We start from the raw sequence: 57,671 nt of genomic DNA on the forward strand, positions 1-57,671 counted from the left end.
GCTGATGACCCGCTGGCTCGGCAGCGGCGTAATGATTCGCTTGGCCTTGGCGGTGATTCTGATTCGTATGGTGTTGTCCGAGCAGTCCACGGGTGCGGTCGGCTTCATGCAGGCGCTGAACATGAGCAGTCAGCAGTTGCACAGCCTCTATGTGGTGATGTTGCTCGGCAGTATCGCCGGCCTGGCTACCAGTGCACTGACCATCGACCCCAAGCATCTGTTCATGCCGCTGATTGTGTCCCTGGCGCTAATGGCGGTCGGCTCGGTGATCGACAGCTATTCGAACAACCTGACCCGTCCGGAAAACATGTACTTCAGCCAGTTTTTGCTGGCCTTCGGCGGGACGTTTTTCCTCGGGCCGACCATGGTCCTTGGCACTCGCAACGTGCTGACCAACCCGCGCAACCTGGTGAGTTTTTCCGTGCTGTTCGGTATCTGCCAGAACCTCGGCGGCTTGATCGGCGCGGCGTTGCTGGGGACGTTCCAGATCGTTCGCGAGAAATTCCATTCCAGCAACATCGTCGAGCACCTGACGATGCTCGATCCGCGCGTGGCGGCCCGGGTGCAGAGTGGCGGCAACGCGGTGGGCTCGATGATCGCCGACCCGAGCCTGCGCAACCTGCAAGGCATTCGGAGTCTGGCCACCGCTGCCACTCGTGAGGCCAACGTGCTGGCCTATAACGATGTTTTCATGCTGATCGCCGTGATCGCGGTGCTGACCATGATCTGGATTTCCATTCGTGCGCTGTGGCTGATGAGCACCACCCAAGCCGTCGCCCCAGCGCCTGCCACTCCATCCGTTCAACCCAGCGGTGCCACTTCTTCATGACCGAACCGACCACCACAACCACCAACGCCATTGCCGCCACCCCTGAAGGCGTGGCGCCGCCGTCCACGCCGGCCACCGAACCGCGCTCGCTGCGGGTGCGGATCATCTCGTCCATGGGCTTTGCGGCGATTGCCATCGTCGGTGTGCTGATCGTGTTGTACGCCTGGCAACTGCCGCCGTTCAGCAGCGCAGTGGAAACCACGGAAAACGCCCTGGTGCGCGGCCAGGTGACGATCATCGGCCCGCAACTCAGCGGCTACGTGTACGAAGTGCCGGTGACGGATTTCCAGTTTGTGAAGGCCGGCGATTTGCTGGTGCGCCTCGATGACCGCATCTACAAGCAACACCTCGATCAATCCCTGGCGCAACTGGCGGTGCAGAAAGCCGCGTTGGCCAACGTGGTGCAACAACGCAACAGCGCCGAAGCGACGATCAAGTTGCGTCAGGCCGCCGTCGCCGATGCCCAGGCTCAGTCGCGCAAAAGCGAGGCCGATCTGCGGCGCAACAAAGAACTGATCAACGACGGCTCGGTATCCAAGCGCGAGCTGGACGTGACCCTGGCCGCCAACGCCCAGACCATCGCCGCCGTGGCCCAGGCCCAGGCCAATCTGGAAATTGCCCGGCAAGACCTGCAAACGGTGATCGTCAATCGCGGCTCGCTGGAAGCGGCGGTGGCCAGCGCGGAAGCGGCGGTGCAACTGGCGCGCATCGACTTGTCCAACACCCGTGTGCTGGCCCCGCGTGACGGCCAGCTCGGGCAGATTGGCGTGCGCCTCGGTGCCTACGTCAACTCCGGCGCGCAGTTGATGGCGCTGGTGCCGAACCAGTTGTGGGTAATCGCCAACATGAAAGAAACCCAGATGGACGACGTGCGGGTCGGCCAACCGGTGAGCTTCACCGTCGATGCGCTCGACCATCGCAAATTCAAGGGGCGGGTGCAGCGGATTTCACCGGCTACCGGTTCCGAGTTCAGCTTGTTGCAGGCTGACAACGCCACCGGCAACTTCGTCAAAATCGCCCAACGGGTGCCGGTGCGGATTACCGTGGATGAGGGGCAGGAGCAGAGTGAGCGGCTAAGGCCGGGGATGTCGGTGGTGGTGAGTATTGATACGGCTGGGGAAGGGCACAGCGATACCCCTGACACCACACAAAATTAAAATGTGGGAGCGGGCTTGCTCGCGAAGGCGGTGTGTCAGACGACATTGATGTTGAATGTGCCGCCGCCTTCGCGAGCAAGCCCGCTCCCACATGGGATCTGTGTTTCAGCTGGCGATCATTGGCGGCATGGTGCCGAGCAGCGAAACCGCCGCCACTGCGCCCATCCCCAGCAGCCATTCGAGGATCACGCTGGTCTTGAGCATGCCAACCCGCTGTTCACAGTCTTTGATCCGCAACCGATTGAACAACGCCAGCCCCAGCATCACCGCCACCAGCAGCACCTTGATCAACAGAATCAAGGCAAAACCGGACAGCAACGGCGTCGGCCAGAGTGCGCCGGTGAGCACGCGCACGTTGATCAACCCGGTGATTACCAACCCCGCGACCAAGCCATAACCCACGCCGCTGAAGCGCCGCAGGATCGTGCTCAACGAATGGCCGGCAGGTTGGCGCAGGATCATCACCAACAGCATCAACCCGCCGAGCCAGGCACCGACGCAGGTCAGGTGGATGATCTGATTGAGGATCAGCAACTGGCCGCTGAGCCCATCGAGCATGGCGCCATGACCGACTGGCGCCAGGGTCGCGAGCAGCAGGCCACTCACGACCAGTCTCAGCGGCACGTTCGCCCGCAGTGGCGTCAGCAGCAACCCCATCAGCACCGCATTGAGCAGTAGGTGCCAAGTCCAGACCTGACCGAAAAAGGTATTGCGCAGCACCAGGCCCAAAGTCGACGGATCGAAAGCCGCGTCCCAGGCGCCAGCCATGCTGGCAGTGATCAGCAGCATCCAGGTCACGCCGCTGACCAGCGCCACAGCGGTCAGGCCAAGACTCACACGCGCCAGACGCCGATCCAAAGGCTCGGCGTCAGTCTTCAGCAGCAGGGGCCTGAACACCCACGCCCCAAACAGCATCAACACCACCACAAAATGCAGGAAGCGGCACAGCACCAGCGCGTCGGTCATGAATTACTGGCCAACCTTGAAGCTGTAGGCGCCTTCGCTTTTATGGGTATCGACCGACACGGCGTGCCATTCGACTTTATAGGCACCGGCGGTCAACGGCGCGGCCGGGGTGACGATCAGGGTTTTCTTGTCAGCGCCTTCGGTGGCCAGGCTTTTTACCGGTACGGCGGCGCCGTCCTTGCTGATAGTGACTTTGGTGAAGGTCGCTTCAACACCTTCGGAAAACACCAGGCGCAGCTCCGCCGGCGCGCTCACGGTGCTGTCGGCGGCCGGGGTCTGGCTTTTCAGATGAGCATGGGCAAACACCGACGAAGCGGCGAGCAGCGAGCCGAGCAGGGCGGCGGTGGTCAGGGCTTTTTTCAGCAGCATGGTCAGTTACCTTCTGGGCAGTTTAATGGGCGTCACTTAAGCATGAACGGTACACGCGGGGGAATGTTTACACCGTGCGCAATGTCAGGTGAATGATAGGAAACGGCCGGCCTTCGCCATCGGTTTCCGAACGGCCGGTCTGTTCAAAACCATAGTGCAGATAGAAGCCGTGGGCCTGGGGATTCTGTTCGTTGACGTCGACGCTCAGGGTGTCGTGCAGGGTTTTGACGTGGTCGAGCAGTCGGCGGCCGATGCCCTGGCCCCGATGGGCCGGTTCGATAAACAGCATCTCCACGTTGCTGTTGCCGGTGGCGATGAAGCCGGCGGGCGTGCCGTCCGGGTTGTCGCCGACCCACACCGTCAATGCCGGCAGGTAGGCGTCGCGCACCAGCGGGAGGAAGAACTGGATATCGTCTTCGCCAAGGAAATCATGGGTGGCGCGCACCGAGCGTTCCCACAGGGCGGCGAGGGCGGCATCGTCGGCAACGACGCGGGGTCGAATGTTCACGGGTGATCCGTTGCGGCGTAAAAGTGCGGCGGATGCTACCCAATCGGTTTTCCCCGGGGAAGTGAAAAAGGCCTGTCGCCGCGACCCAGAGCGGATGCTAGTCTTGGGCAACGCTGTTGTCAGGGAGCCCTCATGGGCAATCACAAGATCGAGATTCGTCGCAGTAACGTCGAAAAAATCCTGCTGGGGGCCGAGAAGGTCTTCGCCGAAAAAGGCTTCGGCAGCACCGCCATGGCGGACATCGCCGCCGAAGTGCAACTGCCGCGCTCCAATCTGCATTACTACTTCAGCACCAAGGGCGAGTTGTACAGCGCGGTGCTGTTCGACCTGCTGGAAGTCTGGAAGCAGGATGCCTTGTGCTTCGAGATGTTCGACGACCCACGGGTGGTGCTCAGCAGCTACATCCGCGCCAAGATGAACCATTCCCGCAGCCGGCCTTATGGGTCGAAAGTCTGGGCCAACGAAATCATCCACGGCGCGCCGACTCTGGGTGAGAAACTGGACGTGAGCCTGTACGACTGGGCCAAGATGAAAGAAGCGAAAATTCGCCAGTGGGTGGAGGACAAACGCATCCTCCCGGTGGAGCCTTCGGCGCTGCTGTACATGATCTGGGCCTCGACCCAGCATTACGCGGACTTTGATCACCAGGTGAATATTCTGAATGACCACCAGCCATTGTCGGACATGCAGTTCGAGCGAGCGGTGCAGACGGTGACGAGTGTGATATTGCGCGGGATTGGGTTGGAGCCATAAATCAAAAGATCGCAGCCTCGTTTCACTCGACAGCTCCTACAGAGAAAGGCGTTGCCCTGTAGGAGCTGTCGAGTGAAACGAGGCTGCGATCTCTTGATCTTCAACGATCAGAGGGCGACGTGGTAGGGATTGCGCGGATCATGATTCCAATCCAGAAACGGCTTGCCCGTATCCATCGGCACCATCTCGATGCAATCCGCCACCGGACAGGTGATCTGGCACAGGTTGCACCCCACGCACTCATCATCAATCACTTCATATTTATGCGTGCCATCCGCCTGCCTCAGGCTGGCAATCGCCTGGTGCGACGTGTCCTCGCAAGCAATATGGCAACGGCCACAGCCAATACACGCCTCCTGATCAATCTTCGCGATCACCTGATAGTTGATATCCAGGTACTTCCAATCTGTCGTATTACCCACCGCCCGCCCGGAAAACTCAGACACGCTGGCGTAACCCTGACTGTCCATCCAGCGCGATAAGCCGTCCTTCATCTCATCGACAATCCGGAACCCATGCAACATCGCCGCCGTGCACACCTGCACCGCGCCGCTGCCCAGCGCGATAAATTCCGCCGCGTCGCGCCAACTGCCGATGCCGCCAATGCCGCAGATCGGCAGGCCTTGGGTCTGCGGGTCGCGGGCGATTTCGGCGACCATGTTCAGCGCAATCGGCTTCACCGCCGAACCGCAATAACCGCCGTGGGTGCTTTGGTGGCCGACGGTGGGGATGGCGACCATTTGCTCCAGGTTGACGCTGGTGATCGAGTTGATCGTGTTGATCAGCGACACCGCATCCGCCCCGCCACGGTGGGCCGCACGGGCGGCGACGCGGATGTCGGTGATGTTCGGCGTGAGCTTGACGATTACCGGCAGCGAGCAATAGGTCTTGCACCAACGGGTGACCTGTTCGACGTACTCCGGCACCTGACCGACCGCCGCGCCCATGCCCCGTTCCGGCATGCCGTGGGGGCAGCCGAAGTTCAGCTCGATGCCATCGGCGCCGGTGGCTTCCACCAGCGGCAGGATGAATTTCCACGACTCTTCGACACACGGCACCATCAGCGACACGATCAGCGCACGGTCTGGCCAGTCCTTTTTCACCTGGGTGATTTCCCGCAGGTTGATCTCCAGCGAACGGTCGGTGATCAGCTCGATGTTGTTGATGCCCATCACTTCGCGGTTGGCGCCAAAATGCGCCGAGTACCGCGATGACACGTTGACCGCCGCCGGGTCTTCACCCAGGGTTTTCCAGACCACGCCGCCCCAGCCAGCCTCGAAGGCGCGGACCACGTTGTAGGCTTTGTCGGTGGGCGGCGCGGAGGCCAGCCAGAACGGATTGGGGGCTTTGATGCCGGCGAAGACAATCGAGAGATCGGCCATTTACGCAGCCTCCACGTTGAGCATGAGTTGGGCGTTGATCGCTTCTGCGGCGAGTTTGCCGTGTTGCACCGCTTGCACGGTCAGGTCCTGATCGAGGCTGGTGCAGTCGCCGCCGGCATACACGCCGGGGATGCTGGTGCGCAGGTTGTCGTCCACCTGAATTCGATCACCCTGACGCTTGAGTTCCCGGGCCAGCGGATCGGCGAGGGCGCTGCCGTCGAAGGCCTGGCCGATAGCTTTGAAGATCGCATCGGCAGCCAATTCGAAGGTTTGCCCGGTGGTTTGCAGACGACCTTCAACCATGTGGGTCCGGGCGAAACGCATGCCGCGCACGTTGCCTTGATCGTCCAGCAGCACTTGCTCCGGTTGTGCCCAGGTCAGCAGGCGTACCTGATTGGCCTTGGCGATGTCTTGTTCGTGACCGGTGGCGCCCATGTCCTCGACGCCACGGCGATAGACCAGGTTCACATCGCGGGCACCGAGCCGCGCCATTTGCACCGCCATGTCGATCGCGGTGTTGCCGGCGCCAAGGACGATGCAACGGTCGGCCAGCGGCAATTGAGTCAGGTCATCGGCCTGGCGCAGTTCGCGGATGTAGTCGGTGGCGGCGACCAGACCCGGTGCATCTTCATGGTCCAGACCCAGTTGCTTGCTGGCGGCCAGGCCAAGGCCGAGGAACACCGCGTCGAATTGCTGGTGCAGTTCGCTCAGGGTCAGGTTCTCGCCGAGTTTTTGCCCATGACGGATTTCGATGCCGCCGATTTGCAGGAGGAAATCCAGTTCCTTTTGCGCGTAATCGTCCACCAGTTTGTACTTGGCGATCCCGTATTCATTGAGGCCGCCAGCCTTTTCCTTCGCCTCGAAAATCACCACGTCATGCCCATGCATCGCACTGCGATGGGCGCAGGACAAACCGGCCGGACCGGCACCGACCACCGCGATGCGCTTGCCGGTGGCAGCGGCGCGCTGGAACGGGTGCTCGCTGAAGTGCGCGTTGTCCACGGCGTAGCGTTGCAACAGGCCGATCAATACCGGCGCGCATTCGTGATCGTTGTTACGCACACAAGCCTGCTGACACAGGATTTCCGTCGGGCAAACCCGCGCGCAACTGCCGCCGAGGATGTTCGCCGAGAGGATTTTCTGCGCGGCGCCCTGGACGTTTTCCTGATGGATATTGCGGATGAACGACGGAATATCGATCTCGCTTGGACAGGCGTTCACGCACGGCGCGTCGTAGCAATACAGACAACGCGAGGCTTCCAGATGGGCTTGACGGTCATTGAGCGGCGGCGCCAGGTCGGTGAAATGGCCGGCGAGGGCGGCCGCATTCTCGTAGGGATGCGGGAGGTGGTTCAGGGTCTTGATCACGGTTTAAGGCCTCATGTTTTTTTGAGGTGCTGCCTCTGGTGGGCAGTGGTTTTTTGTGTCGCCTGGGCCGGCCTCTTCGCGAGCAAGCCCGCTCCCACATTTGGAATGCATTCACCCTGTGGGAGCGGGCTTGCTCGCGAAGGCCGAAGGCCTCGATCTCAGCGTTTCACGGCAACCGGCTTATTCAACTCCGCCCGCTTGCTCAGCAAATCAAACACCGCCGGATACGCCGGCCGTTCGATATACCGCCCGGCCCCGCGCTCGGCGCGCAAGTCGCCATCGGCCCAGACCACGCGGCCCTGGCTGACGGTGTGGCTGGGCACACCGCTAACGGTCTTGCCTTCGAAGATGTTGAAATCCACCTGCTGATGGTGGGTTTTGGCGGAGATGGTGCGCGTCCCTTGCGGGTCCCACAGCACCAGGTCGGCATCGGAGCCGACGCGGATCGCGCCTTTGCGTGGGTAGAGGTTGAAAATCTTCGCGGTGTTGGTGGAGGTCAGCGCAACAAAGTGCTGCATCGACAAACGACCGCTGTTCACCCCTTCATCCCAAAGCACGGCCATGCGGTCTTCGATACCGGCGGTGCCATTCGGGATCTTGCTGAAATCGTCCTTGCCGGCCGCTTTTTGCTCGGCGCAAAAGCAGCAATGGTCGGTGGCGGTGGTGTGCAGGTTGCCCGATTGCAGACCATGCCAAAGCGCCTCTTGATGGCCGCGCGGGCGGAAGGGCGGGCTCATCACGTAACCGGCGGCGGTCTGCCAGTCCGGGTGTTGGTACACGCTGTCGTCCAGCAGCAGATGCCCGGCGAGGACTTCGCCGTACACCGGTTGGCCCTTGCTGCGGGCGTAGGTGATTTCGTCGAGGGCTTCCTTGGTCGAGACGTGCACCAGGTACAGCGGCGTGCCAATGGTTTCAGCAATGCGGATCGCCCGGCTCGCGGCTTCACCTTCCACTTGCGAAGGCCGCGACAGTGGATGCGCTTCCGGGCCGGTAATGCCCTGGGCCATCAACTTGCGTTGCAGGTGATAAACCAACTCACCGTTTTCCGCATGCACGGTCGGCACCGCGCCGAGTTCCAGGCAGCGCTCGAAACTCGCCACCAGGGTGTCATCGGCAGCCATGATCGCGTTCTTGTAGGCCATGAAATGCTTGAAGCTGTTGATGCCGTGATGACTGACCAGCTCGGCCATTTCCTCGCGCACCTGCTCGCTCCACCAGGTGATCGCGACGTGGAAACCGTAGTCCGACGCTGACTTCTCGGCCCAGCCGCGCCACTGATGAAACGCCTCCATCAAGGATTGCTGCGGATTGGGAATCACAAAGTCGATGATCGACGTGGTGCCACCGGCCAGACCTGCCGCGGTGCCACTGAAAAAGTCTTCACTGGCCACCGTGCCCATGAAGGGCAGTTGCATGTGGGTGTGGGGGTCGATGCCGCCTGGCATCAGGTATTGGCCGCTGCCGTCGAGCACTTCGGCACCGGCGGGAACATCAAGGTTTTCACCAATGGCTTTGATCACGCCGTCGGCGCAATACACATCGGCGCGGTAACTTTCATCATGGGTAATAACGGTGGCGCCACGGATCAACAGAGACATTCCGAGTTCCTCGCAGGCATGACCGACTTATGCCGGTTCTAAATGTTTTATATGAAGCCGACGCAAACAGGTGTATTCCTGTCAGCGCTGTCAGGAATAGACGCTAGCTGGAGTTTGAGGAATGAGCAAGATTATTTTTTATAAGCTTATATCGATAATAAGTATTTGATAAATAACGATTAAAAATACAAATCACCAAAATGGTGAGGCCTCTCACCATTTTGACGCACTTGACAGGATCGAAAAAAAGACCAGATTTCCTATGTGAAATCAGCTGCTTGAGGATGGTCTATGGTTGATGCGCAACGTTGAAAAAAAGATCAACGCACCAGATTGAGTCCTGACTGTTCCGACAACTTGCTGCCCATTCGGCCTGAGTGAGGTTGCAAGTAACCGGGGACTCAATAGTTGAATTAATAAAACTGATAAACATCAGTTGGTTATAAAGTTTTTATGGCGCGGTGCGAGATGCAAGCGGGGACCCCGGCACGTTTATTGATGCCGCCGCTGACACCTTGGCCGGTCCGTAAAAGTTGTCAGTTCCTCCGGCCATCGTCGGCTCGCGCCCCCCAGGCGCCAGCCCCTGATGAGCAAAAATAATTCAAAGAACAGTGGAGTGGCCATGCAACAGATCAGATCGCAAGTGACCGAGCGCGACGGCTTGTTTGAGCTCGAAGCCGGCACCGACGTCCTCGACAGTCCCCGTTACAACCACGACATGGCACCGACCAAGGTGCACGAACGAACCTGGAACAAATGGCACATCACCGCGTTGTGGATCGGCATGTCGATCTGCGTGCCGACTTACACCCTCGGCGGGGTGCTCACCGCGTATTTCGGCCTGAGCGTCGGCGAAGCGCTGCTGGCAATTCTGTTTGCCAACCTCATCGTGCTGATTCCGCTGACCCTGAATGCCTTCGCCGGCACCAAGTACGGCATTCCGTTCCCGGTGTTGCTGCGTTCGTCCTTCGGCATCCTCGGTTCCAACGTGCCGTGTCTGATTCGCGCGCTGGTGGCGTGCGGTTGGTTCGGCATTCAGACGATGTTCGGCGGCTTGGCCATTCACCTGTTTTTGGGATCGATTTTCGAAGGCTGGAAATCCCTCGGCGGCACCGGTGAAGTGATCGGTTTCATGATCTTCTGGGCGCTGAACCTGTGGGTTGTGCTGCGCGGGGCCGAATCGATCAAATGGCTGGAAACCTTGTCCGCGCCGCTGTTGGTGGCGGTCGGTATAGGCCTGCTGGTGTGGGCGATGCCCAATGTCTCTATGACTGAACTGCTGGCGATTCCACCGAAACGTCCTGAGGGCGCAAGCGTGGTCAGTTATTTCGCCGCCGGGCTGACGGCGATGGTCGGCTTCTGGGCCACGCTGTCCTTGAACATTCCGGACTTCAGCCGCTATGCCAAAAGCCAGAAGGACCAGATCCTCGGGCAGATTTTCGGCCTGCCACTGACCATGTTCCTGTTCGCCTCCCTTGGCGTAATCATGACGGCTGCTTCAGTGAAACTGGTGGGCGTTACTGTCTCCGATCCGGTCAGCCTGATCGGGCATATCCAGAGCCCGGTCTGGGTGGCGGTGGCCATGGCGTTGATCATCATTGCCACGCTGTCGACCAACACGGCGGCCAACATCGTGTCCCCGACCAACGACTTCCAGAACATCGCCCCCAAGGTAATCAACCGCACTAAAGCCGTGCTGCTCACCGGTCTGGTCGGGTTGCTGCTGATGGGCCATGAACTGCTGAAAAAGCTCGGCTGGATCGTTTCTGACGTAAGCCTGGAAACCGTCTATTCCAACTGGTTGCTCGGTTATTCCAGCCTGCTCGGGCCGATCGCCGGGATCATGGTGGTGGACTATTTCCTGATCAAGAAACAGCAACTCGACCTGGCTGGCCTGTACCGCGATGACGTGTACCCGGCGTGGAACTGGTTTGGCTTTATCGCATTTGGCGTGCCGGTGGTGTTGACCTTGCTGTCGTTGGGCAGCAGCGCATTTAGCTGGTTTTACAGCTATGGCTGGTTTACCGGGTCGGCGCTGGGTGGGTTGATTTATTACGGGTTGTGTTCGATGCGGACCAGTCCGTCTGTTGTGAAGTCTTCGGTGTAGCGGATGGCCCCATCGCGGGCAAGCCTCGCTCCTACAGAGGCTCGGCACAAACCTGTAGGAGCGAGGCTTGCCCGCGAAGACGGCCTCACAAGCACCAAAGAAATACCTGAACGAACTCATAAGAACAGCCTGAGGAGATCCCCATGAACGCTGCCGTAGACGTTCTGCAATCCACCCATCAGCACATCAACCGCGATCGCTTGTGGCAGTCGCTCATGGAACTGGCCAAGCTCGGTGCCACGGTCAAGGGCGGCGTCTGTCGCCTGGCCCTGACCGACCTCGATCGCCAGGCCCGGGACATTTTCGTCAACTGGTGCGAGGAGGCGGGCTGCACCGTCAGCGTTGATGCCGTGGGCAACATCTTCGCCCGTCGCCCCGGCCGCAACCCGAACCTGCCACCGGTGATGACCGGCAGCCACATCGACACTCAACCTACCGGCGGCAAGTTCGACGGCTGCTTCGGCGTGCTCGCTGGCGTCGAAGTGCTGCGCACCCTCAATGACCTTGGCGTAGAAACCGAAGCGCCGCTGGAAGTGGTGGTCTGGACCAACGAAGAAGGCTCGCGCTTCGCCCCGTGCATGATGGGTTCGGGCGTGTTCGCGGAGAAATTCACCCTCGAAGAAACCCTCGCTAAAGTCGATGCCGACGGCGTCACCGTTGGTGAAGCGTTGAACGCCATCGGCTATGCCGGGCCGCGCAAGGTCAGCGGCCATGCAGTCGGTGCCTATTTCGAGGCGCACATTGAGCAAGGCCCGATCCTCGAAGACGAACACAAAACCATCGGCATCGTCATGGGCGCCCTCGGCCAGAAATGGTTCGACCTGAAGCTGCGTGGCGTTGAAGCCCACGCCGGTCCAACCCCGATGCACCTGCGCAAGGACGCCCTGGTCGGCGCGGCGGTGATCGTCGGCGCCGTCAATCGCGCCGCCCTCGGCCATCAACCGCACGCCTGCGGCACCGTCGGTTGCCTGCAAGCTTACCCCGGCTCGCGCAACGTCATCCCCGGCGAAGTGCGCATGACCCTCGACTTCCGGCACCTGGAACCGGCGCGTCTGGACTCGATGATCGCCGAAGTGCGCGAAGTCATCGAAACCACCTGCGAGGAACACGGCCTGACCTATGAACTGACCCCTACGGCCGACTTCCCGCCGCTGTACTTCGACAAGGGTTGCGTCGAAGCCGTACGCGGCGCCGCCCAAGGTTTGGGCTTGTCGCATATGGAGATCGTCAGCGGGGCAGGGCACGACGCAATCTTCCTCGCCGAACTCGGCCCGGCCGGGATGATATTCGTGCCCTGCGAAGGCGGCATCAGCCACAACGAAATCGAAAACGCCGCGCCGCAGGATCTGGCGGACGGGTGTGCGGTGTTGTTGCGGGCGATGCTGGCGGCGTCGGCGGCAATTGCCAGTGGTGAGTTAGCGGCTTAAACATCAACAGGTCGCAGCCTGCGGCAGTTGTCTACGCAATCAATGCGGGAGCTGCCGCAGGCTGCGATCTTTTGATCTTGCTCTGTCACCTTCACGTCATAAATCTGTGAGAGTTTGCCGCCCCTGAACCGAACGCCAGGGACGCGTAAATCACTCATGAAAGTCATCACCTCAGGTTCGGCCTACCTGGATATCGACGCCTACGCCTGCTGCATCGCCTATGCTGAATTGCTGAACCGGCAAGGTATCAACGCCCGCGCCGTCAGCAGCGCGGCGCCCAATGCCAGCGTTCCGAAAACCGTACTTGGCTGGCCCGTGTCCCTCGACGATTACCGCCCCAAGGCGGGGGATGAGTTCGTGCTGGTGGACGTCTCGGATTACGCCCATTTCGACCCGCTGGTGGTGCTCGATCGGGTTGTGGAAGTCATTGATCATCATCCAGGCTTCGAAGATTACTGGGCACAGAAGCTCGGCCCCGCAGCAGATATTCGCCGTATCGGAGCCGCCGCAACTCAAGTTTTTGAACGCTGGGAGGCCTCAGGGTTGTTGCCGCACATCAGCGAGCAAAGTGCAGCCCTGCTGGCGACTGCGATCCTCGATAACACGATGAACTTTACCGGGCGTCTGGTTACCGCAGCGGATGTTCATGCCTTCGAAACGCTCATGCCGCTGGCCAGACTGACGTCAGACTGGCCAGCACGATACTTCCTTGAATGCCAAGCCATGATCGAAGCCGATCTGCCTGGTGCATTGGCGGCGGACGTCAAAAGGTTGAGTCCACAAACCGGGCTACCACAGGTTTTCGCACAGATGACGCTTTGGAACGCCCAGGCGCTTTTCCAGCGGCATCGCTCGACGCTCAGTCGGTGGCTGGCAACCCAGGGCGACGATTGGATGCTGAACGTCATCAGTATCAGCGAGCAGAAAAGCTACCTGCTGAGCGACCCGGTGATCAGTCAACACAAGCTCACGCAGATGCTGCAAGTCGAAGGGCAGGACGGGGTGGTCGTGCTTGAGCGGCCGATCCTGCGTAAAGAGTTGATCGCGATGGGCTTGGCGCTTTCGCGCAATGCGAAATAGATGCGCTTAACAAAAAAATGAAGTCTTCAGGGCGTCTGCAAGCTCGTCTATAGCATTGTTAGACGTGTGACAACCGTTCGTCGGCATCCTGAAACATCTCGAAACATTTGTTGACGTCAGAATGATGGCTATCTAGCATCGCGCCATTATTTTGATATCACTTTTGTCGAGGGATCGAACATGTACCCACCCGCCCTCGTGGCGAGGTTGTGCTTGGCTTTGCTGTGCCTTTCTCCACTGAATCTCGCTCGCGCTGCCACTAACCCTGGCGACACCGACCTCATCCGTGACCGCCAGGATCGGCTGCTCGACGAACAGCGCCGTCGCCTCGAAGAACTCAAGGAATTACCCGGCAAGGCAGCCCAACCTGCGCAACCGGCAGCCCCGGCTGACGCTCGCTGCTTCCCGATCAAAGACATCGAACTCAGCGGTGCGGACAGTCTCTCTGCGGATGAAAAAACGCGTCTGCTCAAACCTTTTATCGACCAGTGCCTGGGCGTCACTCAGCTCAACGAATTGCTCAAGGTCATCACCGACCATTACATCGAAAAAGGCCTGGTCACCAGCCGCGCCTACTTGCCACAGCAGGACTTGTCCGCTGGCCATCTGAAGGTGCTGGTGGTCGAGGGCAAGCTGGAAGGCTTGAAGGGCGCGGACGGCAGCAAGCTGTCGGAGCGTGAGTTGGGCATGGCGTTTCCCGGCAAGGCGGGGGAGTTGGTCAATCTGCGGGAAATCGAGCAGATGGTCGATCAACTGAACCGCTTGCCGTCGAATCAGGCGCAGATGGAATTGTCCCCGGGCAAAGCCGTCGGTGGCAGTGAAGTGCTGGTCAAGAACACCCCGCAAAAGCCCTGGCGTGCCGGGTTGTCGCGCAGCAATGACGGCCAGCGCAGCACCGGCGAGCAGCAGTGGGGCACCACGTTTGATTGGGACAGCCCGCTGGGCCTGGCGGACCAGTTGAACCTGCGCGGCGGTCACGATGCGGTGAGCGATCACCAGCACACCTCCAGCAACGCGATGCTCAATTACAGCCTGCCGTGGGGCTGGTGGACGTTCAATTACAGTTACAGCCAGAGTGACTATCGCTCGCAGGCGCAATCCAACGGTTTCAATTTCAAGCAGACCGGCGACAGCGAAAACCATCAACTGCGCGCCGAGCGGGTGATCTATCGCGATGCCGTGAGCAAGACGTCCATCAGCACCGGTTTGTCGTACCTGCGCACCAACAACTTTATCGAAGACAGCAAGCTCAAGCTGAGCAGCAATCGCATCAGCGAAGCCCAGTTCGGCATCAACCACGGTCGGCGGGTCGGCAGTGCGTTCGTCAACCTGGACCTGGGGATGCAGGAAGGTATCGGCATTCTGGACGCGCAGGGCAATGGTCATCCGGGCCCCGGCGAGCCGGATGCGCGCTATCGCAAATACACCGGCACCGTGAGCTACCTGCAACCGTTCAAAGTGTGGGGCGAGTCGTTCAGTTTCAGCAGCCTGATGACCGGCCAGCACAGCGAAGACGTGCTGTTCAGCCCGCAGCGCACCAGCCTCGGCGGAGAGTCGTCGATTCGCGGCTACAAGGATCAATCCTTGTCTGGCGACAGCGGCGGGTACTGGCGCAACGACCTGCGCTGGAGCCGTCCGATCAATCTGGAATGGCTGCGTCCGGTGTTCGCCGAATACGGCACCAGCCTCGGTTATGACCAGGGCGTGATCAGCGCCAATCGCTACAACGGCGATCAGCATGGGCGGATGTCCAGCGACTCGGTGGAGTTGTTCGCCCGTGGTCAACACGTGGCCGCCACGGTGACTTTCGCCCATTCCCTGGAACGCCCGGATGCACTGACCGAGCGCGAAGCGCCGATCTACTTCCGCCTGGATTTCTTCCTCTAATTTCGCTACTTCGAGACCTCCAACATGGACGTTCGCCACTACGCCTTCCTCGCGCGCCAGCCTTCTGCGGACCTGAAAACCCGCGAGCACTTCTGGGGCATGCCCAAACGCGGGTTGGCGTTCCTGTTGGCGAACGTCATGTTCTGGCAGCCGATGTGGGCCCAGGCGGAAGGGATTGTGGTGGCCAACCCAGCCACCAGCCTCGGCCAGGCCGGCAATGGCGTGCCGATCGTCCAGATTGCCACGCCGAACGGCAGCGGCCTGTCGCATAACCAGTTCCACGACTACAACGTCGGCGCGCAGGGCGTGATCCTCAACAACGTCGCGGCGCAGACCGGCGCGACGCAACTGGGCGGGATTATCGTCGGCAACCCGAACCTGACCAACCGGGTCGCGGCACAAACCATCCTCAACGAAGTGGTCGGCGGTAGCCCGAGCCAGTTGCGCGGTTACACCGAAGTGGCGGGGCAGTCGGCGCGAGTGATCGTCGCTAACCCGTATGGCATCAGTTGCAACGGTTGCGGCTTTATCAACACCCCGCGTGTAACCCTGACCACCGGCAAACCGGTGCTCGATGGCGCGGGTCGGCTGGACCATTTTCAGGTCGATCAGGGTAGTGTCAGCATCGACGGTGCCGGGCTGAATGCGAACAACGTCGACCGCTTCGAAATCATCACCCGCAGCGCAAAGATCAACGCCGAGATCCAGGCGAATAACCTGACGATCATTGCCGGTCGCAACGACGTCAATGCCGACACGCTCAACGCCACTGCCCGGGCGAATGACGGCAGTGCCAAACCGGAATTGGCCATCGACTCTTCGGCGCTCGGCGGCATGTATGCCGGGGCGATCAAACTGGTCGGCACTGAAGCCGGGGTCGGGGTGAAACTGGCCGGCAACCTCGCCGCCAGCGGCGGGGATATCCAGATCGACGCCAATGGCCAACTGACGATGGCCCAGACGTCGGCTACCGGTGCGGTCAACGTCAAAGCCGCCAGCCTCGACGCCCAGGGACCGGTCTACGCCGGCAGCACGCTCAATGTGCAAACCCAGGGCAACCTGAGCAACCAGCAATCCCTGGCCGCGCGAGACAGCATCGCCCTGAGTGCCGGCGGTGTGCTGACCAACAACGGCATCATCGAAGCCGGGGTCAACGCTGATAACAGCCGTAACACCAGCGGCGACGTGAGCCTCAGCGCGCAGAACCTCAACAACACCGGCAAAAGCGTGATCGCCAGTCGCAACCTGTCGATCAATACGGCACAGACCCTGACCAACCAGGGCGGCACGCTTAGCGGCCAAACCACCAACATCGTCGCCGGTATGCTGGACAACCAGAACAAGGGACGAGTGCTGGGCAACAGCACACTGAATGTTACGGCCAATCAGGTGCTCAACACCCAGGGGGTCATCACCAGCCAAGGCAACCTGACCGCCAATCTCGGGCAGTTGAATAACCACAGCGGCGAGGTTTCCAGCGCAGGCAACACCAGCGTAACCGCCACAACCCTGGACAACAGCGATGGCCAGGTGACCGGTGACGTGGCACTGAACATCGGTTTGATCGGCGCGCTGAACAACCAGAACGGTGTACTGGGTTCCGGCAAGAAAGTCAGTATCACGGCCGCCAGCCTCGATAACAGCCATGCCGGCAGTCTCGTCAGCGATGGCAGCCTGACCGCACGCGTCACTGGCCTGTTCGATAACCAGAATGGCGACCTCAGCGCTAAAGGCGCAGTTGACCTGCAGACCGGTAGTCTCGACAACCGCAACGGCAGCCTTTCCGGCAAGGATCGCCTGACGTTGCGCAGCGATTCGCTGGACAACCGCACCGGCAAAGTACGCGCTACCAATGATTTGCAATTGAACGTCGGGCAACTGAATAACGGTCAGAAAGGGCTGCTCAACAGCCAGGCTGCCATCAACTTTACCGGCACTCACCTGGACAACCGTGGTGGCTTGTTGAGCGCAGTGGGGCCAGTACATCTGGATGCAACCAGCGCCGATAACAGTGGCGGTCGCATTGCCAGTCAAACCGATCTGATCGCCAATGTTGCGCAGTTCACCAACCAGGGCGGTGAACTGGTCGCCCAAGGTACGTTGACCCTGAGCGGCCAGGGGCTGGATAACCGTAGCGGTGGTCTGGTAGGCGCGACAAAAGCGCTGAAACTCAACGTCGATGCAATGGACAACCGTGGCGGGGAAATCTCCAGCGCCGTCGATGTCAGCCTGCAAGGTTCGCAACTGAACAACAGCGATAACGGCAAGATTCTGGCCGGCACTGACCTGAGCCTGAAAGTGGCGCAGATCATCAACCAGACCAAAGGCCAACTGTTCAGCAAAGGCGCGACTGTAATCACAGGCCAGAGCCTGGACAACAGCGGTGGCAGCCTTGTCACTCAGCAAGGCCTGGACATTCGCCTCGACAATGCCCTGAGCAACGTCGCCGGTCTGATCAGCAGTGAAGGCACCCTGACAGTCAACGCCGGCAGTCTCGACAGCACCGGCGGCAGCCTGTCGAGCGCCGGGGCACTGGCGCTGACCACCACGGGCATCCTGAAGAATCAGGGCGGTTCGATCAGCACCGACAGCACCTTGACCCTCAACAGTGCCAGCCTCGACAACAGCCAAAAAGGCTTGATCAGCGGCAAGCAGGCGACCGCTGTGACAACCGGTGCGTTCGACAACACCCAGGGCGGGCAGTTGATCAGCGGCGACACGCTCGACTTGAGCGCGGCGCAGGTCAGCAACGGTGTGGCCAGCCGCATCGCCAGTGACAAGGCGCTAACCGCGAGTGTCACCGGGTTCGATCAACAGGGCGGTCAACTGTTCAGTAAAACCTCCCTCAGTCTGGACCTGAATCAGGGCCAGTTGAACAACCAGAACGGCCTGATCAACGCACCGTTGCTGATGTTGAAAAACCTCAAGGACGTCAACAACCAGGGCGGTGAAATCTCCAGCGCCCAGGCCTTCACACTGGCCGCCCGCAACCTTGATAACGGCAACGGCAAGTTGATCAGCACCCAGGGCCTGACCTTGCGCATCGATCAACTGCTGGCCAGCGTCAAAGGTCTGATGTCTGCCCAGAGCCTGGACATACACAGTGGGCGTCTGGACAACAGCGGCGGCCTGATCAGCAGTCGCGGCACCCTCGGAGTCGCGGTCGACGGTCAGATGGTCAACCACGACGGCACGCTCATCGCTGACGGTGATGTGCAATTGAGCGCCGATAGCGTGGATAACAGCGGCGGCCAGATCGCCGGTAAATCCGACGTCAACACCACGGTCGCGACCTTCAATAATCAGGGCGGGCAACTGGTCGCAACCGCTGGCCTGACCCTAACCGGCGCCAGCCTCGACAACCGCAACGGCGGCCTGGTCGGCGCGAACAACGCCTTGCAATTAAACGTCGGGTCCATCGACAACCGTGCCGGTGAACTGTCGAGCCAATCAGACATCACGTTGGTCGGCAGCCAACTGGACAATAGCGACGCTGGTCAGGTGGTCGCGCAAGGCGCATTGACCCTGACGATCGACCATGTGCTCAACCGCGCCAAAGGCCTGCTGTCCGGCAAGACCGACCTGACGCTGACCGGCCATGATCTGGACAACAGCGCTGGCTCGCTGTCGAGCCAGAAAAACCTGAAGGCTGACCTCTCTGGTGATCTGAACAACACTCAGGGACTGCTCAGTGCCGAAGGGACGCTCGATGTGACGGCCGCCAGCCTGACCAACACCCTTGGCAGTTTGTCCGCCGCAGGCCCGCTGACCTTGACCACCACTGGCATCGTGCTTAATCAGGGCGGCGAGATCGTTGCCGACGCTGGCCTGACCCTCAAAAGCGCCAGTCTCGACAACAGCAACAAGGGCACCATCAGTGGCAAAGGCGCGGTCGTGGTTAACACCGGGTCGCTCGATAACAGCCACAACGGACGTTTGAACAGCGGCAGTTCGCTGGACCTGACCGCCACCCAACTGACTAACCAGGACGGCGGTCGTATCGCCAGTTCCGGTGCACTGAACGCGACGGTCACCGGTCTGGATCAGCAGGGCGGTCAGCTCTTCAGCAACACGTCCCTGACGCTGGATATGAATCAGGGGCAGTTGAACAATCAAAACGGTTTGATCAGCGCGCCATTGCTGATGCTCAAAAACCTTAAGGACATCAACAACGACGGTGGTGAAATTTCCAGCGCTCAGGCGTTCACCGTGGCTGCTCGCAGTCTGGATAACAGCAACGGCAAGTTGCTGAGCAATCAGGCCCTGACCCTGCGCATCGACCAGGCACTGACCAACATCAAAGGCCTGATCGGCGCCGCCGCGCTGGACGTCAAAGCCGCCAGCCTGGACAACAGCGGTGGCACCCTGACCAGCCGTGCCAACCTCGACCTGAACCTCGACGGCCTGCTGAACAATCAGAATCAGGGCCTGATCAACGCCACCACCGGCCTGACCATTAATAGCAGCGGGCTCAACAACCAGAACGGCTCGCTGTTGGGCAGCGCCATTGCCATCGATTTTGGTGCGGCCACCGGTGACCTCAACAACAGCAGCGGCCTGATCACCACGCCGGGTCAGTTGAGCATCCAGCACCTGCGTGACCTGAACAACCACGGCGGTGAAATCTCCAGCAGCCAGCGCATCGACTTGAATGCCCGCGCCCTGGATAACAGCGCCGGCAAACTGATCAGCAACGATGTGCTGACGGTGAACGCCGACACCGTGAACAACCAGGGCGGGGTGATCTCTGGCTGGAAAGGTCTGAGCCTGACCGCCAACAGCCTGGACAACAGCAACAACGGCACGCTGTCGAGCGGTCATACCGATGCCACGAACAATGTGACCGGTGACCTCGCCGTCACACTCAGCGCAGATCTGCTCAACAGCGGTAACGGCGCACTGGTCAGCCTGGGGAATCTGAACGTTAACGCGGCGAACCTGGATAACAGCAGCTCTGGCATCCTCTCCAGCGGCGGCGCCCAGACCCTGACCGTCAGCGGCTTATTGAACAACGCCCAGGGCGGTTTGATTTCCAGCGGCACAACCCTGGCCATGCAAGCCATGACCCTGGGCAACGCCAGCGGCACCGTCAACGCCGAACAGAACCTGAGTTTCACCGGGACCACGCTGGACAATACCGCTGGCAGCATCGCCAGCAACGCGGCCGTGACGCTGGACTTGCTCGGCGCCCTGACCAACACCAATGGCAAACTGGCCAGCGCTGGCCCGCTATTGGTTCAACACAGCACGCAAATCAACAACCAGGGTGGCCAACTCGCCAGTCAAGGCTTGATGACGTTGCTGACCGGTGGTTTGGACAACCGTAATCGCGGCACTGTCGCGGCCAATGATCTACTGACTATCACCACGCCGGGTTTGGTACAGAACGACGCGGATGGTCTGATCTACAGCCAGAACGGTGATCTGCAAGTCAGCGCCGGCAGCCTCAGTAACGGCAAGGGCACCCTGCAAAGTCAGGGCGCGCTGACCGTCACCAACGGCGGCGATATCAATAACCAGAGTGGCCGGATCATCGCCAAGACTGGCGACCTGAGCATCACTGCCGGCAACGTCGACAACCGCGGCGGTGTGCTCTCCAGCCTGCAAGCAGCCTTTACGACACAACTGACCGGCGTGCTGAAAAACGGCTACGACCTCAACAACAACCGCCAGGGCGGCATCACCCAGGCCCAACGCTTGAGCCTGACCACGCTAGGCATCGACAACTACGGCGGGCGCATTTCCGCACAAAGTGGCGACGCCATCGTCAACACTGGCAACTTCGACAACCGCAACGGTGGTCTGTACGCCAAAGGCAAGGTCAACGTCACCGGCAACAACTTCGACAACAGTGGCGACAACGACGGGCAGATTGCCGGTCAACAAATCGACCTCAGCCTCACCGGCGCACTGAACAACCGCGTAGGCGTCATCGAAAGTGACACGACGCTGGCGATCAAAGCTGCCAGCCTCGACAACCAGACCGGCCAGTTGCGCGCACTCGGCAGCAGCGGCAAAACCAACTTCCAGATTGGCGGCTTGTTCGACAACCGCAATGGCACCCTGGAAAGCGCCAACAGCGACCTGAGCCTGGCAGCGGGCGGTTTCCTTAACGGCAATGGCAGCTTGCTGCACGTGGGTACGGGCACCTTTGATATCTCCACCGCCAACGTCACTGGCGCCGGCGGCAGCATCGTCACTCGCGGTGGGCTGACCCTCAACGCCGACAGCTGGAACAACAGCAACGTCATCCAGGCCGGGCGCCTGACGGTCAATGTCAACAACTTCAGCCAGACCGCCAGCGGGCAGTTGCTGGCTTCCGATTCTTTGGTCGGCACTGGCGGCAATTGGTACAACGACGGCTTGATCGCCAGCGACGGCAGCCTGAGCCTTAACCTCGGCGGCACCTACTCGGGCAACGGCCGACTCAGCAGCGCCGGGACCCTTGGCCTGAGCGCCGCACAACTGACCCTGAACACAGCTTCCACCATTGCCGGTGGCGGTGACACCACGCTGTCGGTGGGTGGCTCGTTGAACAACGCCGGTCGCCTGACCTCGGCGGCGAACATGACCGTCAACGCGGGCGGGATCAACAACCAGGGGACGCTGGCCAGCGCGCAAAAACTGACGGTCACCACCGACAGCCTGGTCAACGATCACGGCTTGATTTTCAGCGGCGGCGACATGAGCCTGCGGGTCAATGCGCTGAACAACCTCTACGCCAACATCTACAGCCTGGGCAACCTCACCATTGACCGTAACGGCCAGGGCGCCCAGGCCGCGAGCATCATCAATCGCTCTGCCTCGATTCAAAGCGACGGCAGCATGAGCCTCGCCGCGAGCACGATTCAAAACATCCGCGACGTGCTCACCACCGACAACCAAGGCATCTACACCGCCCGAATCGACGAAGTCACCTGCATTGAAGGGGTGAACGCCGGTGACTGCAGCGGCAAACAAAACCACGCCTGGGAGGTCGTTCAGCGCGACAAACTGGCGGTCACCGCCGCCAGTGCTGCTTCGAGTATTACGGCCGGCGGCAACCTCACTCTGACGGGCGGCGACCTGCTGAACCAGAGCAGCACCATCGCTACGGGTGGCAACCTCAGCGCCACGCTGACCAACCTGACCAACAGCGGCATTGAAACCGGTGAGACTGAAACCACCCGCATCTTCATGTCCGAACGCACCAAAGATGCCGGCGCCTGGTATAGCGCGGCCAGTGCATTCACCAACCAATACTGGTACGAAAGCGCCGGCTACACCCCCAACGACCTAAGCGGTTTGCAGGCCGGCATGGCCAACTTCATCGGTATGACCGAACGGGAGTTACCAGGCCTGGGTAGCACCCAGAAAATCGCTTCCGGCGATCAGAGTTACGCTGCTGTGATTCAAGCGGCGGGCACGGTCTACGTCAACGCCCAGAACAACATCGACAACAGCGTCGTACGCCCGGGCTACACCTACGTCGGCAGCGGCCCGCGCACCGGCACCGATGCATCGGGCAGCCCGTATTCGACCCGCATCACCCTGAACCAGCAACTACCGCCAAACCTGGCCCAGCAGCAAGTCAACCCGTTGGCCTTGCCTGGCTTCGCGCTGCCTACCGGTCAGAACGGTCTGTTCCGTTTGAGCACCCAGGACAGCACCGTCCCGGCGGCTACTGGCCCGCAAAGCTGGACCATGGGCGGCACCAGTGTCACCGCGAGCCAGCGTCAGCAATCGTTGCCCGACGCCAAGCCTCGGGATATTCAACTGGGCAGCAACGCACAAGCGTCGGCCAGCACCGTTGACCTGAACACCGCCGATCACCAAGCGCCAAACACCGGGACCGGTAGCAGTGCCATCGACGTCAGTGCCCCAGCCGCCGATGCCAGCGCTGCAGCACTGCCGGGGCGCGCGAACAACTTCACCGTCAACCGCATCCAGGGTTTACCGGTCGCCACGGGCCACTCCAACCCGCAGAAATACCTGATCGAAACCAACCCGGTGCTCACCGACATCAAGCAATTCATGAGCTCGGATTACCTGCTGTCCAACCTCGGTTACAACCCCGATCAAAGTGCCAAGCGCCTGGGCGACGGTTTCTACGAACAGAGCCTGATTCAACAAGCCGTGGTCGCCAAGACCGGTCAGCGTTTCATCGATGGCCAGACCTCCAACGATGCGATGTTCAAGTACCTGATGGACAACGCCGTAGCCAGTAAAAACGAGCTCAACCTCTCGGTCGGCGTCAGCCTGACCTCCGAACAAGTCGCGGCCCTGACCCACGACATTGTCTGGATGGAAAACGCCGAAGTGGACGGCGAACAAGTGCTGGTGCCGGTGCTGTACCTGGCCAGCGCCAACAACCGTCTGGCCGCCAACGGCGCCCTGATCCAGGGCAGCGACGTGACCCTGATCGCCGGCAAAGACCTGAACAACGCCGGCACTTTGAAAGCCACCAACAATCTGTCGGCCACAGCGACCAATGACCTGGTCAACAGCGGTCTTGTAGAAGCCGGCAACCGCCTCGACCTGCTGGCCGGCAACAACCTCACCAACAAGTCCGGCGGCGTCATCTCCGGTAAAGACGTGTCACTGACCGCCACCCGCGGCGACGTGATCAACGAACGCACTGTCACCACCCACGAAAGCAGCAGCGGCTACCGCGACGAACGCTCCGACTACGTCGACAGCGCCGCCCGCATCGAAGCCGCCAACAGTCTGACCATCAAGGCCGGCCAAGACTTCAACAACACCGGCGGCGTCCTCAAAAGCGGGGCGGACACCACGATCAGCGCCGGGCGTGACGTAAACCTCGTCTCCGCTGAACAGGTGGACAGCGGCACGCGTGGTTTGCATCGGGATCAGACGATCACGCAATACGGCTCGACTGTTGATGTGGGCCAGGATCTGAAGGTTAACGCCGGGCGGGATGTGACGGCGATTGCCAGTCAGATTGATGCCAAGCGTGATGTGAGTATGAGTGCGGTGGGTGATCTGACGCTGGCGTCGGCGGCGGATGAGCAGCACTCGTATGACAAGACCAAGAAGGTTACTAGCCAGGAGGATCATGTCAGTCAAGTAGCCACCACCCTTACAGCAGGCGGCAATGTTGCGCTGAGCGCGGGTAACGACCTGACGCTTGTCTCCAGCAAGATCGCCGCAGGGGATGAAGCCTACCTGGTGGCGGGTGACAAGCTTCAGCTGCTGGCCGCGCAGGACAGTGATTATTCGCTGTATGACATGAAGAAAAAGGGCAGTTTCGGCAGCCTGAAGACCCAGCATGATGAAGTGACCGACGTCAAAAACATCGGCAGTGAAATCAAGACCGGGGGTTCTTTGGCTCTGGTCAGCGGGGGCGACCAACGCTACCAGGACGCCAAGCTCAACAGTGCCAAGGACTTGATCCTCGACAGTGGCGGCAGCATTACCTTCGAGTCGGTGAAGGATTCGCATCAGGAGAGCCACAACAAGAGTAGCAACAGTTGGGCTTGGACCAGCATGGAAAGCAAAGGCCAGGTAGACGAAACCCTGCGCCAGAGTCAACTGACGGCCAAAGGTCAGACGCTGATCAACGCGGTGGATGGCTTGCACATTGATGTCAAAGACATCAACCAACAAAGTATCAGCAAGACAGTCGACGCCATGGTGCAAGCCGACCCAAGCATGGCTTGGCTGAAGGAGGTTGAATCACGCAACGACGTGGATTGGCGTCAAGTCAAAGAGCTGCATGACAGTTGGGACGAAAGCCATTCGGGTCTGGGTGGCCCGGCGATGCTCATTATCATCATCATCGTCACCTACTTCACGGCCGGTGCAGCCTCTGGTGCTCTGGGCGCTACTGCGGGCGCAACTGCGGGCTCTACGTCGGCCATGTCGGCAGGTCTTGCAGCGACAGCCACCGAAGGTGCGGTGGCCGCAGGTTGGGCGAACGCGGCCCTCACCGCCGTGATCACCTCGGCCGCCAGTACGGCGGCTGTCAGCACCATCAATAACAAGGGCAACCTTGGTGCGGCACTCAAAGAAACCTTCAGCATCGACAACCTGAAGAACTACATCGTGGCCGGGGGCACCGCCGGTCTTACTGCCGGTTTCTTTAACGACTGGACCAGTACCAGCACCGGCACTGGCACCGCCGTGACCGATTCCACCAGCGGCGCGTTGGCCAATACCGGAAAGGTCCTTGTGGCCAGTCCCGGTGGTTTGAGCAGTCTGCAAGGTATTACACAGTTCACTGAAAACCAATTGCTGCAAAACACCACTTCCGCGTTGCTCAACAAAGCCTTAGGCCGCGACGGCAACCTGGGTGATGCCTTGCAGAAAAGCTTGGTGAGTGCGTTCACCGCCTATGGCTTCAACCTGGTCGGTGATATTGGGGTGGACAACCACTTACAGGACGGCGGCGTCGCCAAGATTGGCTTGCACGCCCTGATGGGCGGGCTAGCCTCCGTCGCTGCCGGTGGTGATTTCAAAAGCGGAGCCTTGGCTGCGGGAGTGAACGAAGCACTGGTCGACGACTTGGCCACGGCCTATGCCGGGATGTCGAAGGAGGATCGAGATCGACTCTTGCTGATGAATTCGCAATTGATCGGTGTTCTCACGACTGCGGTTCAAGACCCCTCCGCTGACATTAACAAGCTACAACTCGGCGCATCGATTGCGCAGAGCGGTACGCAATACAACTACCTCAGTCACCAGGACGTGAAGGATCTGGAGAAAGCGCTGAGTGAATGTCAGCCCAAAGGTAATTGCGACGCTGTACGGGCGGAGTTTGCCCTGCGCGATGCGGCAAATACAGAGCGGCTAAACAACTGTGGGGCGACGGGTGATTGCGCGAAAATCCGAGCCGAAATTGATGAAGGCTCCCGCGATTTGTACGCGCTTTCTCAACACGACGACTCGGGTCTCGCGGATCATTTCGGACATAGCAATTCCAGTGACTGGCTCAATGCCAACACGCGAACAACCCTTGACCACCTGCCCCAAGGCGATCCGGCTAATGCAGTGAAGGCGTTGGCGGCAGCGGGGCTCGTTGTTCTTGGGCCTGAAGCAATTGCCCTACTAGGAGGTCTGGCCGAAGCCGGGGCAACTACCTGCGCAGCCAACCCGGTATTGTGCGCGAACGAAGTGGGGATCTGGATTACAGAACTGGGGATGTCGGAAGCACTCCCTTTAGGGCTAGGAACCGCAGCGGGATTAACCGAAAAGGAGCTAAGCGATCTTCGTGGCTTGATGGAGATCGAATCGAAAACAGGAGCTAAACTGACGGCTGATGAGGTTGCGGAAGTTATCAGACCGACAGGTCCGGGTGGTGAGGCGCACATCGATAAACTTCTTGATGATGCTAGTCAGCAGTTAGAAGAGTACATCAAGACTTTTGGTAAGTATCAACCGCCAACCGTTATAGGTGCCGTAGACCCTTTGACGGGGAAAATAGTCACCGCATCCAGTGGGGTAGTTCCGAGCACAATTGCGCCTGAATTAGAGGCCTATGCTGAGAGTTTGGGAGGTTTAGGGGTTAAAACTGCGTGTGGGAATACATTAGGTCGTTGCGCTGAGTTTAGGGCTGCTAATGAGTTGCTCTTGAGTAATCCTAACCTTAAGCTTAGCGATATTAAATTTACTCCCGCGATTCGTCCGAGGACGGGGGCGGTAGTGCCTCGTTGTGAGAACTGCACTAATATGTTTGGAGCTGGATAATGGAAATGAATGAAGAGTTTTTAGAGATAAATGACTTGGATTGGTTTGCTTCTTGTCAAGATGGAGTGCTAGCGCACTTTGCGACTAAAGGTCGAGGTTTTGTTCCGTTGGCAGTAAGAGAATCTATTTCTGCATATGAAAAAATTTATGACTACTTCTACTCCATAGCTGGTAATGTGGATGTTGAAGTTGTTGAAATTAATTTGCCCGAATTTGGTTGTAATATTAAGCGTGAGCGCTACTTACAGTCATTTATTGAAGTTGCGAAAAGAGGGGTTTTTAGTTATGACGCTAATGATGATGGTGGTTATAAATTAATAGTCAGGCCAAAAACCATCAGAAGGGTTTTTGAAGTGCCTGCGGAAATTAAAAACATCCTTCTTGAGTTAACAATAAATGCCTCTGCGGATATAGGGATAGATGATTTTATTTAATTTTTAGGTGGAGAAGGGACTTCACATAAAAACCAGATGTCAATCGGCTCATCGGAGATAACTTAGCATTGGGGATAACTGGAAAAGGGGGCGGATTTATTTGAATGGTTGCTGCGACGCTATGCTCATAAATCTGTCCCCTTTGTTGTCCCATCGGCGACAGGAACTATTAGCTTGATCACGGAGCGGCCACCTTGCGCAAGTTTCTTAAATGTTATTGACTTGTTCAAGTTGAGTGCTTCTGGTGTTGTAGTTAATATTTTTGATAATGCTGGGAAACTTATTTTGCCGACCAAGAGTGGCTTGTAAAATGACAAAACAAAGCTCTTACGAAGAAGTGCGTTTTTGGCTGCTTGATTGTTATTATCAATATTGCCGGGGGAAACTTATAGGTGGAAAGCAGTGGGCTCCTGATGAATTTGAGTTTGGGTATGCGTACGATCAGATTTATGATGCAGCTGCACCGGCACTTGAGCGACTTATGGTAGAGGTTTTGGTCATTGTTTTGGCTGCAGGGAGAGCTCCTGCTGCTGAAAAATACCATCGTCAGCAAATTGCAAGTTTACTAGCTGAAAGCGACTTAAAAGTGATTTTGTATGATACAAGTGAAGATGAGACAGAGGGGCTATTACAGGATGTGAAGATCCTTCAGTTAGTGTAAAAATCAACCGAAAATAACTGATCAAAAGGGGACGGATTTATTTTAATTAAAAACTATATCGTCAGGGGGCTCAGGTTGATTTTGGTTCTTAAATAAATCTGTCCCATTTGTTGCTTATTTGAATGAATGCAGCGGTCCTCAGTAAATAGCTTATCCATTTTTTCTCCGTTTTTTATAGAGTGAAAAGGGGACAGATTTATTTGAATAGTTGCTGTGTCGCTATGCTCATAAATAAACTTGTCCCCTTTCTTTGTTGGAGGGTCGGGAATTTGACCATGAACCGTTTTTCTGAATCTAGCAATGAGTTTAGCTGTTTTGTTTTTTTTAATGAATATGAGGAATACGAGTTTGAGGAGTTCGTTAGCGTTGTTTTGAGAAGTCTGAATGCAGTAGAGATAAAGCGTGAGCGAGGGCCTTACTCAACGCTGGTTACTGTTGAATATTCAGGGCGTCAACTTGTTTTGACAAGTGGTTCGTTCGAAGGGTGCTTTATCTCTATAAATAAAAGTGAGGCGTGGTTGGCGGAGAAAATAATAAAATCATTCTAGCTTGGCTGGTTGCTGCAAAAGGAAACTAACAGGGGGCGGATTTGTTTTAAGGCGCTAAAAATTATTGAGTTAGGAGGGGCTGTGCCTATTTAATGCGCGTGTGGATTCCAAATGACCTATCCTCTTTTTTAGGGGTTTGAAAAACATCAAGAAAATATGTTGCATTAATGGAGCATCTGAAGTCATGCTGCTTATTGTCGAGCCTTGGGCCGAAGAATATCGAAAAAGGGGACAGATTTATTTGAACGGTTGTTGTATCGCTATGTTCATAAATAAATCTGTCCCCTTTTTTGCTATTTTTTGCTTACAAACCATACCAGCAGGGAACTCAGGCTAATTTTGAGCAAAGGTTTCCAGGCCAAGAGACAAAGAAGTGGCAGTCAAATGCTCATTTGGATATCACGGACTAATTTATGAATGCAGAACTAAAAGGGGTTCATAGCCTCGATATTCATGATCTTGAAAATTACCAACCTGAATACTCGGATAGTTTCGGCTTCCTTATACAAGCGATGATTGGCCCAGCAGGTGAGGATTGTGCGGAGTCATTTGATATCGAGGTTTGTACTCCGAAGTGGATAGGGAAGAATCTTGGAGAAGGTGAGGTTCTTATAGGAATGCATTACCTTATTGTTCATGAGTACAACTATCAGAAAATTGTTCACGCCATTGATAAGTTCTTACTGGGGTGTTCAGGGGCGAGCTGGAACGAGGTCTCAAAGAAAGTGTCAAGATTAGGCCGTTGGGAGTTTGAGGGCTACGAAGAGGAAGGTCCATAAGCGAAACGGGGACATATTTATTTGAAAAGTTGCTGTGTCGCTATGCTCATAAATAAATCTGTCCACTTTTTTTAGTTTCTTTTTTTTACTGTCCCGTTTCTTGCCACTTTTTTGCCCGTCTCCATTTCCCCACGGACTGCAGCGCCACACCTGCCTGAATTTGACTTCCTTTGATTGTTTGCTATAGCTCATCAAGCGCCAACTCGCTGGGGAGTGTTCAAATGCAATGTAGCCATCAGGGATGTGGAAATAGCTGGAACCCCGGGTCGGATTTTCCCTTGTGCATTACCAATCCGTGTCCGTTACGCGCTTACAGAAATAATCTCAGCGAAGCGTCGGACGCGACGATGAGAAAGACCACGTTGAATGTTAAAACCGCCAACCTTGGCCAGATGGCGGCCAGCGCGGTGGCGTCAGTGGACAAGGTCCGAACGACGACTGACAAACAAAAATTTGTGCCTTACAACATGGACGGCGGCATGTCCGCTACGACTGTTGTCAAACTTCCCAATCAAACATCCAGAAGCTTCACGACTAAAGACAATATGCATTCGGAAATGTGTGCCCTGAATTTCATGCTTGAAAATGAATATTGGCATGTGCTGTACGGGACGATCGTGAATGGCAGCGGGCAACCCATCGGCGCGAGTGAGTTCTCCACCACGGAACCCCATTGCGGGTTTTGCACGATCACCTTGACCATCCTCGGGTTACCGCTGACCAAACCCACCAGCGGCAATCACAAAATGGCCTGCAACGGCACCTATCCGATACCTGCCAAGTTGTACAATGACCCGCATTTCATTGTCAGATTTATTCATAATGGCTGCTTTGAATACTACATGCTGAAGCGATTACTCAATCCGTTCGTCAATAAAAAGTCTGGGGAGTGGCTGTTAAAGGTCAATGATTTTCTATTGGTGTCTGACAATGCCCCTGTTGTTCTTGAATTTTTGGATAAAGACATTTTTAACAACATCCATGTTTATGACCTCAGCAAATTTATGAACGACCCGGAAATTGTAAAGTCGATCTGGCAATTCATTACTACAGCCTTGTATCAGTCGAATAATGCTTGCAAGTATTAGGCTTCTTCCTGACTTTCGGTGAGTGCAGAAAAGATCGCAGCCTGCGGCAGCTCCTACAGGGAAACGCGTATTCCAATGTAGGAGCTGCCGAAGGCTGCGATCTTTTGATCTTTTGGGTCCGTTACCTCGATAACACTGGCCGCACTGATCGAAAAATTTTGTAGCTAAAGAACTTTCCTACAAGAGTGATGCGAGGCTACATCGCCTTGCGCCTTTGCCTACAACTGCGCCAGAATCCGCCGGCTTGTGCGCCTTGTGCCTGGTCTTTATCGTTTCCGGGTCGCTGAATGTTCAGTGACCGGGTTTAGCGATCCGACCATATACAGGCGCAACGGTGCTCCAGGCTCTCTTGCAGGATTCATCTGCAATTAGTGTTATGGCGGCTGTGCGCGGGAGACCTTCGGGTCTACCGGGGTGCCTGTACCCGGTTCGCTAACCTGCGTTCAGCCGCCACCCTTACTTGTTTAGCGACAGGTCGTGGCGGCTCTATTTCGACAGGAGCTCCACGATGTTCAAAGACACACCCAATCCACCCGAATCCGAAATCGAAGACACGTCCACGTACACCAACCTCGATTCAGCAAAACTCAAAGAGGCCGCCGAGCGCGCCCTCAATCACTACCTCAATCCCGCCGTCGTCAAAGACACCCCGCGCAAGTCCAGCACGATTTTCACCATCATCCCCAAAGTCGACACCGAGACCCTGCTGGCCAACGCCTGCGAATCCCTGGCTTCGGCGAGTGTCATGGCGAGTGATTTTGCGGCACTGCTGGAAGGGCCGCAGCGCAACACCATGCTGGGGTTACAGCAGGTCATCATGCTGGGTGAGCTGGCGGTGAATCGAGCGCTGGACAACATCGATCCGTCGCAGCGGGTTCAATAGACCCCTGTGGGCGTTGGCTCACTAACTGATCGTTCCCGCGTGGGAACGATCAATTTGCGCCGAAACACTAATTCCCTGTGGGAGCGGGCTTGCTCGCGAAGGCGGTGTGTCAGACAAATGCATGGCAACTGACACGGCCTCTTCGCGAGCAAGCCCGCTCCCACAGGTTCTGTGTTGTGTTTGAGTGCGGGTCAGTCGACATCCTGCGCCAGCAACTGCCGCACGCCATCCCACGCTTCAGCACGCATCTGCGCCAGATCCAGCCCCGGTATCACGCCGTCATCCACGACCACGCGCCCGCCGACGAGGCTGTATTTCACGGCAATCGGTTCCCCCGCGACCACCGGCGCCACGGCAATATCGTGGAAGCCAAAGAATCGTGGATGGTCCAGCCCGTAGATCACCAGATCCGCCGCTTGCCCGACCTCTAACGTCCCGACCGCGCCCAGCCCCAACACCTGCGCCCCACCCGCCGTGCCCCAGTGGATCACCTCTTCAGCAGTGGTCGCCGACGCGCCTTGTTCGGCGCGGTGAATCAACCACGCCGTGTGCGCTTCGCCGACCATGCTCCCGGATTCATTGGACGCCACGCCATCCACTCCCAGTGAAATCGGCACCCCGGCCTCGACCATTTGCGGCACGGGCGCGACGCCGCTGCCCAGCCGTGCGTTGCTCACCGGACAATGGGAAATGCCGGTGCCGGTTTGCGCGAGCATGCGGATTTCGCCGGGTTGCAGGTGCACGGCGTGGGCGAACCAGACGTCGGGGCCGAGCCATTCGTGTTCGGCGACGAATTCCACCGGCAGGCAGTTGTATTTCTCGCGGCAGAAGTTCACGTAGTTCTGCGTCTCAGACAGGTGCGTGTGCAAGCGCAAATTGAGGCCACGGGCGGTGTGTGCCAGCTCCCGAAGCAAGGTCGGTGGCAGGGAAAAGGTCGGGGTGGTCGGGGCGACGACGACCCGGCGCATGGCATCGGGTGTGTCCTGGTGATAGCGAGACTTGAGCCGCTCGATGTCACCAACCATTTGCTCCAGCGATTCCGGTTGCAGCGCCGTTTTCGAAAACCCCGGATGGGCGCTGGCGGACTCCAGTGCGCCGCCCCGGCACAGCACGAAGCGCAGGCCAAATTCGTCGGCAGTGTCGAACAACTGGTCACCGCTCTCGGTGCTGCCATGGGCGTGATAGAGGTAATGGTGATCGGCGCATGTGGTGACGCCGGACAGCAGCAGTTCCACCATTCCCAGCCGTGCGGCAATCCGGGTCAGTTGCGGCGTAAACCGGTTCAGACGCGGGTAAGGCACGCTCGCGAGCCAGCCTTGCAGGTCCTGATTCAATCCTTCGGGCACGGCTTTGAGCAGGTTCTGGAACAGGTGATGGTGGGTGTTGATCCAGCCCGGATAGACCACCGCGTTGCGCGCATCGATCACTCGTTCGCCGGGTTGCGCCACTAAGCCCACCGCCATCTCGGCGATGCGGCCATTGACGATGCGGATGTCGACTTTACCGGCACGGGCACGCGGGCCGCGCAGGCCGGTCATCACCGCCACAGGGTTTTTGATCAGGATATTTTGCAGTTGAGTCATGGTCGGCTCCGGTCAGAGGATGTGGGAGGCAGGTTTGGTGGACGCATCGGGCACGCTGACGCCGTTGAGCGTGGCGTTGAGCAACACCGACACCAGGCAGGCGATCACCACGCTGCTGTGCAGGAACGGCTGGCACCACTCGGGCATTTGCTTGAACAGGGTCGGTGCCAGCACCGGCACGAGGGCGGCGGCGATGGTGAAGCCGACGATCAACACGTTGTAGCGATTGCGCTCGTAATCGACCTTGGCCAGGGTCTGAATCCCCGCCGCTGCGACCACACCGAACATCGCAATCCCGGCACCGCCCAGCGCAGCCATGGGCATTGAGGCGATGATCGCCCCGGCCTTCGGCACCAGCGCCACCGAGCACATCAGCAAGCCGCTGATCGCCACCACCCAGCGACTGCGCACGCCGGTCAGAATCACCAGCCCGACGTTTTCCATGAAGGCAATGAACGGGAACGCCGCGAACATCCCAGCGATGGTGCTGGCCAGGCCATTGGCGCGCAGGCCGTTGATGACTTGTTTCTCTTCCACCGGTTTGTCGACGATGTCGCCGATGGCCACGAACAGCCCCATGGACTCGACCATCTGCACGATCATCACCACCACCATGGTCGCTATCGGAATCAGGCTAAACGTCGGCAAACCGAAGTAGAACGGGTAGGGCACGGTGAACCAGGGCGATTCCTGCACGCTGTGAAAACTGCCCATACCCAGTGCGTAAGCCAGCCCCGCGCCGACCAGCATGCCGACGAGCACCGCCATGTTGCGCATCATCGGGCTGCCATAGCGGTTGACCAACAGGATGGTCGCCAACACCACGGCGGCCACGGCGAGATAGGCCGGGGCGCCGAAGTTACTGGCGTTGCGCCCGCCGCCGACCCATTCATAAGCAATCGGGAACAGCTGCAAGCCGATCACGGTGACGATGCAACCGGTCACCACCGGCGGGAAGAACCGGCGTAATCGACCCACGAACGGCGCGGCGAGCATGGTAAAGATTCCCGCGCCGATCACCGCCCCGCAGACCCCGGCGAACCCCACTTGTGGGTTGGTGCCGATGGCGATCACCGGGCCGACACTGCTGAACGCCACGCCCTGGAGAATCGGTAAACGCACGCCGAATTTCCAGAAACCGACGGTTTGCAGCAGCGTGGCGATGCCGGAGCAGAACAGCGTGGTGCTGATTAGCACGACGGTATCGGCCTGGGACATTTTCAAGGCGCTGGCGACAATCAACGGCACGGCGATGGCGCCGATGTACGAGACGGCCATGTGTTGCAGGCCGAGGGTGAGCATTTGCCGCACCGGCAGAATCTGATCGACCGGGTGCACGGTGGAGACGGTAGTGGCTGACGACATGGGGAAACACCTCTTGCTGTTTTTGTGCTGTAGAGAGGGGTATTCGTTCTGATGCCGGGTGGCGACGGTTTCCCCTGTGGGAGCGGGCTTGCTCGCGAAGACGGTGTGTCAGACAAATGGATGTCGACTGACACGGCCTCTTCGCGAGCAAGCCCGCTCCCACAGGGTTTGCGTTTGGTATCAGGCATTTCGTTCTCGTGCCCGGAACCGCCATCCACCGGCTCCGATGCTGTGTTCAGCCTGCCAGGCAGGCGGCAAAGCCCTGGTTCAGCGCCGCGCGGTCCAGGTCGCGGCCGATGAACACAATCTTGCTGGAGCGCGGTTCCGTGCCCCACAAAGTAGAGGCGCGGAACTCGACCAGGCTGTGCACGCCTTGCAGCACGTAGCGTTGGTCTTGATTCGCCACCGACAGCACGCCTTTCATGCGGTAAAGGGTGTCGGCCTGCTCGCTGCGCAGCTTGCTGATCCAGCGATGAAACGCTCCCAGGTTCACCGCGCCGTCCACGACGATCCCGACTGACGACACGCTCGGGTCGTGTTCATGGTCCGGTTCATCGTGATGGTGTTCTTCGGCGTGATGGTCGTGCTCCGAACCGATTTCCATCAGCTTCTGAGTCGATTCAAACGCGCCGATCCCGAGGATTTTCGTCAGGTCGATCTCGGCATAACTGGACGTCACCAGCTCCGCTGTGGCGTTCAACCCGCGAATCTTGCCGCGCAGTGCTTCCACGTCTTCGGCGCTGACCAGATCGACCTTGTTGATCACAATCCGGTCGGCACACACGATTTGATCCACGGCCTGGTTGTCGACGCCATCGAGCTGCAAATCCTCCAGGTGCTGGGCGATGTGTTTGGCATCGACCATGGTGACGATGGCGTCGAGTTCCACTTCATCGGCAATCGGGTCGTTGATGAAAAAGCTCTGGGCCACTGGGTACGGATCGGCCAGACCGCTGGTTTCGATCAGGATGTGATCGAGCCGCACCGGGCGCGCCACCAGTTCGCGGACGATGCGCACAAGGTCTTCGCGGACTTCAGCGGTGCAGCACACGCAACCGTTGACCATCTCGTAGATTTCTTCGGTTTCGGAGCTGAGTACCAGGTCGCCGTCGATGCCGACTTCGCCGAATTCGTTTTCGATCACGGCGATTTTTCGGCCGTGGTTTTCCTTGAGGATGTAGTTGAGCAGGGTGGTTTTGCCGGCGCCGAGGAAACCCGTGAGGATGGTCACCGGGATTTTGCGGTTCGGGGTGGGGGCGTTGAATGGGCTGTTCATGTGAGGCTCCTTGATGACGAATTGACCGGTGCACATTGAATTGCAGTGATGCTGCTTTTGGTGGGAGCGGGCTTGCTCGCGAAAGCGCTGGATCAGTCGCCATTACCGGTGAATGACACACCGCCTTCGCGAGCAAGCCCGCTCCCACAGGGTTCTGTGGGTTCTCGCCAACGCAACGCTGTACCGGCGTCGAGGCCGAACAGGTCGAGGACACGGCCGAGGCTGTGATCGACCATTTGCGAAAGATCCTGCGGGCGGGCGTAGAAGGCCGGCACTGGCGGGGCGATGATCCCGCCCATCTCGGTGATGGCAGTCATGTTGCGCAGGTGCGCGAGGGTCAGTGGGGTCTCCCGGGCCATCAACACCAGCGTGCGGCGTTCTTTTAACGTGACGTCAGCGGCACGACCGATCAGCCCCGAAGACGTGCCGGTGGCGATCTCCGCCAGGGTGCGCATGGAGCACGGTGCGACCACCATGCCCAGGCAGCGAAACGAACCACTGGCGATCCCGGCGGCGACATCGTCGGCGCGGTGGTAGTGGCTGGCCAACGCGGTGACGTCCGCCAGTTTGTAGTCGGTTTCATGGGCCATGGTCAGCAGCGCGGCGCGGCTGATGATCAGGTGGGTTTCGATGTTCAGCTCGGCGAGCAACTCCAGCAGGCGCACGCCGTAAATGAACCCCGACGCACCGCTGATCCCGACCACCATCCGCTGGCGGTTCATGATTGATAGCTCCGCAGCAGATTGCGTGCCCGCTCGACCACCTCCTGATCCAGTTGCGCCTTGATCCCGTCAAAGCCCGAACCCCGCGTCGCGTCGAGACCCATGCGCGAGGTCGTGCCGTTGACCGAGGACGATGGATCGAGCGGACTGCCGGGCAAGCCGTCGATGACGAAGATGTCCTGATGCGGCTGGAAGTGCGTGGCCAAAGCCCAGAGCACTTGGCTGTCATCGGTGATGTCGATGTCGCTGTCCACCGCGATCACGGTTTTCAGGTACGGGTCCCAGCCGAGCAGGGCGAGCATGATCTGTCGCGCTTCGCCGTCGCGGCTTTGGTCCAGCGCCACGTAGCAATGAAAGTGCGTGCCGGAATTGGGGTAGTGCACGGCGGTGACGGCCGGGAAACGCGCCTTGAGCTTTTCACTCATCTCCGCTTCCCTGGGCAGCCGCGCCAGGGTCAGGTGTTCGGCGTAACGCCCGCCGACCACGTCCACCAACCAGGCGTCCTTGCGCCGCATCAGGGTGTCGACGCGCAGCACGTTGTTGGTCGAGCGATCCGAGGAATAACCGCTGAATTCGCCGAACGGACCTTCTTCGGCATAGGCCGCCGGATCGATGGCGCCTTCGAGTACAAACTCGGCGTAGGCCGGCACGCCGATGCCGTAACGCGGGGTCTTGACCAGTTCCAACGGAGCGCCAAACAAACCGCCGGCCACCGCGCGTTCATCGCTGCCGTAGGGCAAGCGTGCAGCAGCGGCGAGCATGAACAACGGGTGCGCGCCGACCACCATCGCCACGCGCAATTCTTCGCCACGCTCGCGGGCGGTTTGCAGCATGCGCCACAGGTGACCGCGTGAATGCAGGCTGGTGGCGAGGGTCTGGCGGGCATGGCGCATCGAGCGGTGATAGCTCATGTTGGCGATGCCGGTGATTGGGTCTTCGGCAATGATGATTGCGTTGGTGATGTACGGCCCGCGGTCGCTGTCGAAGTGCTTGAGCATTGGCAGTAGCGCCAGGTCCACGGCTTCGCCTTCGAAGATTTCATCCAGCACCGGGCCGGTTTCGACGTAGCGCGGCGGGATTGGCTGGTTGGCGCGGGCCTGGAAGGTTTCGTGCAACTGCGCCGGGGTGACACCGAAGATCCGGGCGATGCGGCTTCGGGAGGCAAACAGGTTGGTCGCCACCGGTACGCCGAGATGGCCGACCTTTTCGCAGATCAGCAGCGGATCGCGGCCTTGTGCGGCGAGGGCGTCGACCAGGGCGGTGACGTCCTGGTCGGCTGAAAGTTGTTGCTGAATCGTCAGCACATCGTCCGGGTATTGGCGGCGATAGGCGTCGATGAAAGCGTGGAAGTCCTGGGTATCGCCGAGCGTCGAGAGGGTCATGGTTTCACCTCGTAAAAAAGCAGTGCCGTTCACTCAGAAAATCTTGAGGCGAGTGAGATCCCTGTGGGAGTGAGCCTGCTCGCGAAGGGCTCAGCACATTCAACATCTCTGTTGACTGACACACCGCATTCGCGAGCAGGCTCGCTCCCACATTTGATTTGTGGTGTTCCAGTAAAAATGTTCACCGCGAACCCTGTGGGAGCGGGCTTGCTCGCGAATGCGGTGTGTCAGTCAACAGAGATGTTGAATGTGCTGAGCCCTTCGCGAGCAAGCCCGCTCCCACATGGGTTGTGTACCAACCTAGAGGTAGGTGGTGGTCAGGCGAATGTCCGCCTCGATCAGGTCTTTGGGTGGCGGTGTCGGTTCGATGCCGCACAACCGGGCGATGTTGTTGCCCAGGTAGTCTTCAAGGTGATCCTCATCGATGCCCAACCCTTGCGGTGCCGGCGAACACAGCACTTCAAGCTCACGCAACCACATCCCCGGCTCGTTGGGCGGTGAATCGGTGCCGAACACGATTTTGTTGCGCGGCAACTCCTTGGCGAATTCGACGATCCGCGACTGGAAGCACCAGCCGGATTCGCAGTAGACGTTCGGCGTGTCCATGGCCATCCAGAACGCCTCGAACGAGTAGTTGCCGCCGGTCTGGATACCGAAGTGGCCGATGATGAAATTGACCATCGGGAACTCGCGGATGATCGGGTAGAACATCGTCGGAATGGTGTACGGCCCGTCGCCGGTATGAATCAGCACCACGATGTTGTACTTGGCGCAAACCTTCATCGCCGGGCGCAGCCAATCGAGTGCGCGGTCCGGGCGGTAGCCGTGCATGTTGGCGTGCAGCTTGAGCATCTTGAAGCCGTATTCCTTGATGTGGAATTCCAGCTCCGCCGCACCGTTTTCCGGTCCCCAGCGCGGGTTGAAGTTGAAGTTGCCGATGAAACGGTCCGGGTACTTCATGCACAACTCGGCGATGTACGACATGTAGTCGCGCACACCTTCACGGCCCCGGCGGTTGCCGTCGCGATAACCGGTGTTGCCCGGTGGCGGCTGGATGAAGCCCATGTCGATACGGCGCGGCTTGCCGTTGATCATGTACGGGCCGTCCATCAGCTTGAGCATGCGCTCGCCGGTGAACGGTTCGCCGGTGTGGCGCCAGGCCTCGTCGACCAGGTTGGTGGGGTGCAGATGGGTGTCGATAATCATCGGTTCAGCTCCTGGCCAGTTGGGTGGTGACGGGGCGCTTGAGTTGCGCCTCTGCTTCGCTGACGGTGCGCGGCGGCGGGGTCGGTTCGAGGCCGATCATCCGTGCGGTGTTGTTGCCCAGGTAGTCTTCAAGGGTGTCCTCGTCGAGGTTCAGGCCTTGGGGCGGCTCATGGCAGAGCACTTCGAGCAGGCGCAGCCACATCCCCGGTTCGTTTGGCGGGGTGTCGGTGCCGAAGAGGATTTTGTGGGTTGGCAGGACCTTGGCGAACTCGACAATCCGCGATTGCAGGCACCAGCCCGATTCGCAGTAGACGTTGGGTAACTCCATGGCCCATTGCATCGGTTCGAATACATAGACGCCGCCGGTCTGCACGCCGAAGTGGGCCATGATGAAATCGACGTTGGGGAATTCCTTGATCATCGGCACCCATTCCGACGGGATGCTGTAAGGGCCGTCGCCGGTGTGCAGCTTGACCGGGATGCCCAGCTCGGCGCATTTCTCGAAGCACGGACGCACCCAGTCGAGTGCCCGGTCCGGGCGATAGGCGTGCATGTTGGCTTGCATCTGGACCATCTTGAAGCCGTGTTCGGTGACGTAGCGCTCAATGGCTTCGACGCCGTTTTGCACACCGCAGCGCGGGTTGTAGACGAAACAACCGATGAAACGGTCCGGATAGGTCTGGACCATTTTCAGGGTGTAGGCCATGTAGGCGTCGATGGATTCGCGACCGGTCAGGTCGCCGTCGGTCCAGGTGTAAATGGTGTTGCCCTGGGGCGGCTGGATGAAGGCTTTGTCGATGCGGCGAGGTTTGCCGTTGACCATGTACGGGCCATCCATCATCTCCAGCAGACGCTCGCCGGTGAACGGGTCACCGTCATGCCTCCAGGCGAGGTCCACCAGGTCGGTGGGATAGCAACTGATATCGATGATCATTGAAGTCGATCTCCTGATAGCGGGGAAGGGAGCCTCTGGGCTCACAGCAACCACGTCCCGGGTCATCGGCCATTTCTATGCGCACGAATGCGCATTCCCTCGCCTGGTCGCATCCGGCTCGGGACGCTGGCTGCTTGGGGGGAAGTATTGGAAGGGGGGATTGGGTTCGTACAATATTAATTGGGCGGGGTGTTGATACCCGTTCGATATCGACCGGCAAACCGATCGACCGATCGTTCCCACGCTCTGCGTGGGAATGCCGCCCGGGACGCTCCGCGTCCCATTGGAACGCGGGGCGTCCCTTGATGCATTCCCACGCAGAGCGTGGGAACGATCAGTGACACAAATCCTGCACCCACTGAAGATCCACTGTGGGAGCGGGCTTGCTCGCGAAAGCGTCAGCCCTGTGTACGCAAAGCCAACTGCTTGATCACCTCAACCACCGGCGCCACCCGCTCAGCCTGCCCTGGAGGCCACACCGCATACAGGTTGTAATGCGCTGGAATCTGCGCGTCATTGAGTTCCACCAAACGCCCATTGCGCAACGCATCCGCTGCCAGCAACCCACGCACCAGCCCCGCGCCCACCCCGGCCTCGGCCGCTGCAATCAAATTCGCCGCATTATCAAAAATCACTCGCGCCGACGGTTCCACCGGAGTCATGCCCGCTGCATCCAGCCACGGAATCCACGACCTTCGCGTATATCCCAGCAACGGCAATTCCAATATTTGTTCCGGGCTGATCGGTACTTGCAATCCATACCGTTCCAGTAGCGCAGGCGAGGCCACGGCCCGGACACTGTCCCCACAAATCTGCGTCATCTCGCAGTCATCCCAATCGCCATAACCGTAGCGCAATGCCAGGTCCACCCGTTCAAACGTACTGCGATCCGAACGTGGCATCGACAACAACACCACCTCATGGTCCGGCAATAAATTCAGTAGCTCAGGCAAGCGCGGATTGAGCCTGCTCTGGGCCAGTTCGCTGTCGACATCGATGGTCAACCGTTGCGCCACGCTGCGGTTTTTCACCGAGGACAACGCCCGGTCAATCTGCGCCAACCCGTCGGACAATACGCTGGCAAACAACTGCCCTGCATCGGTCAGGTTGCTGCCGCCGCCTTCACGCACGAACAGCGGCTGGCCGATGAAGTCTTCCAGCGAGCGGATCTGTTGGCTGATGGCGCTGTGGGTCAGGTCGAGTTTGCGCGCGGCGCTGGAGAAGCTGCCGCTGCGGGCCGCCTGGATAAACGCGCTCATGGACTGCACCGACGGGTATCGCTTGTACATGCTGTTAGTCCTACTTACACAGGATGGCAGAAATCGTCGCTGGCCCGCTTTTACGCAGGCTTCCAATAATCGATCACCAGGCCTGCACAAAGACGGGCCGCTCTCTTGGAGCCTGACAATGATCGAATTCACGGTAAACGGCGAACGACACGAGCTGGTAGAGGCGTCGCCCTCCATGCCCTTGTTATGGGTATTGCGTGATCACTTGAAACTCACCGGCACCAAGTTCGGCTGCGGCATGGGCCTGTGCGGTGCATGCACCGTGCACCTGGACGGTGTCGCGGTACGTTCCTGCCAACTGCCGGTCGCTGCCGTGGCGGGGCACAACATCACCACCATCGAAGGCTTGTCGCCCACCGAACAGCATCCGCTGCAACTGGCCTGGGTTGCCGAAGATGTGCCGCAATGCGGTTACTGTCAATCCGGGCAAATCATGTCCGCTGCGGCATTGCTCAACACCGGTGGTGCGGTGAATGATGAGTCGATCCGCAATGCCATGTCCGGCAACCTGTGCCGCTGCGGCACTTACGGGCGGATCAACAAAGCCATCAAACGCGCGGCCAATGCGCCGAAGGAGGCGTGATGACGAATCTGTCGCGCCGCCTCTTCCTCAAGCAATCGGCCACCGTCGCGGCAGGGCTGGCAATTGCATTCCATTTGCCTTCGGGCATCGCGGCGACACCTGCATCGGCAGGTGAATTTGAACCCAATGCCTGGGTCCGCGTGCTGCCCGACGGCACGGTGAAACTGGTGGTGCACAAGCACGACTCCGGCACCGGCACTCAGACTGCGCTGGCGGCGTGCGTGGCTGAGGAACTGGACGTCAACCCGATGACCGTACAGGTGATCACCCCGGAAAATCCGTTCTTCGAGGCCTACATTCATCCAGTCTGGAAGGTCTTTTCCACGGGCGGCAGCACCAGCGTTTCCCTGGAATATGATCGCTTGCGCATGGCCGGTGCCACGGCACGCGCGCTGCTGATCGCGGCGGCGGCCGGGCAGTGGAACGTCAGCCCCGACAGTTGCACCACCGAGGACGGTCGGGTGCGGCACGGCGCCAGCCAGCGCAGCCTCGGCTATGGCGAACTGGTTGCCGCCGCCGCGCACCTGCCAGCGCCGGTCAAGGTCACGCTGAAAGACCCGGCGCAGTTCAAATACATCGGCAAACTGCGGCACAAACGCGATGCGGCGGCCAAGGTTTGCGGGCGGTTCAAATACAGCATCGATGTGGTGTTGCCCGGGATGCTGGTCGCGGTGATTCAACGAGCGCCGGTGGTCGGGGCGAAAGTGCTGTCGGTGGATTCCGTCGCCGCTCTGCAGGTGCCGGGTGTACGTAAAGTGATCGCGATTCCTGGTCGTCCGGACGTGCTCGGTGGCAATCTGGAAGGCGTTGCGGTGTTGGCGGATAACTATTGGGCGGCTCATCAGGGTCGCGCCGTGCTCAACGTGCAATGGAGCGATTCGCCGTTGGCCGGATTTGACAGCGATCAGTTGGCCGCCTCTCAAGCCGCGGCCATCGAGGACAAGCATGCACAGCGTGTGACAGCGATGGCGGCGGGTGACGTGAACGCGCAATGGCCGACCGCGGCGAAGCTCCTCGAAGCGGATTACCGCATGCCGTACAAGGTGCAAAACCCGCTGGAACCGATTTGCATCACCGCCCACGTCAAGAACAACGGGATCACCTACTGGGGCGGGGTTCAGGTGCCGTCGTCAGCCCTTGAGGCGGCAGAAACGGTGTGCAAGATCGCCAAGGACAAAGTCACGATCAACGAGTTGGTTTCCGGCGGCAGCTTCGGTGCCCGGGAATCCAAGTACTGGCTGTTTGAAGTGGCGTACCTGGCGCAACAGGCCAGGGTGCCCGTCAAGTTGATGAACAGTCGCGAAGATGAAATGCGCGCGTTGTTCATGCACCCGGCCACGTTGCATCGGGCCAAAGGCGCATTGGACGCTGAAGGGCGATTGACCGCGTTGCAGCTCAACGCGGTGTCACCAGCCTCGCCGGAGCAATGGGAACCGGGCTATTTCGAACGTCCCGACAAGATGGATTACAGCACCACCGAAGCCATCACCGCGTGGGACTTTGCTTATCGCCCGCCGCACCTCGATCTGGCCTGGGTCAAGCACGAAAGCAACGTGCCCAGCGGCTGGTATCGCTCGGTCAGCTTCATACCCAACGTGTTCGCCGTGGAAAGCTTTATGGACGAACTGGCCCACGGTGCCGGGCAAGACCCGTTGGCTTTTCGTCTGGCCAATATGAAAGACCGGCCCCGGCACGTGGCTGTGCTCAAGAGCGCCGCCGAGCGCGCCGGCTGGGGGCAGCCATTACCGGAAGGCACGGCGTTGGGAATCGCGACGAATCAGGGTTACACCAGTTTTATTGCGGTGGTCGCCCGGGTCTCGAAAAAGGACGGCATAACGAAAGTCGAGAAGCTGACCTGCGTGGTCGATTGCGGCTTGGCGGTGTCGCCGGGCGGGGTCGAAGAGCAAATCTATGGCGGGCTGATGTGGGGCTTCGGCCACGCGCTGTTCGATCGTCTGGACATCAAACAGGGCAGGGTGGTGCAGAGCAACTTCCACGACTACCGGGTGACGCGGATGTCCGACATGCCGGCCACGGACATCCTGGTGCTGGACGGCGAGCCGAGCAAACCCGGCGGTGTCGGTGAGTTGGGTAGCCCGTCGGTGGCGCCGGCCATCGCCAATGCGTTGTTCAGTCTGACTGGCGTGCGTCAGCGCTCAACGCCGTTGAGCCTGGGGTGAGCCGCCATGGACCTGCGATTGCTGCGTTACTTCATGGCCCTGGCTGAAGAGTTGCATTTTGGTCGGGCCGCCGAGCGCTTGCACATCTGCCAGCCACCGCTAAGCCAGCAGATTCGCTTGCTGGAAGAAGAGCTCGGCACGCCGTTGTTCGAGCGCAGCCATCATCGGGTCGAGCTGACGGCGGCCGGGCAGATGCTCAAGGAGCAGGCGCCGCTGGTCTTCGAACAGTTGAACCGCGCACTGGACCTGACCCGACAAACCGGTCGCGGGCAACTGGGGGAACTGGAGATCGGCATGATCAGCTCGGTGATGGTCGGCGTGCTGCCCCGGGCCTTGCATCTGTTTCGCGAGCGCTATCCGCAGGTCAATTGGCGTTTGCATGAAATGACCCCGGCGGCCCAGGTCAAGGCGTTGAAGGCCAAACGCATCGATGCCTGTGTGTTCCGGGTCGGTTCAGATGATCCGCTGTTGCGCAACGAACTGCTGATCTACGAGCCGATCCGGGTGGTCATGCCGGCCGACCACCCGCTGGCCCGGCGCGAAAGCCTGGCGCCTGCGGACCTGGCGCAAGAACCGTTTGTGGCGCTGGAACTCAAGCAGTCACGGTTTGCCGATTTTCTCTATCAGTGCTGTATCAAGGCCGGGTTCACGCCGCAGATTCGCCAGCAGGTAATCGAGGTGCAAACCTTGCTCAGCCTGGTGCGGGCCGGGTTCGGCGTGGCGTTGCTGCCGGCCTCCATCGAGCAAATGGCCCCGGCCGGGCTGGTATTTCGCCGCCTGACCCCGGCATTGCCGGAAGTGCCGCTGTACGTCACCTATCGCGCCGACGATGCATCGCCGGTGCTCAAGCTTTTTCTTGATACGTTGCGTGAGTTGGTGATGCAGGAAGGTGACCAACGAAAATCCCTGTAGGCGCTGGCGATGGCTGTGATCTTGGGATCAAGATCAAAAGATCGCAGGCTTCGCCAGCGCCTACGGGGGTTGGGTACAGCGCGGATGTAAGCATCTCCGTAGGAACTGCCGAAGGCTGCGATCTTTTGATTTTTGGGGCCGTCCTCCCGAGAGTTACGGGACGTAATGATCGAAAATTCTTGTAGTGAAAGATCTGTCCTTCACGGCGGATGCGAGGCTACATCGCCTTGCGCCGTTGCCTACAGCTACGCCAGACACAGTGGCTCCCACAGGGGAACCGGGTTCACAACGCGGGCCAAGGCGTCTCGGCTGCACTATCCCAGCCCCCTGCGGTCGTAATCTTCACAGGGCGGTGCTTAAAGGCACCGCCGCAATCGTGGAGACCCAATGAGCCAGGACGTCCTGACCACCGAAACCAATCGTCGTCAGTTGCAGCAGATCATCGCCGGTTTATCCGACGGGGTGATTTTGCTGGAGCTTGACCAGACCATTCTCTGGGCCAATGACGCCGCGCTGGCGATGCACGGGGTCAAGCAGATCGACGAGTTGGGCACCAATGCCGAGGAGTACGCTCAGCGTTTCGCCTTGCGCTATCGCAACAATCACCCGGTGCCGGCGGACAATTACCCGATCAACCGGATCGCCCGGGGCGAGATTTTCAGTGACGTGCTGGTGGAAGTCATACCGGCCGACGACGAAGAACGCATGCGGGTCCATAGCGTGCGCAGCATGGGGCTTGCTAACGGCGCCGGTGAGCCGGAATCCATGGTGCTGATCATGAACGATGTTACCGAATGGGCCAGCGCCGAGCAGCGTTTCGAGAAAACCTTCAACGCCAACCCGGCCCCGGCGGTGATCTGCCGTCTCAGCGACTTGCGCTACATCAAGGTCAATCAGGGCTTCCAGGAAATGACCGGCTACAGCCGTGACCAGGTGATCGGCGTGTCGATCTATGAGCTGGACATCCTCGAAGGCGCGGAAAAGAAAGACCTGGCAATCGAGCGCCTGCGCCAGCATTCGACCATTCCGCAAATGCAGGCCGAGCTGAAGCTGCCGGATGGCGGCAGTAAGCAGGTGATCGTGGCCGGGCAACCTCTGGAGCTCAACGAAGAAGATTGCATGCTGTTTTCGTTCGTCGACATGGAGCCGCGGTACAAGGTCGAACTCGCCCTGCGCCAGAGCGAGGAACGTTTCGCCAAGGCCTTTCGCCTGACGCCGGTGCCGACGCTGGTGTGCAGCGCCGAGAATCAACTGGTGATCGACGTCAACGAAGCCTTCCTCGATACCCTCGGCTACCCTAGCGAGGAAGTCCTCGGCAAGACCGTGACCGAGGTGGATTTTATCGATGACAAGAGCACCCGTACGCGACTGTTCGCGGCCCTGGAGAAGGCCGGCAGACTGGATCGTGTCGATGTGCGGGTGCGCAAGAAAGGCGCTGAGCTGATTGAGTGCGCCGTGTCGGCCGATACTGTGAATATTCAGGACAGCCCCTGCTACCTGTTGGTGTTTATGGACATCACCGAGCGCAAACGCACCGAGCTGGAACTGGTGTCGGCGATTGAAGAGGTGATGAAGGACGCATCCTGGTTCAGCCGCACCCTGATCGAAAAACTCGCCAACGTGAAGAGCGTCAACTCGCCGAAGTTGCCCAGCGTGTCGTTCACCGACCTCACGGCTCGGGAACGCGATGTGCTCGGGCTGATCTGCGAAGGCCTGGCCGACAAGGAAATCGCTGCGCGCCTGAAGCTGGCACCGAACACCGTGCGTAACCACGTCTCCACGGTGTATTCCAAGCTGGATGTGCACAGCCGCAGCGAGGCGATTGTCTGGGCGCGGGAGCGCGGGTTGTTCTCCAGCGAGTGGCGACCGAAGGGCCAGTGATAAGGTGCAAATGCACTAGTGGCGAGGGTGCAAATGTAGGTTTTGGGCAGGGGTGACAGTTCTTAATCTGTGAGGGTGCGGTAGGCGTCTCCGGAGCGCTATCGCGTCCCCTTCGAAACAGCTAAAGGAACAGCCACATGGGTCACGAACAGTTCACCAATGCCATCGATTTTGTAGCCGTGGTCGGGTGAATCAGGATGATTTATCTGACGCAGTTGCGTACTCAATTGGAGCAAAGTTTTTCGCCGCTGGCCTGTGATTGTGCGCTGACGGGCGACAACTCGTTGACCGTGAAACTCTATCACCCAGTGTCGGGGCAGGTGGATCTGGTGGTCAGCGGGTTGAGTATCGCGAACCTCAGAACTTCAGAGGCAGTGGTGGCGTTGATCGAAGAGCTGCGGTATGAGCTTGAGAGCAATGGTTTGCATCGGCCCGAAACCTCGTAAGTTTTACTGCTGTGGGAGCGAGCCTGCTCGCGAAGGCGGTGTGTCATTCAACAGTGATTTTGAATGTTATGGCCCCTTCGCGAGCAGGCTCGCTCCCACAGTGGATTGATGTTTCCCCCCTCATTTGTGATCGGCACACAACTTCGATAAAGGGTGTTTACTGGCATTGGCCGGTAGCTAGGCTATAAGAAATGCGTGGTACTTATTTTCTGTGACCGGGACTGCGGCTGCGCGGTGTTGTTTTCGAGTCGCGGAAACACGTCGATCAGCCACCGCAGGCCAGCCTATGAACAGTCTTGGGAAACGCCTTTTTACACCACTGTCGCTCGTATTCTGCGCGGTGATGTTAGGTGCTTGTGCCAGTCCTCCGCCTCCGCCCCCCGTTACACCACCGCCACCGCCTGAACGCACCTGTCAAACCATGGATAAAACCGATGTGATGGGCGATGCGCGCATGGACGCGCAAGTGACTCGCGTCACCACCACCACACGCTGCGTTACTCAGTAAGTCCGTTGAAACCTCGCGTCGAGAAGATTGTGCTGGTGGCCGACCTGGTCGGCACTGCGGTGTTTGCCGTAGAAGGTGCAATCAGTGCCATGCGCAGCAACCTCGACCTGCTCGGGGTGATGGTGATTTCTTTCATTGTTGCCCTGGGCGGCGGCGTGACCCGGGACCTGCTGATCGGCGCGACGCCTCCCAATGCCGTGGCCGACTGGCGTTATCCGGCCCTGGCGTTCTTGATGGGCGGTGTCGCATTTGTCTTTCATGAGCAGGTGTTGGGTTGGTCCGGTTCGACGTTGATTGTGCTGGACGCCGCAGGGCTGGCGTTGTTTGCGGTGGCCGGGGCGCAGAAGGCGTTGAATTTCGGAATCTCGCCGTTTGTAGCCTCGCTCATGGGCACCATCACCGGGGTCGGTGGCGGCGTATTACGGGACATCGTGCTGGCGCGAGTGCCGGTGGTGTTGCAGGAAGATCTATACGCGAGTTCGGCCTTTGTCGGCGCGGCGGTGCTGATCGTTGGGCGGCGATGTGGTGTGCCGCCGGTGGCCGCCGCGCTGTTGGCCGGCGCGGCATGCCTGATGTTGCGGTTGTTGTCGGTGAATTACGGCTGGCAGTTGCCGAAAGTCATGGGCGGCTGAGCCTCAGACCTCTTCAAGCCTGACCCAGCGCGACTCGTGGGCGGCCAGGCGAATGGCCGTCGCCAGGCGTTCGACTTCCCAGGCCTGTTCGAAATCCGTTCCCCCTTGGCTGAGTCCGGCCAGCGCCATCACCAGATCATGCACTTCCAGCGTCTTGAGTTCGTTGTAGCCAAGTTGATGCCCCGGTGCCGGGCTGAACGCCGCATAACCTGGCAAGTTCGGCCCCGCCAGGAGACGCTGGAAGCCATCCTGGCCGACACGGAACAGACGCAATTCATTCAAGCGCTCCTGATCGAAAATCAGCGTGCCTTTGGTGCCGCTGATCTCGAAACTCAGGTGATTCTTGTAACCGTGCTTGAGCCAGCTACTGCTGAACGTGCCCCGGGCGCCGTTGGCAAACCGCAGCAGCGCATGGACCTGATCGTCCACCGCGATGGCGCGTTGCTCCTGGCTGCCGGCAGTGGCGGGGCGTTGCCGGTGCACGGTCTGGGTATCGGCGCACACGGCTTCGACATCGCCCATCAGATAACGGGCCATCGCCAGCAAATGACTGCCCAGGTCGGCCAGCGCACCACCGGCATGCCCGGCCTCGCAACGCCAGGACCAGGGCGAGGCGGCATCGGCCATAAAGTCTTCGCTGAACTCGCCCTGGAAACTGACGAGATCGCCCAGTTCGCCATTCTGAATCAGCTCGCGCGCCAGGCCAATCATCGGGTTGTGCTGATAGTTGTAACCGACCCGCGTTACCACACCCGCGGCTTTGGCCGCCAGGCGCATGGCGTTGGCCTGTTCGAGACTCACCGCCAGGGGCTTTTCGCAATACACCGGTTTGCCGGCGGCGAGGGCGGCCATGGCCATGGGGTAATGCAAGTGGTTGGGCGTGGTGATGGCGATCAGGTTGACCTTCGGGTCATCGATCAGTTGTTGCCAGTCACTGTGGGCACTGTCGAAACCCCAGGCCTCGGCACACTGCCGCGCGCGCTGCGGATCGGCGTCGGCCAGAGCGGCGAGCTTGAGCTTCAAGGGCAGTTCGAAGACCGCGCTGACATTACGAAACGCCAAGGCATGGGCACGGCCCATGAAACCTGTGCCGATGAGTCCGATACCGAGTTCGCGCATAGCCGGGGTCCTTTTGGATTTTTGTTTTCAGGAGGGCTATTTATGGAATAAATATTCTTTATATGCAATATGTAGAATAAATATTCTCAATGCTGTGATGTTCCTCGTAGAGCTGCCGAAGGCTGCGATCTTTTGACTTTGATCGTTCCTACGCTCTGCGTGGGAATGCAGCCCGGGACGCTCCGCGCCCCAAAAGCGTACGCAGAGCGTCCGTTGAGGCATTCCCACGCGGGAGCGTGGGAACAATCAGCAGTGAACGGCGGGCAATAAAAAGGCAGCCCTGAGGCTGCCTCTCGTGTATCCGTTGAATCAACTCAGGACAGAAACCCCCCATCCACATTCAACGAAACCCCAGTCGTATAGCTCGATGCATCGCTGGCGAGATAAAGCACCGCGCCCGCCATTTCACTCGGGTCCGCCACCCGCTTCAACGGAATCTGCTGCAGCGCAGTCTTCAGAATCGCATCGTTCTTAACCAGCGCCGACGCAAATTTGGTATCCGTCAGGCCCGGCAGCAGGGCATTGCAGCGGATGCCGAACTGCGCGCATTCCTTGGCAAAGACTTTGGTCATGTTGATGACCGCAGCCTTGGTCACCGAGTAGATGCCCTGGAAGATCCCCGGCGAGATGCCGTTAATCGATGCGACGTTGATGATGCTGCCGCCACCGTTGTCGCGCATCAGCTTGCCGGCTTCCACCGACATGAAGAAGTAGCCGCGAATGTTCACGTCGACGGTTTTCTGGAAGGCGCTGAGGTCGGTATCCAGCACGTTGCAGAACTGCGGGTTGGTCGCGGCGTTGTTGACCAGGATGTCCAGGCGCCCGAACTGTTCGCGGATAGCGGCGAAAACTTGGGTGATCTGTTCCATTTCGCCGATGTGGCAGGCGATGGCGGTGGCTTTGCCGCCGGCGGCGATGATCGCGTCGGCCACGTGTTGGCAACCGTCGAGTTTGCGGCTCGAAACGATCACATGGGCGCCTTGCTGGGCCAGCAGTTTGGCGATGGCTTCACCGATGCCACGGCTGGCGCCGGAAACGAAAGCGATCTTGCCGTCGAGGTCGAACAACTGAGTCTTGGACATGGGATTCTCTTATAAAAAGTCTTATTAGAAGGCCTGGATCAGAGGCTGGATTTCGAAATGACCTGCAAGCTCATCTGCTCCAGCAGTTTGTTCATGTGAATGAACTGCGCGAAGCGTTTGTCTTGGGTCTGACCATGGAAGAAACGGTAGTAAATCTGCTGCACGATGCCGGCAAGTCGGAACAGGCCGTAGGTGTAGTAGAAGTCGAAATTGTCGATCTTGAGCCCGGCGCGTTCGGCGTAGTAATCGACGAATTCGCGGCGGGTCAGCATGCCCGGCGCGTGGCTTGGCTGGCGGCGCATCAGTTGCACCGGTGCCGGGTCACCGGCCTCGATCCAGTAGGCGAGGGTGTTGCCCAAATCCATCAGCGGGTCGCCGAGGGTGGTCAGTTCCCAGTCGAGCACGCCGATGATCTGCATCGGGTTGTTCGGGTCGAGGATCACGTTGTCGAAACGGTAGTCGTTGTGGACGATGCTCGACGTCGGGTGGTCGGCCGGCATCTTGTCGTTGAGCCAGGCCTTGACCGCTTCCCACTGCGGCGCGTCGGGGGTCAGGGCTTTCTCGTAGCGTTCGCTCCAGCCTTTGATTTGTCGCGCCACGTAGCCTTCGGGTTTACCGAGGTCTGCGAGGCCACAGGCCTTGTAGTCGACCTGGTGCAACTCGACGAACTTGTCGATGAAGCTTTTGCATAACGCTTCAGTCTTGACGGCATCCAGGCCCAGTTCCGGCGGCAGTTCCGAACGCAGGATGATGCCGTTGACCCGTTCCATCACGTAGAACTCGGCGCCGATCACCGATTCGTCAGTGCAGTGCACGTAAGCTTTGGGGCAGTACGGAAAGCCGTCCTTGAGTTGGTTGAGGATGCGAAACTCACGGCCCATGTCGTGGGCGGACTTGGCCTTGTGGCCGAACGGCGGACGTCGCAGGACGAATTCCTGTTCGGGGTATTCCAGCAAGTAGGTCAGGTTCGACGCACCGCCGGGAAACTGGCTGATCGCAGGCTCGCCGCTCAAGCCCGGAATATGGGCCTTGAGGTATGGATCGATCAGGCTGGCATCAAGTTCTTCGCCGGAGCGGATACGGGTGGACTGATCAGTAAGCGCCATGCTTATCCCTTCTGCTTATTTTGGAGGCCGGACATCATTGGCTAATCTAATGGTGAGACGGGAGTGCCACAAGCGCGGCACGGTCTTATAGGTTAGCGTGTTGCTGGATAATCAGCGTTCCTGATGTGCGAGAAACGCCGCAGCGGGCTATGGTTCAGGGGATGCAGTGCTTCCAGGAAGGAGCTTTGAAATGGGCTGTCCGCAAGTCTGTGCCACCGCCACCCTGCAATGCAGCTTCGGCGCGGCGCCCGCCGTGCTCAATGTGCTGCCGGTGAACCGAACCCTGACCGGCGGCATGCCGGCCGCCAACATCATGGACCACATTCCGCTGGTGAACATCATGCCGTTCGGCGTGTGCATGAGCATGGCCAACCCGATGGTCGCGGCCGCCACCGCCGCGGCGCTCGGCGTGCTGACGCCCATGCCGTGCATCCCGGCCACCGCGTCCCCGTGGCTCCCCGGTGCGCCAACGGTGTTGCTGGGCAACATGCCGGCGCTGGATGCCAACAGCATCTTGATGTGCAACTGGGCGGGGGTGATCAAGATTGCCATGCCGGGGCAGATGCAGATGTTGATTCCCTGAGGATGGTTGTTGCCTTTGCTGGCTCTTCGAGGGCAAGCCTCGCTCCTACAGGTTTTGTGTTGCGCGCAACATTTGTGATCGACACATAACCTGTAGGAGCGAAGCTTGCCCGCGAAGAGGCCATCCCTACCAACACAAAATCTCAAACCTGCGCCGGGTCCGTCCACCGCCGAAACCACCAACGCACCCGGGAAATCGGCTTGCCCTCAGCATCCAGCGGTCGCCCATCACTGGCAAACCCCTGTTCCGGCTCCACTAACTGTCCATTGAGATAACGCGCATCCACCGCCGGTTTACCGTTGGGATGAAAGCGCTGATACCGCCCCTCACGCACGCCGTCGCGATAAAACTCTGCCTCGGCCAGTTGCCCGTCAGGGAAGTAATTATTCGCCTCACCATGCAGCAAGCCCCGGCGATAGCTGGCCTTGCGTTGCAACCAACCTTCGGGCGCATAAAAACTGGCGACGCCCTGCAATTTGTCCCGCACAAAGGGCAAATGCGCCGAGACTTTGCCGTTGGGGTGATACAGCAAACTCGTGCCTTGCAGTTCGCCCTGGCTGTAATTCAGATCCGCCTGGGGCCGCCCGGCTTCCTTGATGTGCAGCGGGCCTTCCAGGCGCTCATCGACCAGGCGCCCATCCATGTGACTGTCACCACGGTCCAGGTCCACTTTGCTGGATGACATCGGCGTAAACCTCCTCAGTTAACCTTCACCAGTCCGCCCTTGATGGTCAGCATCCCGCCGCCGTCCACGGTCTGCTCGGCACCGCCCTTGTTCATCAGACTGACCCCGGCGTCGTTGGTCAGCGTGGTGCCGGCCTTGTTGGTCAGTTCAGTCCCGGCGGTATTGCTCAACGCCGTGCCTGCCTTCTGGCTGACCGAAGTACTGGCCTCGGCCGCCAGGTCGGCACCGCTCTTGATGCTGAAACTGCCACCACTTTGCAGGGTCAAGGTGCCGCTGACCTTGATTGTCAGGTTGCCGTCCACCGTCAGGCTGTAATTGCCGGTGACCTTGTGCTCGTAATTGCCGCCAGTGCTGTGAGTCTGGTCGGCGCCGACCTTCACCGTGCGGCTGTCCTTCACATCGAGCGTGTCGCTGCCAGTCTGGATCGTCACGCTGCGTTTGCCTTTCTCCAGGGTCACGGTTTCGTCGCCTTCCTTTACCGTGCGCGTGCGAGCGTTTTGCACCGTCAGGGTTTCGTCATGGCCGACCGTGGCAGTGGTGTCGTTGAGCACGTTGATTTTGAAGTCTTTCTGCGCCTGCAAGAACACCTCCTCGGCGTCCTTCTTGTCCTCGAAGCGCAGTTCATTGAAACCGCCACCACCCTTGGACGACTGGGTCTTGATCCCGGACTGGGTTTGATTCGCCGGCAAGGCGTACGGCAGGGCGTTGTCGCCGTTGTAGACGCAACCGGTCACCAGTGGCCGATCGGGGTCGCCATCGATGAACGTCACGATCACTTCCTGGCCGATGCGCGGAATAAACTGCATACCAAAACCCTTGCCGCTCCACGGCAACACGACCCGAACCCAGCAGGAACTGGTTTCGTCATTCTTGCCGTCGCGGTCCCAGGGGAATTGCAACTTGATCCGGCCATACTCGTCGGTCCAGATCTCTTCGCCGGACTTGCCGACCACGATAGCGGTCTGTGTGTGCATCCGTGGTTTGGGTGTGGTTCGCGCCGGGCGATAGGGCGTGGCTTTGGGGATTGCTTCGAAGCGATTGCGATAGTCTTCGTGACTGGCTTCATGGGTGACCGACGTCACCACCCAATCGATATTCAGGCTCGCGTCATCATGCCCGGCGAGGGTGAACCAGTGCCCCGGAACCAGCCACCGGCAGTCGCTTTCGCCGACAAACCGCCTTTCCTGACTGCGCAACCCATCGACCCGCTGCTTGGTCAACGCATCACCGCGTGCCTTGGCGTTGTAACCGCCCGGATGCTCGTAAATCGAGCGCGGCCCGGCGACGGCTTCAGCCTGGCCGTAGAGGGACGTGGTCGGCGTGGTGAACTCGTAATCCGTCGCGCGATATACCCCGGCCACCGCTTGCATGCACACCTGGCCGGAACGAATGCCATGCAGCTCGCGCTCGCCCAATTGCTGGCCGAGATAGCTGACTTTGGGTCCGTTGGGGATCTGCACAAACGCATCGTTACTGTCACCCAGCACCAAGGTGTGTTTGCCCGCCTCGTGGGTGAAAAACCAGAAAATCCCTTCCTCTTCCAACAATCGCGAGACGAAGGCGAAATCGGTTTCGCCGTACTGCACGCAATACTCACGCGGGGTGTAACTGCCGGTGAGGGACAGCTTGAAATCGGCGAAGCCGTGAGCCTTGAAAATCGTGGTGACGATGTCCGAGGTGGCGAGGTTCTGAAATACCCGATTGTTGCTGGCCAGGGTTAGCCACCACAGCCATGGGCGTAGCACGAGTTGATAGCGCTCGGCGGTGGCGTCGGCCGGGAGTTGGCGGATTTCGGCGACCAGTGCATCAAACGGGCGGAGCAGGGCGTCGTTGTGCAGGGTGGTGGTGACGTGGGTGGCGACGGCGGTGGTCAGGGTGAGGGAGGTGCCGTCGTTGAGGCCGTTCAGGGTTTGCGTACCTAAAGCATTCAGCGCCTCTTCACCCGATAACGACTCAGGATAGAGCGCCGACAGCGAGGCTGCGGTTAGGGAGAGGCTGGTGTTGCTGTCGGTGGTGCGGGGCATCGAAACGGCCTTGGGTAGCGATCAAAGAGTCAGCAAGTACGTACGGTTTTCTTACCGTTACCAGGCGTTGAACATACCGACATTCCAGACCGCCTGATGAAAGCCGGCCAGATACAAACCGCCCATGGCGCCCCATGTCAGGCGAACCGTAATGGGGTCGGCGGTGGGGTTAATGTAAGGCGCCACGGCCATCGAGTTGTTGGAAACGGTTCCGCCGGCACCCAGTTGCGTAATGACAAAACGAATGAGTAAACGCTCAAGATTGACCGCAGTCCCATCAATCATTGCGTTGAAAGCCGCAGGAGGGGCTGGCACGGCAATAACCGGGGCTGGGGCGACGCCAAATATTGGAGGGGTGTTTTGACAGGTAGTTATCCCCCAGGTAACGCCGATTCTGGCCATTTCTGCCGGTAAGAAGCCTGTCTCCGTAATGGTTGCCAGACGGGTGTTGAAGCGGTTTCCGATATCGTTGGCGATTCCAATGTAGCGGTTGTTGGAGTTGGCATTGACGATGATGTAAGTACCGGCCATTCCGAACATGCCTCCTGGCAGCAATGCGTTGCCGAACCCGCCGCCGAGCACTGGCGGCGGTGCCATTCCGCCGAGGTGTGCGGAGTTGTTCAAGTTGAAATGTATATTTCCCATGGTTCGTCCCACCAAGCCAAATGACGCTGACTATGAAAATAAATCCGTACCGTTGTTTTCTGGGGCTGCGGCTACTGGCGTCTCATCTGAATTGCACAACCCACCAGTGCTGATTCAGATCCGCATAGTTTTGGATAATGTGATTCAACAGCCACGGCAGAAAGTCATCTTGTCCATTGCTGCGGTACTCACCAAAATTCGGATCGAAAAAACTGATATGCCCGCGACTGGTCAGTTCATAACCAAAGGCGTGACCTTCTCCGACGCCGGATAACGCGATGATGCCGATAACCGGCGGGGCAGAGAGCCTGAACGCTGCATCAGTCAGTTGGGAAACCCACACGGCCGTGAGCAAGCCATTGGCAAACCCAACCTTGTCATTCAGAAGCACCAGCGCATTGTTTTGCGCCCACTCACTCATCTTTTCCAAGCGATTGGCGTAGGCACGCATATTGTTGATCTGCCCCTGGACACGGGCGACCGATGAGATGGGGTTACCGTCAATACCGTTGTATCGATAGCCACTGTTGAACTCCGGGTACTCGTGTCCGGGATTATTTAGAAGATCCTCGATGACGAGCACTTGCGTGACATTCATCCAGTCCGCGATTTCAAGCTTTTGAGCTTCAGTGCTAACTGACTGATTGAATTCCAGCGCTTTGTCCTTTGCTTTGCGTCGAGCGCACCATTTCATTGAGAGGGCGAGGCAAACGCCGTCACCAAAGTCTTCAAGTGCCACGCTGTTGGCGATGGTATTTGCTTGATCATATTGAAACAGTTGCCAGACCATACAAAACTCCGTTTTTTAAGGTTCGTACACGACAAGGCCCGGGCCTGCTGCCGTATCAACACTCCTTGTTCACTGCACCTGTGCTCACTCCAACACCCACTCCGCCAACTTCCCCGTCACCTGCGTCATCAACACATTCTCGACATCCCTTGCCCCCGCCGCGCTGCACTTGGCCAACACTGCCTGGACAATCCCGGCATCAAACTCAAACTGCTTGCCGGTCGCGGCTTTATACCGGCCGCGCAATTTCTCAAGTTTTGCGAGCACAATCCCCTCCAGCGTCGCTTCATCCAGCGGCCGATACGCCACCACCGTCATCCGCGCGAGAAACGCCGGCCGGAATGCTTGCAGTAGCGCCTTGTGCAGCGCTTCGTTAAACGCATCAGTCCCCAGCTGCGCGACTGGCGTATCCAGCAGCAACTCGGCCCCGACATTGCTGGTCGCCAACATCACCGTGTTTTTGAAGTCCACCACCAACCCGGTGCCGTCCTCCATCACGCCTTTGTCGAAGACGTTGTAAAACGCCTCCAACACATCCGGATGGGCCTTCTCTATTTCATCCAGCAGCACCACTGAATACGGTTTGCGCCGCACCGCTTCGGTGAGCACGCCGCCGCTGCCGTAGCCGACATAACCGGGCGGTGCGCCTTTGAGTTGGCTGACGGTGTGGGCTTCCTGATACTCCGAAAGGTTGATGCTGATCAGGTTGCGTTCGCCGCCATACAAAGCGTCGGCCAGGGCGTAGGCGGTTTCGGTTTTGCCGACGCCCGTGGGGCCGACCAGCAGGAATACGCCGACCGGTTTTTGCGGGTCTGTAAGTCCGGCGCGGTAGGCCTGCAAACGTTGGGCGATGGTGCCGAGGGCGATGCTTTGGCCCATCACTCGTTGGCCCATGCGCTGGCCGAGGGTGCGCACGGCGTGGGCTTCGTCGGCGAGCATTTTGCCCACCGGGATGCCCGTCCAGCCGGCGATCACGGCGGCGACGGTTTTGGTGTCGACTTGTTCCGGCACCAGTGGATCGTCCTGACGAATCGCGTCGAGGCCGGCTTCCAGGCGCACCAGTTCGGCGGCCAGGTGATCGATGCGGCTGTCGGTGCCTTCGTCGGGCTTGTCGCTGTCGGCGCGTTCGCTCAACGCCAATAGCTCGCGACGGGTTTCCAGCAGTTCGCGCACGGCCACCCGTTCTTCATTCCAGCGGGTTTCCAGTTCGCGAATGGCCTGCACGTTGC

At 59.2% G+C, this 57,671-nt stretch carries 43 protein-coding genes (2 of these 43 cut by a window edge); 21 read left to right on the forward strand and 22 right to left on the reverse strand.

Translation table 11 applies throughout. From position 1 onward, the window contains the following. Together ACWIKB_RS20285 and ACWIKB_RS20290 are read left to right on the forward strand one after the other, a co-directional pair. Window positions 1-829, forward strand: the final stretch of a protein-coding gene (locus tag ACWIKB_RS20285; RefSeq protein ID WP_475269036.1) for an MFS transporter. The gene continues 836 nt to the left of window position 1, outside the view; only the last 829 of its 1,665 coding nucleotides appear in the window; its start codon lies beyond the left edge, outside the window; it ends in the stop codon at window positions 827-829. Then, the gene (locus tag ACWIKB_RS20290) at window positions 826-1,986 is read left to right on the forward strand and encodes an HlyD family secretion protein (RefSeq protein ID WP_475269037.1); all 1,161 of its coding nucleotides are present in this window, start codon (window positions 826-828) and stop codon (window positions 1,984-1,986) included. The genes ACWIKB_RS20285 and ACWIKB_RS20290 overlap by 4 nt, the downstream gene beginning before the upstream one ends. 105 nt (window positions 1,987-2,091) lie before the next feature. Here ACWIKB_RS20290 and copD read toward each other — a convergent pair whose 3' ends face one another. The 3 genes from copD to ACWIKB_RS20305 all read right to left on the reverse strand — a co-directional run bounded on the left by copD (window position 2,092) and on the right by ACWIKB_RS20305 (window position 3,829). Then, on the reverse strand, window positions 2,092-2,952 hold the full coding sequence (gene copD / locus ACWIKB_RS20295) for a copper homeostasis membrane protein CopD (protein ID WP_475269038.1): 861 nt from the start codon (window positions 2,950-2,952) through the stop codon (window positions 2,092-2,094). 3 nt (window positions 2,953-2,955) lie between these two features. Beyond that, window positions 2,956-3,321, reverse strand: a complete 366-nt coding sequence (gene copC, locus ACWIKB_RS20300; RefSeq protein WP_475269039.1) for a copper homeostasis periplasmic binding protein CopC — start codon at window positions 3,319-3,321, stop codon at window positions 2,956-2,958. Window positions 3,322-3,388: 67 nt separating this feature from the next. Then, window positions 3,389-3,829 (reverse strand): acetyltransferase, encoded by a 441-nt coding sequence (locus tag ACWIKB_RS20305; RefSeq protein WP_475269040.1) that lies wholly within the window; start codon window positions 3,827-3,829, stop codon window positions 3,389-3,391. A 132-nt stretch (window positions 3,830-3,961) separates the two neighbouring features. Here ACWIKB_RS20305 and ACWIKB_RS20310 point away from each other — a divergent pair, with 132 nt between their 5' ends. Continuing rightward, window positions 3,962-4,582, forward strand: coding sequence for a TetR/AcrR family transcriptional regulator (locus ACWIKB_RS20310; RefSeq protein WP_213939150.1), 621 nt, complete (start codon window positions 3,962-3,964; stop codon window positions 4,580-4,582). 107 nt (window positions 4,583-4,689) lie between these two features. Here the strand turns inward: ACWIKB_RS20310 and preA are convergent, their stop codons facing one another. The 3 genes from preA to hydA form a co-directional block, all read right to left on the reverse strand. Continuing rightward, window positions 4,690-5,964: an NAD-dependent dihydropyrimidine dehydrogenase subunit PreA gene (gene preA / locus ACWIKB_RS20315; RefSeq protein WP_475269041.1), complete on the reverse strand. Its 1,275-nt coding sequence runs from the start codon at window positions 5,962-5,964 to the stop codon at window positions 4,690-4,692. Next, window positions 5,965-7,332 (reverse strand): NAD(P)-dependent oxidoreductase, encoded by a 1,368-nt coding sequence (locus ACWIKB_RS20320; RefSeq protein ID WP_475269042.1) that lies wholly within the window; start codon window positions 7,330-7,332, stop codon window positions 5,965-5,967. A gap of 158 nt (window positions 7,333-7,490) precedes the next feature. Next, the gene (gene hydA, locus ACWIKB_RS20325) at window positions 7,491-8,930 is read right to left on the reverse strand and encodes a dihydropyrimidinase (protein ID WP_475269043.1); all 1,440 of its coding nucleotides are present in this window, start codon (window positions 8,928-8,930) and stop codon (window positions 7,491-7,493) included. A gap of 622 nt (window positions 8,931-9,552) precedes the next feature. On the opposite strand from hydA, the gene ACWIKB_RS20330 reads away from it, so the two are divergent. The 11 genes from ACWIKB_RS20330 to ACWIKB_RS20380 all read left to right on the forward strand — a co-directional run bounded on the left by ACWIKB_RS20330 (window position 9,553) and on the right by ACWIKB_RS20380 (window position 31,509). Beyond that, window positions 9,553-11,037 carry an NCS1 family nucleobase:cation symporter-1 gene (locus ACWIKB_RS20330; protein WP_475269044.1) on the forward strand — a complete coding sequence of 495 codons (1,485 nt, stop codon included), beginning with the start codon at window positions 9,553-9,555 and terminating at the stop codon, window positions 11,035-11,037. A 143-nt stretch (window positions 11,038-11,180) separates the two neighbouring features. Then, window positions 11,181-12,464 (forward strand): Zn-dependent hydrolase, encoded by a 1,284-nt coding sequence (locus tag ACWIKB_RS20335; protein WP_475269045.1) that lies wholly within the window; start codon window positions 11,181-11,183, stop codon window positions 12,462-12,464. Window positions 12,465-12,620: 156 nt separating this feature from the next. Next, on the forward strand, window positions 12,621-13,544 hold the full coding sequence (locus tag ACWIKB_RS20340; RefSeq protein WP_475269046.1) for a DHH family phosphoesterase: 924 nt from the start codon (window positions 12,621-12,623) through the stop codon (window positions 13,542-13,544). Between the two features lie 180 nt (window positions 13,545-13,724). Further along, window positions 13,725-15,431, forward strand: coding sequence for a ShlB/FhaC/HecB family hemolysin secretion/activation protein (locus tag ACWIKB_RS20345; protein ID WP_475269047.1), 1,707 nt, complete (start codon window positions 13,725-13,727; stop codon window positions 15,429-15,431). A 24-nt stretch (window positions 15,432-15,455) separates the two neighbouring features. Next, window positions 15,456-27,116: a two-partner secretion domain-containing protein gene (locus ACWIKB_RS20350; protein ID WP_475269048.1), complete on the forward strand. Its 11,661-nt coding sequence runs from the start codon at window positions 15,456-15,458 to the stop codon at window positions 27,114-27,116. Next, window positions 27,116-27,550, forward strand: coding sequence for a hypothetical protein (locus tag ACWIKB_RS20355; RefSeq protein ID WP_475269049.1), 435 nt, complete (start codon window positions 27,116-27,118; stop codon window positions 27,548-27,550). The genes ACWIKB_RS20350 and ACWIKB_RS20355 overlap by 1 nt, the downstream gene beginning before the upstream one ends. A gap of 310 nt (window positions 27,551-27,860) precedes the next feature. Continuing rightward, window positions 27,861-28,211: a hypothetical protein gene (locus ACWIKB_RS20360; protein ID WP_475269050.1), complete on the forward strand. Its 351-nt coding sequence runs from the start codon at window positions 27,861-27,863 to the stop codon at window positions 28,209-28,211. A 275-nt stretch (window positions 28,212-28,486) separates the two neighbouring features. Beyond that, on the forward strand, window positions 28,487-28,759 hold the full coding sequence (locus ACWIKB_RS20365; protein ID WP_475269051.1) for a hypothetical protein: 273 nt from the start codon (window positions 28,487-28,489) through the stop codon (window positions 28,757-28,759). Between the two features lie 413 nt (window positions 28,760-29,172). Beyond that, the gene (locus ACWIKB_RS20370; RefSeq protein WP_475269052.1) at window positions 29,173-29,538 is read left to right on the forward strand and encodes an immunity 8 family protein; all 366 of its coding nucleotides are present in this window, start codon (window positions 29,173-29,175) and stop codon (window positions 29,536-29,538) included. Between the two features lie 347 nt (window positions 29,539-29,885). After that, window positions 29,886-30,626: a hypothetical protein gene (locus ACWIKB_RS20375; RefSeq protein WP_475269053.1), complete on the forward strand. Its 741-nt coding sequence runs from the start codon at window positions 29,886-29,888 to the stop codon at window positions 30,624-30,626. A 508-nt stretch (window positions 30,627-31,134) separates the two neighbouring features. Further along, a complete protein-coding gene (locus tag ACWIKB_RS20380; protein WP_475269054.1) occupies window positions 31,135-31,509 on the forward strand; it encodes a DUF6124 family protein in 375 nt (124 codons plus the stop codon). Window positions 31,510-31,700: 191 nt separating this feature from the next. On the opposite strand, the gene ACWIKB_RS20385 is transcribed toward ACWIKB_RS20380, so the two are convergent. From ACWIKB_RS20385 to ACWIKB_RS20420, 8 genes are all read right to left on the reverse strand, one after another. After that, a complete protein-coding gene (locus ACWIKB_RS20385) occupies window positions 31,701-33,092 on the reverse strand; it encodes an amidohydrolase family protein (protein WP_475269055.1) in 1,392 nt (463 codons plus the stop codon). Between the two features lie 12 nt (window positions 33,093-33,104). Further along, window positions 33,105-34,457: a nucleobase:cation symporter-2 family protein gene (locus ACWIKB_RS20390; protein WP_475269056.1), complete on the reverse strand. Its 1,353-nt coding sequence runs from the start codon at window positions 34,455-34,457 to the stop codon at window positions 33,105-33,107. Window positions 34,458-34,692: 235 nt separating this feature from the next. Next, window positions 34,693-35,733: a CobW family GTP-binding protein gene (locus ACWIKB_RS20395; RefSeq protein ID WP_475269057.1), complete on the reverse strand. Its 1,041-nt coding sequence runs from the start codon at window positions 35,731-35,733 to the stop codon at window positions 34,693-34,695. A gap of 92 nt (window positions 35,734-35,825) precedes the next feature. Beyond that, window positions 35,826-36,455: a UbiX family flavin prenyltransferase gene (locus ACWIKB_RS20400; RefSeq protein ID WP_475269058.1), complete on the reverse strand. Its 630-nt coding sequence runs from the start codon at window positions 36,453-36,455 to the stop codon at window positions 35,826-35,828. Then, the gene (locus tag ACWIKB_RS20405; RefSeq protein WP_475269059.1) at window positions 36,452-37,837 is read right to left on the reverse strand and encodes a UbiD family decarboxylase; all 1,386 of its coding nucleotides are present in this window, start codon (window positions 37,835-37,837) and stop codon (window positions 36,452-36,454) included. Before ACWIKB_RS20405 ends, ACWIKB_RS20400 begins: the two co-directional genes overlap by 4 nt. Before the next feature lie 300 nt (window positions 37,838-38,137). Continuing rightward, window positions 38,138-39,043: an amidohydrolase family protein gene (locus ACWIKB_RS20410; protein WP_134418495.1), complete on the reverse strand. Its 906-nt coding sequence runs from the start codon at window positions 39,041-39,043 to the stop codon at window positions 38,138-38,140. A gap of 4 nt (window positions 39,044-39,047) precedes the next feature. Then, window positions 39,048-39,977, reverse strand: coding sequence for an amidohydrolase family protein (locus ACWIKB_RS20415; RefSeq protein WP_475269060.1), 930 nt, complete (start codon window positions 39,975-39,977; stop codon window positions 39,048-39,050). A gap of 398 nt (window positions 39,978-40,375) precedes the next feature. Beyond that, a complete protein-coding gene (locus ACWIKB_RS20420) occupies window positions 40,376-41,266 on the reverse strand; it encodes a LysR substrate-binding domain-containing protein (RefSeq protein ID WP_475269061.1) in 891 nt (296 codons plus the stop codon). A gap of 118 nt (window positions 41,267-41,384) precedes the next feature. Between ACWIKB_RS20420 and ACWIKB_RS20425 the strand changes: the two genes are divergently transcribed. From ACWIKB_RS20425 to ACWIKB_RS20450, 6 genes are all read left to right on the forward strand, one after another. Further along, window positions 41,385-41,849, forward strand: a complete 465-nt coding sequence (locus ACWIKB_RS20425) for a (2Fe-2S)-binding protein (RefSeq protein ID WP_475269062.1) — start codon at window positions 41,385-41,387, stop codon at window positions 41,847-41,849. Then, a complete protein-coding gene (locus ACWIKB_RS20430) occupies window positions 41,849-44,029 on the forward strand; it encodes a xanthine dehydrogenase family protein molybdopterin-binding subunit (RefSeq protein WP_475269063.1) in 2,181 nt (726 codons plus the stop codon). Before ACWIKB_RS20425 ends, ACWIKB_RS20430 begins: the two co-directional genes overlap by 1 nt. Window positions 44,030-44,035: 6 nt before the next feature. Then, on the forward strand, window positions 44,036-44,941 hold the full coding sequence (locus ACWIKB_RS20435; RefSeq protein WP_475269064.1) for a LysR substrate-binding domain-containing protein: 906 nt from the start codon (window positions 44,036-44,038) through the stop codon (window positions 44,939-44,941). A 387-nt stretch (window positions 44,942-45,328) separates the two neighbouring features. Then, window positions 45,329-46,822, forward strand: coding sequence for a helix-turn-helix transcriptional regulator (locus tag ACWIKB_RS20440; RefSeq protein WP_475269065.1), 1,494 nt, complete (start codon window positions 45,329-45,331; stop codon window positions 46,820-46,822). A 197-nt stretch (window positions 46,823-47,019) separates the two neighbouring features. Beyond that, complete coding sequence (locus ACWIKB_RS20445) at window positions 47,020-47,268, forward strand: DUF1652 domain-containing protein (protein WP_475269066.1); 249 nt, start codon at window positions 47,020-47,022, stop codon at window positions 47,266-47,268. Window positions 47,269-47,781: 513 nt separating this feature from the next. Continuing rightward, window positions 47,782-48,408: a trimeric intracellular cation channel family protein gene (locus tag ACWIKB_RS20450; RefSeq protein WP_475269067.1), complete on the forward strand. Its 627-nt coding sequence runs from the start codon at window positions 47,782-47,784 to the stop codon at window positions 48,406-48,408. A 3-nt stretch (window positions 48,409-48,411) separates the two neighbouring features. Here ACWIKB_RS20450 and ACWIKB_RS20455 read toward each other — a convergent pair whose 3' ends face one another. The 3 genes from ACWIKB_RS20455 to ACWIKB_RS20465 all read right to left on the reverse strand — a co-directional run bounded on the left by ACWIKB_RS20455 (window position 48,412) and on the right by ACWIKB_RS20465 (window position 51,715). After that, the gene (locus tag ACWIKB_RS20455; protein ID WP_475269068.1) at window positions 48,412-49,527 is read right to left on the reverse strand and encodes a Gfo/Idh/MocA family protein; all 1,116 of its coding nucleotides are present in this window, start codon (window positions 49,525-49,527) and stop codon (window positions 48,412-48,414) included. A 314-nt stretch (window positions 49,528-49,841) separates the two neighbouring features. Continuing rightward, window positions 49,842-50,609, reverse strand: a complete 768-nt coding sequence (locus tag ACWIKB_RS20460) for an SDR family oxidoreductase (RefSeq protein ID WP_054047414.1) — start codon at window positions 50,607-50,609, stop codon at window positions 49,842-49,844. A gap of 38 nt (window positions 50,610-50,647) precedes the next feature. Further along, window positions 50,648-51,715 carry a phosphotransferase family protein gene (locus tag ACWIKB_RS20465; protein ID WP_475269069.1) on the reverse strand — a complete coding sequence of 356 codons (1,068 nt, stop codon included), beginning with the start codon at window positions 51,713-51,715 and terminating at the stop codon, window positions 50,648-50,650. Window positions 51,716-51,905: 190 nt separating this feature from the next. Between ACWIKB_RS20465 and ACWIKB_RS20470 the strand changes: the two genes are divergently transcribed. After that, window positions 51,906-52,298 (forward strand): DUF4280 domain-containing protein, encoded by a 393-nt coding sequence (locus ACWIKB_RS20470; protein WP_475269070.1) that lies wholly within the window; start codon window positions 51,906-51,908, stop codon window positions 52,296-52,298. Between the two features lie 142 nt (window positions 52,299-52,440). On the opposite strand, the gene ACWIKB_RS20475 is transcribed toward ACWIKB_RS20470, so the two are convergent. The 5 genes from ACWIKB_RS20475 to tssH form a co-directional block, all read right to left on the reverse strand. Then, the gene (locus tag ACWIKB_RS20475) at window positions 52,441-52,983 is read right to left on the reverse strand and encodes a toxin-antitoxin system YwqK family antitoxin (protein ID WP_475269071.1); all 543 of its coding nucleotides are present in this window, start codon (window positions 52,981-52,983) and stop codon (window positions 52,441-52,443) included. A 14-nt stretch (window positions 52,984-52,997) separates the two neighbouring features. Next, complete coding sequence (locus ACWIKB_RS20480; RefSeq protein WP_475269072.1) at window positions 52,998-55,007, reverse strand: type VI secretion system Vgr family protein; 2,010 nt, start codon at window positions 55,005-55,007, stop codon at window positions 52,998-53,000. A 57-nt stretch (window positions 55,008-55,064) separates the two neighbouring features. After that, window positions 55,065-55,538: a GIY-YIG nuclease family protein gene (locus ACWIKB_RS20485; protein ID WP_475269073.1), complete on the reverse strand. Its 474-nt coding sequence runs from the start codon at window positions 55,536-55,538 to the stop codon at window positions 55,065-55,067. A 196-nt stretch (window positions 55,539-55,734) separates the two neighbouring features. Then, a complete protein-coding gene (locus ACWIKB_RS20490) occupies window positions 55,735-56,442 on the reverse strand; it encodes a YopT-type cysteine protease domain-containing protein (RefSeq protein WP_475269074.1) in 708 nt (235 codons plus the stop codon). Window positions 56,443-56,526: 84 nt separating this feature from the next. Continuing rightward, window positions 56,527-57,671: the end of a type VI secretion system ATPase TssH gene (tssH, locus tag ACWIKB_RS20495; protein ID WP_475269075.1), read on the reverse strand. The gene runs 1,399 nt beyond the window's last position; 1,145 of the gene's 2,544 nt are visible here — the last part of the coding sequence; its start codon lies beyond the right edge, outside the window — the gene reads right to left on this strand; it ends in the stop codon at window positions 56,527-56,529.

Source organism: Pseudomonas sp. 5Vm1k (genome assembly GCF_056161485.1).

Coding starts and splice junctions, on each gene's coding strand:
- ACWIKB_RS20290 (WP_475269037.1), top strand. CDS start 826: ATGACCGAACCGACCACCACAACCACCAACGCCATTGCCGCCACCCCT.
- copD (WP_475269038.1), bottom strand. CDS start 2,952: ATGACCGACGCGCTGGTGCTGTGCCGCTTCCTGCATTTTGTGGTGGTG.
- copC (WP_475269039.1), bottom strand. CDS start 3,321: ATGCTGCTGAAAAAAGCCCTGACCACCGCCGCCCTGCTCGGCTCGCTG.
- ACWIKB_RS20310 (WP_213939150.1), top strand. CDS start 3,962: ATGGGCAATCACAAGATCGAGATTCGTCGCAGTAACGTCGAAAAAATC.
- preA (WP_475269041.1), bottom strand. CDS start 5,964: ATGGCCGATCTCTCGATTGTCTTCGCCGGCATCAAAGCCCCCAATCCG.
- hydA (WP_475269043.1), bottom strand. CDS start 8,930: ATGTCTCTGTTGATCCGTGGCGCCACCGTTATTACCCATGATGAAAGT.
- ACWIKB_RS20330 (WP_475269044.1), top strand. CDS start 9,553: ATGCAACAGATCAGATCGCAAGTGACCGAGCGCGACGGCTTGTTTGAG.
- ACWIKB_RS20335 (WP_475269045.1), top strand. CDS start 11,181: ATGAACGCTGCCGTAGACGTTCTGCAATCCACCCATCAGCACATCAAC.
- ACWIKB_RS20340 (WP_475269046.1), top strand. CDS start 12,621: ATGAAAGTCATCACCTCAGGTTCGGCCTACCTGGATATCGACGCCTAC.
- ACWIKB_RS20345 (WP_475269047.1), top strand. CDS start 13,725: ATGTACCCACCCGCCCTCGTGGCGAGGTTGTGCTTGGCTTTGCTGTGC.
- ACWIKB_RS20350 (WP_475269048.1), top strand. CDS start 15,456: ATGGACGTTCGCCACTACGCCTTCCTCGCGCGCCAGCCTTCTGCGGAC.
- ACWIKB_RS20355 (WP_475269049.1), top strand. CDS start 27,116: ATGGAAATGAATGAAGAGTTTTTAGAGATAAATGACTTGGATTGGTTT.
- ACWIKB_RS20360 (WP_475269050.1), top strand. CDS start 27,861: ATGACAAAACAAAGCTCTTACGAAGAAGTGCGTTTTTGGCTGCTTGAT.
- ACWIKB_RS20365 (WP_475269051.1), top strand. CDS start 28,487: ATGAACCGTTTTTCTGAATCTAGCAATGAGTTTAGCTGTTTTGTTTTT.
- ACWIKB_RS20370 (WP_475269052.1), top strand. CDS start 29,173: ATGAATGCAGAACTAAAAGGGGTTCATAGCCTCGATATTCATGATCTT.
- ACWIKB_RS20375 (WP_475269053.1), top strand. CDS start 29,886: ATGAGAAAGACCACGTTGAATGTTAAAACCGCCAACCTTGGCCAGATG.
- ACWIKB_RS20380 (WP_475269054.1), top strand. CDS start 31,135: ATGTTCAAAGACACACCCAATCCACCCGAATCCGAAATCGAAGACACG.
- ACWIKB_RS20385 (WP_475269055.1), bottom strand. CDS start 33,092: ATGACTCAACTGCAAAATATCCTGATCAAAAACCCTGTGGCGGTGATG.
- ACWIKB_RS20390 (WP_475269056.1), bottom strand. CDS start 34,457: ATGTCGTCAGCCACTACCGTCTCCACCGTGCACCCGGTCGATCAGATT.
- ACWIKB_RS20395 (WP_475269057.1), bottom strand. CDS start 35,733: ATGAACAGCCCATTCAACGCCCCCACCCCGAACCGCAAAATCCCGGTG.
- ACWIKB_RS20400 (WP_475269058.1), bottom strand. CDS start 36,455: ATGAACCGCCAGCGGATGGTGGTCGGGATCAGCGGTGCGTCGGGGTTC.
- ACWIKB_RS20405 (WP_475269059.1), bottom strand. CDS start 37,837: ATGACCCTCTCGACGCTCGGCGATACCCAGGACTTCCACGCTTTCATC.
- ACWIKB_RS20410 (WP_134418495.1), bottom strand. CDS start 39,043: ATGATTATCGACACCCATCTGCACCCCACCAACCTGGTCGACGAGGCC.
- ACWIKB_RS20415 (WP_475269060.1), bottom strand. CDS start 39,977: ATGATCATCGATATCAGTTGCTATCCCACCGACCTGGTGGACCTCGCC.
- ACWIKB_RS20420 (WP_475269061.1), bottom strand. CDS start 41,266: ATGTACAAGCGATACCCGTCGGTGCAGTCCATGAGCGCGTTTATCCAG.
- ACWIKB_RS20425 (WP_475269062.1), top strand. CDS start 41,385: ATGATCGAATTCACGGTAAACGGCGAACGACACGAGCTGGTAGAGGCG.
- ACWIKB_RS20430 (WP_475269063.1), top strand. CDS start 41,849: ATGACGAATCTGTCGCGCCGCCTCTTCCTCAAGCAATCGGCCACCGTC.
- ACWIKB_RS20435 (WP_475269064.1), top strand. CDS start 44,036: ATGGACCTGCGATTGCTGCGTTACTTCATGGCCCTGGCTGAAGAGTTG.
- ACWIKB_RS20440 (WP_475269065.1), top strand. CDS start 45,329: ATGAGCCAGGACGTCCTGACCACCGAAACCAATCGTCGTCAGTTGCAG.
- ACWIKB_RS20445 (WP_475269066.1), top strand. CDS start 47,020: ATGATTTATCTGACGCAGTTGCGTACTCAATTGGAGCAAAGTTTTTCG.
- ACWIKB_RS20455 (WP_475269068.1), bottom strand. CDS start 49,527: ATGCGCGAACTCGGTATCGGACTCATCGGCACAGGTTTCATGGGCCGT.
- ACWIKB_RS20460 (WP_054047414.1), bottom strand. CDS start 50,609: ATGTCCAAGACTCAGTTGTTCGACCTCGACGGCAAGATCGCTTTCGTT.
- ACWIKB_RS20465 (WP_475269069.1), bottom strand. CDS start 51,715: ATGGCGCTTACTGATCAGTCCACCCGTATCCGCTCCGGCGAAGAACTT.
- ACWIKB_RS20470 (WP_475269070.1), top strand. CDS start 51,906: ATGGGCTGTCCGCAAGTCTGTGCCACCGCCACCCTGCAATGCAGCTTC.
- ACWIKB_RS20475 (WP_475269071.1), bottom strand. CDS start 52,983: ATGTCATCCAGCAAAGTGGACCTGGACCGTGGTGACAGTCACATGGAT.
- ACWIKB_RS20480 (WP_475269072.1), bottom strand. CDS start 55,007: ATGCCCCGCACCACCGACAGCAACACCAGCCTCTCCCTAACCGCAGCC.
- ACWIKB_RS20485 (WP_475269073.1), bottom strand. CDS start 55,538: ATGGCCGGTACTTACATCATCGTCAATGCCAACTCCAACAACCGCTAC.
- ACWIKB_RS20490 (WP_475269074.1), bottom strand. CDS start 56,442: ATGGTCTGGCAACTGTTTCAATATGATCAAGCAAATACCATCGCCAAC.